41 protein-coding genes and 1 pseudogene are annotated in these 48,065 nt (G+C 70.9%); 24 read left to right on the forward strand and 18 right to left on the reverse strand.

Going from position 1 to position 48,065, the window contains the following annotated elements:
* Nucleotides 1-192 precede the first annotated feature (192 nt).
* The 3 genes from D7I43_RS29275 to D7I43_RS29285 all read right to left on the reverse strand — a co-directional run bounded on the left by D7I43_RS29275 (nt 193) and on the right by D7I43_RS29285 (nt 2,757).
* Nucleotides 193-996, reverse strand: coding sequence for a hypothetical protein (locus D7I43_RS29275; RefSeq protein WP_120331821.1), 804 nt, complete (start codon nt 994-996; stop codon nt 193-195).
* A 178-nt stretch (nt 997-1,174) separates the two neighbouring features.
* Entirely contained in the window at nt 1,175-2,278 is a 1,104-nt protein-coding gene (locus D7I43_RS29280) for an SPFH domain-containing protein (protein WP_120331851.1), read from the reverse strand.
* Nucleotides 2,279-2,283: 5 nt separating this feature from the next.
* Nucleotides 2,284-2,757, reverse strand: coding sequence for an NfeD family protein (locus D7I43_RS29285; RefSeq protein ID WP_120331822.1), 474 nt, complete (start codon nt 2,755-2,757; stop codon nt 2,284-2,286).
* Nucleotides 2,758-3,010: 253 nt separating this feature from the next.
* On the opposite strand from D7I43_RS29285, the gene D7I43_RS29290 reads away from it, so the two are divergent.
* Nucleotides 3,011-4,318, forward strand: a complete 1,308-nt coding sequence (locus D7I43_RS29290; protein WP_120331823.1) for a serine hydrolase domain-containing protein — start codon at nt 3,011-3,013, stop codon at nt 4,316-4,318.
* A gap of 177 nt (nt 4,319-4,495) precedes the next feature.
* Here the strand turns inward: D7I43_RS29290 and D7I43_RS29295 are convergent, their stop codons facing one another.
* Complete coding sequence (locus tag D7I43_RS29295) at nt 4,496-5,308, reverse strand: DUF3097 domain-containing protein (protein ID WP_120331852.1); 813 nt, start codon at nt 5,306-5,308, stop codon at nt 4,496-4,498.
* A 261-nt stretch (nt 5,309-5,569) separates the two neighbouring features.
* Here D7I43_RS29295 and D7I43_RS29300 point away from each other — a divergent pair, with 261 nt between their 5' ends.
* A complete protein-coding gene (locus D7I43_RS29300; protein WP_120331853.1) occupies nt 5,570-6,364 on the forward strand; it encodes a hypothetical protein in 795 nt (264 codons plus the stop codon).
* A 123-nt stretch (nt 6,365-6,487) separates the two neighbouring features.
* Here D7I43_RS29300 and D7I43_RS29305 read toward each other — a convergent pair whose 3' ends face one another.
* The 4 genes from D7I43_RS29305 to fabG form a co-directional block, all read right to left on the reverse strand.
* The gene (locus tag D7I43_RS29305; RefSeq protein WP_192902300.1) at nt 6,488-7,351 is read right to left on the reverse strand and encodes an HAD-IIA family hydrolase; all 864 of its coding nucleotides are present in this window, start codon (nt 7,349-7,351) and stop codon (nt 6,488-6,490) included.
* On the reverse strand, nt 7,303-8,331 hold the full coding sequence (locus D7I43_RS29310; RefSeq protein ID WP_120331824.1) for a ferrochelatase: 1,029 nt from the start codon (nt 8,329-8,331) through the stop codon (nt 7,303-7,305). Before D7I43_RS29310 ends, D7I43_RS29305 begins: the two co-directional genes overlap by 49 nt.
* A 107-nt stretch (nt 8,332-8,438) precedes the next feature.
* Complete coding sequence (gene fabI, locus D7I43_RS29315) at nt 8,439-9,206, reverse strand: enoyl-ACP reductase FabI (protein ID WP_120331825.1); 768 nt, start codon at nt 9,204-9,206, stop codon at nt 8,439-8,441.
* A gap of 35 nt (nt 9,207-9,241) precedes the next feature.
* Nucleotides 9,242-9,946, reverse strand: coding sequence for a beta-ketoacyl-ACP reductase (gene fabG / locus D7I43_RS29320; RefSeq protein WP_120331826.1), 705 nt, complete (start codon nt 9,944-9,946; stop codon nt 9,242-9,244).
* 149 nt (nt 9,947-10,095) lie between these two features.
* Between fabG and D7I43_RS29325 the strand changes: the two genes are divergently transcribed.
* From D7I43_RS29325 to D7I43_RS29340, 4 genes are all read left to right on the forward strand, one after another.
* Nucleotides 10,096-11,319: a sensor histidine kinase gene (locus D7I43_RS29325; protein WP_120331827.1), complete on the forward strand. Its 1,224-nt coding sequence runs from the start codon at nt 10,096-10,098 to the stop codon at nt 11,317-11,319.
* The gene (locus D7I43_RS29330) at nt 11,316-11,978 is read left to right on the forward strand and encodes a response regulator (protein ID WP_120331828.1); all 663 of its coding nucleotides are present in this window, start codon (nt 11,316-11,318) and stop codon (nt 11,976-11,978) included. Before D7I43_RS29325 ends, D7I43_RS29330 begins: the two co-directional genes overlap by 4 nt.
* Nucleotides 11,979-12,073: 95 nt before the next feature.
* Nucleotides 12,074-13,012 carry an alpha/beta hydrolase gene (locus D7I43_RS29335; RefSeq protein WP_120331829.1) on the forward strand — a complete coding sequence of 313 codons (939 nt, stop codon included), beginning with the start codon at nt 12,074-12,076 and terminating at the stop codon, nt 13,010-13,012.
* Nucleotides 13,009-14,175, forward strand: a complete 1,167-nt coding sequence (locus D7I43_RS29340; RefSeq protein WP_120331830.1) for an acyltransferase family protein — start codon at nt 13,009-13,011, stop codon at nt 14,173-14,175. Before D7I43_RS29335 ends, D7I43_RS29340 begins: the two co-directional genes overlap by 4 nt.
* Nucleotides 14,176-14,530: 355 nt before the next feature.
* Here the strand turns inward: D7I43_RS29340 and D7I43_RS29345 are convergent, their stop codons facing one another.
* From D7I43_RS29345 to D7I43_RS29355, 3 genes are read right to left on the reverse strand one after another with little or no spacing between them, the layout of a single operon-like run.
* On the reverse strand, nt 14,531-15,481 hold the full coding sequence (locus D7I43_RS29345; RefSeq protein WP_120331831.1) for a VWA domain-containing protein: 951 nt from the start codon (nt 15,479-15,481) through the stop codon (nt 14,531-14,533).
* Nucleotides 15,478-16,473, reverse strand: a complete 996-nt coding sequence (locus D7I43_RS29350; protein WP_120331832.1) for a DUF58 domain-containing protein — start codon at nt 16,471-16,473, stop codon at nt 15,478-15,480. Before D7I43_RS29350 ends, D7I43_RS29345 begins: the two co-directional genes overlap by 4 nt.
* Nucleotides 16,452-17,558, reverse strand: coding sequence for an AAA family ATPase (locus tag D7I43_RS29355; protein ID WP_120331833.1), 1,107 nt, complete (start codon nt 17,556-17,558; stop codon nt 16,452-16,454). Before D7I43_RS29355 ends, D7I43_RS29350 begins: the two co-directional genes overlap by 22 nt.
* A gap of 229 nt (nt 17,559-17,787) precedes the next feature.
* On the opposite strand from D7I43_RS29355, the gene D7I43_RS29365 reads away from it, so the two are divergent.
* The 3 genes from D7I43_RS29365 to D7I43_RS29375 all read left to right on the forward strand — a co-directional run bounded on the left by D7I43_RS29365 (nt 17,788) and on the right by D7I43_RS29375 (nt 20,531).
* Complete coding sequence (locus D7I43_RS29365; RefSeq protein ID WP_120331834.1) at nt 17,788-18,018, forward strand: hypothetical protein; 231 nt, start codon at nt 17,788-17,790, stop codon at nt 18,016-18,018.
* Between the two features lie 169 nt (nt 18,019-18,187).
* Nucleotides 18,188-18,763 carry a PH domain-containing protein gene (locus tag D7I43_RS29370; RefSeq protein ID WP_120331855.1) on the forward strand — a complete coding sequence of 192 codons (576 nt, stop codon included), beginning with the start codon at nt 18,188-18,190 and terminating at the stop codon, nt 18,761-18,763.
* Between the two features lie 415 nt (nt 18,764-19,178).
* Nucleotides 19,179-20,531, forward strand: coding sequence for a PH domain-containing protein (locus D7I43_RS29375; protein WP_120331856.1), 1,353 nt, complete (start codon nt 19,179-19,181; stop codon nt 20,529-20,531).
* A 152-nt stretch (nt 20,532-20,683) separates the two neighbouring features.
* Here the strand turns inward: D7I43_RS29375 and D7I43_RS29380 are convergent, their stop codons facing one another.
* The gene (locus D7I43_RS29380; protein WP_120331835.1) at nt 20,684-21,757 is read right to left on the reverse strand and encodes a phosphatase PAP2 family protein; all 1,074 of its coding nucleotides are present in this window, start codon (nt 21,755-21,757) and stop codon (nt 20,684-20,686) included.
* A gap of 80 nt (nt 21,758-21,837) precedes the next feature.
* Between D7I43_RS29380 and D7I43_RS29385 the strand changes: the two genes are divergently transcribed.
* Nucleotides 21,838-22,239 (forward strand): thioesterase family protein, encoded by a 402-nt coding sequence (locus tag D7I43_RS29385; RefSeq protein WP_120331836.1) that lies wholly within the window; start codon nt 21,838-21,840, stop codon nt 22,237-22,239.
* A complete protein-coding gene (locus D7I43_RS29390) occupies nt 22,236-23,063 on the forward strand; it encodes an MBL fold metallo-hydrolase (protein WP_120331837.1) in 828 nt (275 codons plus the stop codon). Before D7I43_RS29385 ends, D7I43_RS29390 begins: the two co-directional genes overlap by 4 nt.
* A gap of 29 nt (nt 23,064-23,092) precedes the next feature.
* Here the strand turns inward: D7I43_RS29390 and D7I43_RS29395 are convergent, their stop codons facing one another.
* Nucleotides 23,093-23,536, reverse strand: a complete 444-nt coding sequence (locus tag D7I43_RS29395; RefSeq protein ID WP_120331838.1) for a MarR family winged helix-turn-helix transcriptional regulator — start codon at nt 23,534-23,536, stop codon at nt 23,093-23,095.
* A gap of 82 nt (nt 23,537-23,618) precedes the next feature.
* On the opposite strand from D7I43_RS29395, the gene D7I43_RS29400 reads away from it, so the two are divergent.
* A complete protein-coding gene (locus D7I43_RS29400) occupies nt 23,619-24,863 on the forward strand; it encodes a multidrug effflux MFS transporter (RefSeq protein WP_192902299.1) in 1,245 nt (414 codons plus the stop codon).
* Between the two features lie 11 nt (nt 24,864-24,874).
* Here D7I43_RS29400 and D7I43_RS29405 read toward each other — a convergent pair whose 3' ends face one another.
* Nucleotides 24,875-25,810, reverse strand: a complete 936-nt coding sequence (locus D7I43_RS29405) for a carbohydrate kinase family protein (protein WP_120331840.1) — start codon at nt 25,808-25,810, stop codon at nt 24,875-24,877.
* An 82-nt stretch (nt 25,811-25,892) separates the two neighbouring features.
* Here D7I43_RS29405 and D7I43_RS29410 point away from each other — a divergent pair, with 82 nt between their 5' ends.
* Nucleotides 25,893-26,285 carry a nuclear transport factor 2 family protein gene (locus tag D7I43_RS29410; RefSeq protein WP_240033238.1) on the forward strand — a complete coding sequence of 131 codons (393 nt, stop codon included), beginning with the start codon at nt 25,893-25,895 and terminating at the stop codon, nt 26,283-26,285.
* A gap of 96 nt (nt 26,286-26,381) precedes the next feature.
* On the opposite strand, the gene D7I43_RS29415 is transcribed toward D7I43_RS29410, so the two are convergent.
* Complete coding sequence (locus D7I43_RS29415) at nt 26,382-27,536, reverse strand: XdhC family protein (RefSeq protein ID WP_120331842.1); 1,155 nt, start codon at nt 27,534-27,536, stop codon at nt 26,382-26,384.
* A 172-nt stretch (nt 27,537-27,708) separates the two neighbouring features.
* Between D7I43_RS29415 and D7I43_RS29420 the strand changes: the two genes are divergently transcribed.
* The 4 genes from D7I43_RS29420 to D7I43_RS29435 all read left to right on the forward strand — a co-directional run bounded on the left by D7I43_RS29420 (nt 27,709) and on the right by D7I43_RS29435 (nt 32,810).
* The gene (locus D7I43_RS29420) at nt 27,709-28,209 is read left to right on the forward strand and encodes a (2Fe-2S)-binding protein (protein ID WP_396844846.1); all 501 of its coding nucleotides are present in this window, start codon (nt 27,709-27,711) and stop codon (nt 28,207-28,209) included.
* Nucleotides 28,196-29,191 (forward strand): FAD binding domain-containing protein, encoded by a 996-nt coding sequence (locus D7I43_RS29425; RefSeq protein ID WP_120331844.1) that lies wholly within the window; start codon nt 28,196-28,198, stop codon nt 29,189-29,191. Before D7I43_RS29420 ends, D7I43_RS29425 begins: the two co-directional genes overlap by 14 nt.
* Complete coding sequence (locus D7I43_RS29430) at nt 29,188-31,425, forward strand: xanthine dehydrogenase family protein molybdopterin-binding subunit (protein ID WP_120331845.1); 2,238 nt, start codon at nt 29,188-29,190, stop codon at nt 31,423-31,425. The genes D7I43_RS29425 and D7I43_RS29430 overlap by 4 nt, the downstream gene beginning before the upstream one ends.
* A 314-nt stretch (nt 31,426-31,739) precedes the next feature.
* Nucleotides 31,740-32,810 carry a lytic polysaccharide monooxygenase auxiliary activity family 9 protein gene (locus D7I43_RS29435; protein ID WP_120331846.1) on the forward strand — a complete coding sequence of 357 codons (1,071 nt, stop codon included), beginning with the start codon at nt 31,740-31,742 and terminating at the stop codon, nt 32,808-32,810.
* A gap of 177 nt (nt 32,811-32,987) precedes the next feature.
* On the opposite strand, the gene asnB is transcribed toward D7I43_RS29435, so the two are convergent.
* Complete coding sequence (asnB, locus tag D7I43_RS29440; RefSeq protein ID WP_120331857.1) at nt 32,988-34,949, reverse strand: asparagine synthase (glutamine-hydrolyzing); 1,962 nt, start codon at nt 34,947-34,949, stop codon at nt 32,988-32,990.
* Nucleotides 34,950-35,084: 135 nt separating this feature from the next.
* Between asnB and D7I43_RS29445 the strand changes: the two genes are divergently transcribed.
* The 3 genes from D7I43_RS29445 to D7I43_RS29455 all read left to right on the forward strand — a co-directional run bounded on the left by D7I43_RS29445 (nt 35,085) and on the right by D7I43_RS29455 (nt 40,520).
* Entirely contained in the window at nt 35,085-36,566 is a 1,482-nt protein-coding gene (locus D7I43_RS29445; RefSeq protein WP_120331847.1) for an aminopeptidase P family protein, read from the forward strand.
* Nucleotides 36,567-36,861: 295 nt separating this feature from the next.
* Nucleotides 36,862-38,514, forward strand: a complete 1,653-nt coding sequence (locus tag D7I43_RS29450) for a right-handed parallel beta-helix repeat-containing protein (RefSeq protein ID WP_120331848.1) — start codon at nt 36,862-36,864, stop codon at nt 38,512-38,514.
* Between the two features lie 368 nt (nt 38,515-38,882).
* On the forward strand, nt 38,883-40,520 hold the full coding sequence (locus D7I43_RS29455; RefSeq protein ID WP_120331849.1) for a right-handed parallel beta-helix repeat-containing protein: 1,638 nt from the start codon (nt 38,883-38,885) through the stop codon (nt 40,518-40,520).
* A gap of 97 nt (nt 40,521-40,617) precedes the next feature.
* Here D7I43_RS29455 and D7I43_RS29460 read toward each other — a convergent pair.
* Nucleotides 40,618-41,157: pseudogene (locus D7I43_RS29460) on the reverse strand (alpha-1,6-glucosidase domain-containing protein); the annotation flags it as partial.
* 33 nt (nt 41,158-41,190) lie between these two features.
* Here D7I43_RS29460 and D7I43_RS29465 point away from each other — a divergent pair.
* Nucleotides 41,191-42,813 carry a recombinase family protein gene (locus tag D7I43_RS29465; protein WP_158610180.1) on the forward strand — a complete coding sequence of 541 codons (1,623 nt, stop codon included), beginning with the start codon at nt 41,191-41,193 and terminating at the stop codon, nt 42,811-42,813.
* 48 nt (nt 42,814-42,861) lie between these two features.
* Here the strand turns inward: D7I43_RS29465 and D7I43_RS32550 are convergent, their stop codons facing one another.
* A complete protein-coding gene (locus D7I43_RS32550; RefSeq protein WP_147427321.1) occupies nt 42,862-44,181 on the reverse strand; it encodes a hypothetical protein in 1,320 nt (439 codons plus the stop codon).
* A 1,548-nt stretch (nt 44,182-45,729) separates the two neighbouring features.
* Between D7I43_RS32550 and D7I43_RS32555 the strand changes: the two genes are divergently transcribed.
* The 3 genes from D7I43_RS32555 (at nt 45,730) to D7I43_RS32565 (ending at nt 47,518) form a co-directional block, all read left to right on the forward strand.
* On the forward strand, nt 45,730-46,128 hold the full coding sequence (locus D7I43_RS32555; protein ID WP_147427322.1) for a hypothetical protein: 399 nt from the start codon (nt 45,730-45,732) through the stop codon (nt 46,126-46,128).
* 526 nt (nt 46,129-46,654) lie between these two features.
* Nucleotides 46,655-47,086, forward strand: a complete 432-nt coding sequence (locus tag D7I43_RS32560; RefSeq protein WP_147427323.1) for a phage terminase small subunit — start codon at nt 46,655-46,657, stop codon at nt 47,084-47,086.
* Nucleotides 47,087-47,275: 189 nt separating this feature from the next.
* The gene (locus tag D7I43_RS32565) at nt 47,276-47,518 is read left to right on the forward strand and encodes a hypothetical protein (protein WP_147427324.1); all 243 of its coding nucleotides are present in this window, start codon (nt 47,276-47,278) and stop codon (nt 47,516-47,518) included.
* Nucleotides 47,519-48,065 lie beyond the last annotated feature (547 nt).

Genomic DNA, 48,065 nt, shown 5'->3' on the forward strand with positions numbered 1-48,065 from the left:
TAATCGTCCGCCCTGAACCCCACAGATGCTCCAACACCTGCCGATGCCCGAACGTCAACACACCCGGCCTCGCCACCAGCACCCCCAACCCAACCAAGATCAGTTGCACTGAAGCCTAGAAACCACCAGATCGAATCGCCCGCCAACCTCATGATCGACGCGCCACGAGCGCGGGGGCCGCGGTCGGGTGGGTCAGGCCGGGGACAGGGGGCCGCCGCCGGGGGCGGCCGGCGGGGCGGCGGTGGCGACGCTCGCCGAGGCCGCGTCCCGGACGATCTCGCGGGGCACGAGCCGGCCCGAGCGGTAGCCGATGCCGATCCCCGCGATCAGCACGAAGATCGCACCGAAGGTCTGCAGCGAGCCGACCAGCGCGCCGCCGAGCCCGAGCAGCGGCGCCGCGATCATCAGCATGACCCCGTCGCCCATGCTGAAGGCACCCGAGCGGGCCACGGCCCAACCGGTGAGGAGCCAACCGACGCTGTAGCAGGTCGCGCCGACCAGCACGAGCGTCCGGGCCGTGGTGCCGAAGACCGGCGTCTGCTCCTCGAAGCCGGCGAAGGGCAGCATCAGCACGGTGCCGGCGATGCTCACGAGCAGCCCGGCCGCCGCGGCCCGGCGGCTGCGGGTCGCGGCGAGCAGCCCGGTGAGCGCCAGCAGCGCGAGCAGGCCCAGCCAGACCGCCGCCACCCAGCCCACCAGGTAGAGCGGCCGGCCGTCGGCCGGGTACGGGTCGTTGCCGACCCCGCCGTCGCTCGCCATCGCCACCGCGCCGTAGCAGATGGCGTACGCGGGAAGCAGCCACACCGCCGCCCGGGCGAGCCGCCGCACCGACCAGGCCCAGCTGGCGTTCGTCGCCGGCGCGCCGGGGGTCGGTTCACCGACGAAGGGCAGCACCCCGAATCCCCCGCCCGTACGCCGGGTGCCGAGCGGGCCGGTCGGGTCGTGCGCGCCCTGCACCGGTTCCGAGGACCATATGCGCTTCGCCGGATCCTTCATGCGCCACCTCGCTCCTCCACGAGCGGTGCGGGACGCGCCGGGGCGCCCCGATGCCTGGTCACCACCCGTCCTCGGACCGATGGTGGCAGGCACCGGAGCGCCCCATGAGTCGTTTTCGCATTTACCGTGGGCCGGTCCGGGCGCCGACCTGGTCAGCCGGCGCCCGGCACCCCGGAGGTCAGCCGCGTTCGCGCTGGTCGGCCGGGTCGTTCACGAGGCTCGCCGGGGAGACCGGCTCCGGCGCGGGCAGCCCCTGCGGCGTACCGCCGGTGGCCTGCGCCTCGGCGACGCGTACCTCGTCGTGGATCTCCTGGGCGGCGCTGGCGGCGGCCTGAGCGGCCTCCGCGGCCTCGCGCTCGACCTCGCCCGCGCCCTTGCTGGCCTCCGGCGTCGGCGCGTCGCCGACCATGCCGGCCAGGCCACCCAGCGCGCCGCCCATGCCCTCCAGGGCCTTGGTCAGCTCGGCCGGCACGATCCAGACCTTGTTGGCGGAGCCGTTGGCGATCTGCGGCAGCGCCTGGAGGTACTGGTAGGCGAGCACCTTCTGGCTCGGGTTGGCCTGGTGGATCGCGTCGAAGACGGTACGGATGGCCTTCGCCTGACCCTCGGCCTGCAGGATCCGGGCCTGCCGGTCACCGTCGGCGCGGAGCACGGCGGCCTGCTTCTCACCCTCGGCCGTGAGGATCTGCGACTGCTTGAGACCCTCGGCGTTGAGGATCGCGGCGCGGCGGTCCCGCTCGGCGCGCATCTGCTTCTCCATCGAGTCGCGGATGCTCGGCGGCGGCTCGATGGCCTTGATCTCGACCCGGGTCACCTTGATGCCCCACCGGCCGGTCGTCTCGTCCAGCACGCCGGAGAGGTGCCGGTTGATCTCCTCGCGGCTGGTGAGCGCCCGCTCCAGGTCGAGCGAGCCGATCACGTTACGCAGCGTGGTGACGGTCAGCTGCTCGATGGCCTGGAGGAAGTTCGAGATCTCGTACGTGGCCCGGACGGAGTCGACGACCTTGAAGTAGAGCACCGTGTCGATCGACACGACCAGGTTGTCCGAGGTGATCACCGGCTGGGGCGGGAAGCTGACCACCTGCTCACGCATGTCGACCTTGGTGCGCACCGCGTCGATGAACGGCACCAGCAGGTTGAGCCCCGGGTTGAGGGTGCGCTTGTACTTACCCAGCCGCTCCACCACGTCCTGGCGCTGCTGCGGCACGATGCGCACCGCCTTGGCCAGCGTCACCACGGCGATCAACGCCACGGCGATCACCAGCACCGTTATCGCTGTCATCAGCTTCACCCTCTCGCTTCCGGCAGTTCGCCGGTGGACGACACCTCGTCCTGCCACACCAGGGCCGTCGCGCCCCGGACCTTTATGACCCGCACCCGCTGACCCGGGTCGTACGACTGCGTGGCGTCGTACGGTCGGGCACTCCACATCTCACCATCGATCTTGACGAGGCCGTGGTCGGCGTCCACCCGTTCCAGCACCAGCGCGGTGGCACCCTCTATCGCCTCCACCCCGAAGGGCTGCTCGCCGCTCTCCAGCGCCGAGAGCCGGTGCCGCTGGATGACCGGCCGGACCACGGCCACGGTCAGCGCCGACACCGCCGCGAACACCAGTGCCTGCACGGCCGTCGGCGCACCGAGGGCCGCGGCTCCCGCGGCGGCGAACGCGCCGGCCGCGAACATGATCAGGAACAGGGTCGTCGTGAAGATCTCGGCGACCGCCAGCACCACACCCAGCACGATCCACAGCACGGCGTCCACGTAACGATCGTGACACGCGAATGCACGCGCGTCTCCCCGCGATGATCAGTAAGCTCGGCGGCGCCCGCGTCGGACGGCCCGCGAGGGCCCGGTGGCGCGCGCGCCGGACGAGCCCCCGAGGGCCCGGTGACGCGCGCCGGACGAGCCCCCGAGGGCCCGGCCGGCGCTCGCGCCCGGCCGGGCCGAGGGGCCGGGCGCCCGCCCGACGACCCGAGAGGGTCGCCGACCCACCCCCGTGAGCCAAGGAGAAGCCGTGTCCCTGCTGCCCGGCACCGCCCGTCACGTCGATGTCCTCGTCGCCGAGGCCCAGGCCGCGGGGCGTACGCCGTCACTGGTGATGGCCGTGGTCCGCGACGGCCGGCTGGCGCACCTGGCCACCGCGGGCGAGCACCCGCGACCGGACGCCGACCTCCAGTACCGCATCGGCTCGATCAGCAAGACGATGACCGCCACGCTGGTGATGCAGGAGCGCGACGCCGGCCGGCTCGCCCTGGACGACCCGCTGGAGAAGCACCTGCCCGGCACCGGCGTCGGCGCGGTCACCCTGCGCCAGTTGCTGGGCCACGCGAGCGGCCTGCAACGGGAACCGGAGGGCCAGTGGTGGGAGCGGGCCGAGGGCGCCGACCTCGCCACGCTGCTGAGCGGGGTGAGCGCCGCGAAGATCGCCTACCCGGCGCACCGCTCGTACCACTACTCGAACCTCGCGTACGGGCTGCTCGGAGGCGTGCTGGAACGGATCACCGGCACGCCCTGGGCGCGGCTCCTGCGGGAGCGGATCCTCGAACCCCTGGGCATGCACCGCACCACGTACGCGGCCACCGAGCCGTTCGCCCGCGGGTACGTGGTGCACCCGTGGCACGGCACGCTGCGCGAGGAACCGCGGACCGACACCGGGGCGATGGCCCCCGCCGGGCAGCTCTGGTCGACGATCGAGGACCTGGCCCGCTGGGCGGCGTTCCTGGCCGACCCGGCGCCGGGCGTGCTCGCCCCCGGCACGCTCACCGAGATGTGCGCGCCGGTCGTCATGAACGACCTCGACTCGTGGACCGACGGGCACGGACTGGGGCTGGAGCTCTACCGCGACGGCGACCGGGTGTACGTGGGGCACGGCGGCTCGATGCCCGGGTACGTGGCCGCCCTGGCCGTGCACCGGCGCAGCCGTACGGCCGTGGTGGGCTTCGCCAACGCGTACGGCTTCGGGATCGGCAGCCTCGGCCGGCGGATCCTCACCGCGGTGCTCGACGCGGAACCGCCACTGCCCCGGCCCTGGCGGCCGGCCGACGCCGCGCCGCCCGCCGGGGTGACCGAGGTGGCGGGCCGCTGGTGGTGGATGGGCGTACCCCTCGACGTGAGCTGGGACGCGGCCGCCGGCGAACTCGTGGCCCTGATGCGTGGCGAGCGGCTCAACCGCTTCGTCCCGGAGGGGACGGACCGCTGGCGGGGCTGCTCCGGCCCGGAGAACGGCGAGATCCTCTCGGTGCTGCGCGACGCGACCGGTGCGGTGACGGCGCTCGACATCGCGACGTTCGTCTTCACCCGCCACCCCGACGAGGAGCCCTGACCCGCCCGCGCGCGCTCCCGCGCCCGCGCGCTCCCGCCCCCGCCCCCCCCCATCCCCGCGATCTTGCACTTTCGGCCCCTAACTTGTCCCGTTTCGCGGCTTTTGCCGGGGCAGAAAGTGCAAGATCGCGGGGGGCAGGGCGGGGTGAGCGCGGGGGGCACGGGCGCGGGGGCGGGGTCAGGAGGGGTCGGTCACGAAGTCGATCAGGCGCTCCATCGCGTTGATGAGCGGCGTCTCCACGTCGGTGTAGCTCTTCACCCGGGACAGGATGTGGCGCCACAGGTCGGCGGGATCGGCCACGCCGAGCGCCGCGCACACGCCCTCCTTCCACGGCCGCCCCGGGGGCACCACCGGCCAGGCCGCGATGCCGATGGCGGCGGGTTTGACCGCCTGCCACACGTCGACGTACGGGTGCCCGGTCACCAGCACGTGCGGCGACGTCACCGTCGCCACGATCCGGCTCTCCTTGCTGCCCGGCACGAGGTGGTCGACGAGTACGCCGAGCCGCCGGCCCGGCCCGGGAGCGAACGCGCGCACCTCGGCGTCAAGGCGGTCGATGCCGTCCAGCGGCTCCACCACGACGCCCTCGATCCGCAGGTCGTCGCCCCAGATCCGCTCGACCAGGGCGGCGTCGTGCACGCCCTCCACCCAGATCCGGCTCGCCTTGGCGACCTGCGCCTTCACGCCGTCCACGGCGATCGAGCCGGAGGCGGTCCGGCGGCGGGGCTCCGGCGCCGGGGCGCGGACGGGGCGGCGCAGCGTCACCGGCTGCCCGTCCAGCAGGAACGCGGCCGGCAGCAGCGGGAAGTTGCGGCGCCTGCCGTGCCGGTCCTCCAGGACGACCGCGCCGGACTCGAAGCCCACCACCGCGCCGCAGAACCCGGAGTCGGCGTCCTCGACCACCAGGTCGGGCTCGGCGTCGACCTCCGGTACGACCCTGCGCCGCCGCCAGTCCCCCGCCAACACGTCGCTCTCGTACCGCCGCGCCATGTGGATCACGCTAACGGCCGCCCCGACCCGCGACACGCCGACGCGCCGTCCGATCCCGCCCGGGGCCACCGACCCGCGCCGATCATGCGGTTGTCGTGCCGGACGAACAGGGCGAACCAGGACCGACCGCCCACCACAAGTCCATGATCGACGAGAAACGGCGGGCGGGTACGGAGGCGGCGAAGCGGGCAGTCCGGGGCAGGCGACGCCGCCGCGCCGGCAGTCGAGACACAGCCGGTGGTGACCACGTACCCTTTCGGCATGTCCACCCCCGCAACGGGCGCGGCGACGCTGGCGCCCCGCCGGTCGAGCCGGTTCGTTGCCTGGGTACGCGCGTGGCGCGCCGGGCTGGTGCCCTTCGACGAGGTCGCCGACGCGATCGCCGGTGACGAGGAGCACCTGGTCGCCGACGCCCCCGGCACCTGGACCGACGTCCCGCTGGGCGAGGCGCTGCCCGTCCTGGCCAAGCTCTCGCCCGACGAGATCCGCCTGGTGCTGCCCGCGCCCGGCGACCCGCGCGGGCTGCCGGGGCCCGGCGACTTCGCCGGCGCGGCGCTGGACGTCGGCGAGGCGGTGGTGGCCGGCTCCCTGGGGCTGATCCCGCAGGTGCGCACGCACACCTCCGGCTCCGGGGACACGTTCGAGACGGTGCTCTGGCGGGTCTACCCGCTGCCCGCCGACGCGCCCGCCGCGTCGCTCGTCCTGCCCGGCGCCGCCGAGGCGGAGGCGGAGCTGGCCGCCGCGCTGGCCGAGACGACCGCCGCGCTGACCCGCCTCGACGTCGCCCAGTGGCGGCCCGAGCTGGCCGGCGCGCTGGAGGCGCTGCGCCGCCCGGACGGCACCACCGACCTGCCGCCCGGCTTCGACCCGCGGGCCCGCCGGCTCTTCGCCCGGGCCGCCGTCCTCGACCGGGTGCTGGCCCTCGCGGGGCACGCCGCACCGGGTGGCGCCATCAACAACTACGAGGCACAGCAGCGTGACGCGGCGCTGCGCCCGCTGACCACCGCGTGCCGGCAGGCCCTGGTCGCCGCCTGCAACGCCCCGCTACGCCCCTGACGTCGCTGGCCCGCGCCCGTCGGGGCCCCGTCCCAGTCGCGGGCCCCGCGCCGCCGGCATCTCAGCGAGCCGCAGAACGGGACGGCACACCCACCGGCACGATCGGCGGGAGCGGAGCGCCGGTCAGATCTCGTCGATCAGGTCGGCCACCGACTCGACGATGCGCGACGGGCGGTACGGGTAGCGCTCGGCCTCGGCACGGGTGCTGATGCCGGTGAGCACGAGGATGGTCTCCAGCCCCGCCTCCAGTCCGCACAGGATGTCGGTGTCCATCCGGTCGCCGATCATGGCGGTGCTCTCGGAGTGCGCGTTGATCGTGTTCAGCGCCGACCGCATCATCATCGGGTTCGGCTTGCCCACGAAGTACGGCTCGATGCCGGTCGCCTTCGAGATCATCGCGGCGACCGAGCCGGCGGCCGGCAGCGCGCCCTCGACCGACGGGCCGGTGACGTCCGGGTTGGTGCAGATGAACCTCGCCCCGTCGTTGATGAGGCGGATCGCCTTCGTGATCGCCTCGAAGCTGTACGTGCGGGTCTCCCCCAGCACCACGTAGTCGGGCGCGAAGTCGGTCAGCACGTAGCCCACCGCGTGCAGCGCCGTCGTGAGACCGGCCTCCCCGATGACGTACGCGGTGCCGCCCGGCCGCTGGTCGGCGAGGAACTGGGCGGTGGCCAGGGCGGAGGACCAGATCGCCTCCTCCGGCACGTCCAGCCCCATCCGGGCGAGCCGGGCCTGCAGGTCCCGGGGCGTGTAGATCGAGTTGTTGGTGAGCACGAGGAACGGCTTCCCGGAGGCGCGCAGCCTCTTGACGAACTCGGGCGCGCCCGGCACGGGCTGTCCCTCGTGCACCAGCACGCCATCCATGTCGGTGAGCCAGCTCTGCACGGGCTTGCGGTCAAGCATCGGTGCTCCCAGGGCGGTGTCGGGGCGGGTCGGTGTCACGGGCGGCGGGCCGGGACGCAGCACACCGCGGGGCAGGTGTCCCAGAGCGGCAGCTCACCGAGGCGCCGGCGCAGCCGCGCGCCGTCGGGGTCGATCCGCTCGGCGACCAGCTCGCGGACCATCGCCACGAAGCGCGGGTCGGTGCCCGGGGTGCCGGCGCGGACGAAGTCGAGCCCGAGCTGCTTGGCGGTCTGCCGCGCCTCGGTGTCCAGGTCCCAGACCACCTCCAGGTGGTCGGAGACGAACCCGATCGGGCTCACCACCACGCTCGTGGTGCCCGCCTCGGCCAGCGCGGCCAGGTGGTCGTTGACGTCCGGCTCCAGCCAGGGCACCTGCGGCGGGCCGGAGCGGCTCTGCCAGACGAGGTCGTACGGCAGGTCGGGCGCGGCGGCCGCGGCCACCAGCCGGGCCGTCTCGCGCAGTTGCGCCTCGTACCGGCCGCCGTGCGGGCCGGCGTTGGCGGCCATCGAGACGGGCACCGAGTGGGCGGTGAAGACCAGCCGGGTGGTGTCCCGCCGCGCGGGGTCGAGTTGGTCGAGCGCGGACCGTACGGCGTCGGCGTGCGGCTCGACGAACCCGGGGTGGTCCCAGAACTGGCGGAGCTTCTCGATCACCGGGGCGTCCGGGCCGACGGCGGCCCGGGCCGCCGCGATGTCCTCCTGGTACTGGCGGCAGGAGGAGTAGCCGCCGTACGCGCTGGTGACGAAGGCGAGGGCCCGGGTCACCCCGTCGTCGCGCATCTGCGTCACCGTGTCGGCGAGCATCGGGTGCCAGTTCCGGTTGCCCCAGTAGACCGGCAGGTCGAGGCCGTTCGCGGCGAAGTCCGCGCGGATCGCGGCGAGCAGGTCACGGTGCTGCTGGTTGATCGGCGACACGCCGCCGAAGTGCTGGTAGTGCTCGGCGACCTCGGCCAGCCGCTCGGGCGGCACGCCACGGCCCCGGGTGACGTTCTGGAGGAACGGCATCACGTCCTCGGGCCGCTCCGGTCCGCCGAAGCCCAACAGCACCACCGCGTCGTACGCCATGGCTCCATTCTCCCCCGCGGCCCCGGTCACCCTGGCGAGGCCCCCGTACGGCGGGGGTGAGGGGCCCCTGCTCCAGCGGAAGCGTCGAGGGAGCCCCTCCCCACGGCTCAGGCGCCGAGGGCGTGGTAGCCGCCGTCGACGTGCACGACCTCGCCGGTGGTGGCCGGGAACCAGTCGGAGAGCAGCGCCAGGCAGGCCCGGGCCGCCGGCTCCTGGTCGGTGAGGCTCCAGCCCAGCGGGGCCCGCTCGGTCCAGGCGTTCTCGAACTGCTCGAACCCGGGGATCGACTTCGCGGCCATCGTCCGCAGCGGGCCGGCGGAGACGAGGTTGCTGCGGATGCCGCGCTTGCCGAGGTGCAGCGCCAGGTAGCGGGAGGCGGACTCCAGCCCGGCCTTGGCCACGCCCATCCAGTCGTAGACCGGCCACGCCTTCGTGGCGTCGAACGTGAGGCCGACCACGGCCCCGCCCGCGGACATGAGGGGCAGCGCCGCCATGGCCAGCGACTTGTAGGAGTACGTGGAGACGTGGATGGCGGTGGCCACGTCCTCCCACGGCGCGTCGAGGAACCCGCCGCCGAGGCAGCTCTGCGGGGCGAAGCCGATCGAGTGGACCACGCCGTCCAGGCCGTCCACGTGCTCGCGTACCTTGTCGGCGAGCCCGGCGAGGTGCTCGGTGTTGGTCACGTCCAACTCGATCACCGGGGCCGCCTCGGGCAGTCGCTTGGCGATCCGCTCCACCAGGGAGAGGCGCCCGTAGCCGGTTAGCACGACCTGCGCCCCGTTCTCCTGGGCGAGCTTCGCCACCGAGAAGGCGATCGAGGCGTCGGTGATGACGCCGGTGACCAGCAGCCGCTTACCGGCCAGCAGTCCGGACATGCCGGGGTTCCTCCGTCCTTCGAGTGGTGATGCGCTCAGTGGCCCATGCCCAGGCCGCCGTCGACCGGGATGACGGCGCCGGAGATGTAGCCGGCACTGTCCCCGGCCAGCCAGGTGACCACCGCGGCGACCTCCTCCGGGCTGGCCATCCGGCCCGCCGGGATCGACTTGAGGATCTCCGCCTTGCGCTCCTCGGACAGCACGGCGGTCATGTCGGTGTCGATGAAGCCGGGCGCGACCACGTTGGCGGTGATGTTGCGGGTGCCCAGCTCGCGCGTGATCGAGCGGGCGACGCCCACGAGGCCGGCCTTGCTCGCCGCGTAGTTGACCTGGCCGGCGCCGCCGGAGAGGCCGACCACCGAGGAGATGAAGATCATCCGGCCCCACCGGGCGCGGAGCATCTTGGCCGAGGCGCGCTTGGCGCAGCGGAACGCGCCGGTGAGGTTCGTGTCCAGCACCCGGGTGAACTGCTCCTCCGACATCCGCATGAGCAGCGTGTCCTCGGTGATGCCGGCGTTGGCGACCAGCACCTCGACCGGCCCCAGCTCGGCCTCGATCGCCGCGAAGCCCGCGTCCACGGACTCGGCGTCGGTCACGTCGCACCGTACGCCGAAGAAGCCCTCGGGTGCCTCGCCGCTGCGGTAGGTCACCGCCACCCGGTCGCCCTGCTTGGCGAAGGCCTGCGCGATGGCCAGGCCGATCCCCCGGTTACCTCCGGTAACCAGCACTGTTCGAGACACCGTGGTTCCTCCAAAGATCGCTGCGGCATGGAGACTAGGCGCTACCGCACGGTAATCACTAACCAGGCCCACGTCATACCGTGGTACGGGCCACCGGATCACCCCGCGGGAGCACGACCTCGACGCCCCGCCGAACTAGTGTGCGGGGGATGGACCGCACACCTGTCCGCGCCGCGCGGGCCGCCCTGCGCCGTGTCGTGGCCGGACCGGACTACCCCGCGGTCGGATCGCCGCTGCGACGCTGGCCGCGCGTGGCCGCCGTGGCCCGGACGGTCGGGCTGCTGGCACTGATCGGGCTGGCCCTCGTCACCGCGCAGTTCCTGCTCGACTCGCGGAAGCTACCCGTCGCCACCGCCTGGCTGATCGCGCTGCTGACCGTCGCGCCGCTGCCGTTCCTGCTCGCCCGACCGCTGTGGGCCTGGCGGATCATGTTCGTCGGCCAGCTGTTCGGGACGTTCAACCGGCGGCCCACGGAGGACTGGCCGTGGAGCCCCACCCAGGTCCTGGTCATCCTCGTCGTGCTGGTCACCGTGGCCGCGCGGGTCGACCGGGCCGTGCTCGCCTGGGTCGGGTTGTTCAGCCTCCTCCCCGTATGGATCTTCGTGGCGCCGCGGAACCAGGTCGGCATCACCCTGCTGTTCGTGGTGCTGCTCGTCATCGGCGACCTGGTGCGGCGCAACGTGCTCACCCGGCGGGCCCTCGCCGAGCAGGCCGAGCGCAGCGAGCTGGAGCAGGCCCGGCGGGCGGTGCTGGAGGAACGGACGCGGATCGCGCGGGAGCTGCACGACGTGGTCGCCCACCACATGTCGATGATCGCCGTCCAGGCCGAGACCGCCCCGTACCGGCTCGGCGAGGTGCCCGCGCCCGCGCAGGCCGAGTTCGCGGCCATCGCCGGCTCCGCGCGGGCCGCGCTGACCGACATGCGGCGGCTGCTCGGGGTGCTGCGGAGCGAGTCGGACCAGGCCCGGACCACTCCGCAACCCGGTCTCGCGCAACTGCCGGAGCTGGTGGCGGCGGCCCGCCGGGCCGGCATGACCGTCGCGCTGGACAGCGACGTGCCGGCCGATCCGCCGGCGCCCGTCGGGCTGGCCGCGTACCGGATCGTGCAGGAGGGACTGGCCAACGCGGCCCGGCACGCGGCCGGCGCCGCGGTGCGGGTCACGGTCCGCGTCCAGGGCGGCGACCTGGCCGTACGCGTGGTCAACGACGGCACCGGCGCCTCCCCGGAGGGGCGCGGCGGCGGGCACGGCCTGACCGGCATGCGGGAACGCGCCGTCGCCCTCGGGGGTACGTTCACCGCCGGGCCCACCGACGGCGGCGGTTACGCGGTGGAGGCGCTGCTGCCCTGCGACGGAGAGGACGGGACCACATGATCCGGGTGCTGATCGCCGACGACCAGGCGATGGTGCGCCAGGGCTTCGGCGCGCTGCTGGCCGCCCAGCCGGACCTGGTCGTGGTCGGCGACGCGGCCGACGGCGCGCAGGCGGTCGCCGCGGCCCGCCAGCTCGACCCGGACGTGGTGCTCATGGACGTCCGGATGCCGGTGCTCGACGGGCTCGCGGCCACCCGCAAGCTGCTCGGCGACCGGCCCTCGGCGAGGCCCCGGGTCCTCATCCTCACCACCTTCGACCTGGACGACTACGTCTACGAGGCGCTGCGCGCCGGGGCGAGCGGCTTCCTCCTCAAGGACGCCCCCGCCGCCGACCTGGTGCACGCCGTACGGGTGGTGGCGGCGGGGGACGCCCTGCTCGCCCCCGCCGTGACGCGCCGGCTCATCGCCGAGTTCGCGGCCCGTCCGGAGCGGCACCGGCCCCGCCCCACCGAACTGGCCGCGCTCACCCCGCGGGAGACCGACGTGCTGCGGCTGATCGCGCGGGGCCGGTCCAACCAGGAGATCGCGGCCGACCTGGTAGTCGCGGAGCAGACGGTGAAGACCCACGTCAGCCGGATCCTCGCGAAGCTGCACCTGCGGGACCGGGCGCAGGCCGTGGTGCTGGCGTACGAGACGGGGCTCGTGGCCGCCGGCGAGTAGCACCGGCGTAGCGGGCACGGATCGCTCCCCGGCGTGACGCCCGCGGCCCGGCCCCGGGCGCACTCTCTCCACCTTCGACCTGGAGGGAGATCGCGATGCGCTGGAGCCCACCCACCCGTACGGCGCTGGCCGTCCTGCTCGGCGCGGGCCTCGTCCTGCCCGGCCGGCCGGAGCCGGTGGCGGCGGCCGCGTACGTCGACGCGTACCCGCTCACGGCGGCCGCGATGCGGGCGGCCGGCCCGCCGTACGCGGACTGGGCCGCGCGGGGGCGACGGTTCCTGCTGTTCGACCCGCACGGCGACGGCCGTGCCGTCGAGGTCCTCGGCGACCTGGCCACGGCGGACCGGATCGTGGTGCTGGTGCCCGGGGTCGGCGCCACGCTGCGTGACTTCGACCGGGGCCTGGGCGGGGTCGCCCGCCGCGCGCCGGCGGTGCAGGCCCGCGCCCTGTACCAGGCGGCGCGCACGGTCGACCCGGGGGCGCGGGTGGCGGTGCTCGCCTGGCTCGGGTACGACGCGCCGGACGGTGTGCTCGCCGCCGCGGGTCCGGCCGACGCCCACCGGGGCGCCGCCGCGCTGCGCGGGACGCTGCGCCTCCTGGCGGGGCACCGCCCGTCGGCCCGCGTGACCCTCGTCGGGCACAGCTACGGCGCGCTCGTGGCCGGCCTGGCGGCGGTGGACGCGCCGGCGCAGGTGACCGACGTGGTGACCCTCGGCGGGGTCGGGGCGGGCGTGGACCGGGCCGCCGGGCTGGGCGCCGGCCGCCGGGTGTGGGCGGCGGAGGCGCCGGACGACTGGATCCGCCGCGTGCCGCCGGTCCGGCTGCCCGGCCTCGGGCACGGCCGGCGCCCCGCCGACCCGGACTTCGGCGCCCGGGCCCTGCCCGTGACGGGTGCGCGCGGACACGACGGCTACCTCGTGCCGGGCAGCGCCACGCTGGCCGCCGTGGCGTCGGTCGCGCTCACCGGGGCGGTCGCAACCCCGCTGACCGGGGCCGCCGGCGCGGTCCTCGCGGCTGCGGGGGTGGCCCGGTGAGGCGCGACCCGGCGATCGACGCGCTGCGCGGGTACGCGGTCGCCGGCGTGGTGCTCGGGCACTGGCTGGTGACCGGGCTCGTGCTCACCTCCGACGGGGCGCTCGCGCAGGCCAGCCCGCTCGCCGCGATGCCCGCCCTGGCCCCGGCCACCTGGCTGTTGCAGACCCTCGGCCTGTTCTTCTTCACGGCCGGGTACGCCTCGGCCCGCTCGGCCGCCCGGCACCGGGGCGGTCCGGGCCGTTGGCTCGCCCACCGGCTGCGCCGGCTGGTGCTGCCGACCGTCGCGCTGCTCGGCACCGGGGCCGCGCTGCTGCTGGCGGCGACCGTGGCCGGCGCACCGGACGACACCCTCGCGGTCGCGCTGGACCTGGCGGCGAGTCCACTGTGGTTCCTGCTGCCGCTCGGCGCGCTGATCGCGTCGACCGGGCCGCTGCGCGCCGCCGTACGCCGGTGGGGCCCGTGGTGGTGCGCGGCGCCGGCGGTCGCCGCGGTGGCCGTGGCGGACGTGGCCGGCGGCCCGCTGCCGGTCAGCCTGCTGGCCGCGTGGTCGGTGCCCTACCTGCTCGGGTTGGCGCACGCCGACGGCCGGCTGTGCGGACGCCGCCCGGCGGCGACGCTCGCCGCCGGTGGCGCGGTGGCGCTCGCCGCGCTGGTCGTCGCCGGGTACCCGGCCAGCGCCGTGGGTGTGCCCGGTGCCGCCATGTCGAACCTGAACCCGCCGTCGCTCGTCGCGGTCGCCCTGGCGGCCGCCCAGATCGGGGTGGGGCTGCTCGCCCGCCCGGCGCTGCTGCGGCTGACCCGGCGGCCGGTTCCGGCCCGGGTGGTGGGCGCGGTGAACCGGCACGCGATGCGGATCTACCTGTGGCACCAGCCGGTGCTCGTCGGGGTCACCGCGCTCGCGGCGCGCGTCGCGGGGCCGCTGCCCGGCCTGCACACCGCGCCGGACGGCCCGGCGTGGCTGGCGGCGCGCGTCTGCTGGCTGCCCCTGCTGCTCCTGTTGCTGGCGGCGCTGGTCACGCGCCGGACGGTGCCCGCCGGGATGGACGGGAGCGTCCGGGTGTACGATGTTGCGCGTTCCGAGCCCCGCCGACCGCAGGAGGTGATCGCTGTGCGAGATAGCGATCCTTCCAGTCGTGGCCGGGCCGATCGTCAGCCCCGCTGAGCCACGGCTGCAGCAGGTGAGCTGACCCCGCTCCGCTCCCCCACGATTCACACCCCCGGCAGTCCGTCGGGGATCGTGTCGCGCGCCGCCCCGGTCGGGGCGGTCGGGGAGCCGCCCGGTCGCGATTTCGTGTGTGCGTCCTGACCCACCCGACGGCCCCGCGCTGCCCGCGGGCCGTCCAGTCGCCACCCGGAGCCGTCCATGAGCCGTTACCTCGCCCCGCTGGGGTTCACCCTCGCCACCATCTGGGTCGCCGTTCTCTTCGTCCTGGCCGGTCACTGACCGGCCGGCGACCCGCCGCGCTCGCGGCCGGCCGGGGCGTCCGCCGCCGGCCGGCCGCGAGGGCGGCCGGACGTCACAGCATCCGCGACGACCAGAGCAGGCTGAGCGCGCCGGCGCAGAGCGCGAGCAGCAGCGCGACACCCGCGTACCACTGGGTGATCTCGCGCGGTTGCGTGCGGTACCCGATCGAGCTGCCCATGTCCTGGTAGACCTGCTTCAGCTCGTTCACCGACGCCGCCTCGTAGAAGTAGCCCTCGGTCGTCTCGGCCAGCTCCGCCAGGGCCAGCCGGTCCACCGGCACCCGTTGCAGCTGCCCGCCGATGTCCACCTGCCCGGCGTCCGTGCCGAACGCGATGGTCGAGACCGGCACGTTGGCCGCCTGCGCGGCGGCGGCCGCCTCCTCCACCGATCGCCCCGCCGTCCGGTAGCCGTCCGACAGCAGCACGATCCGGGCCGGCGGGATCTCGGCCGCGCCGTCGGCGGGCACCGACCGGATGGCCTCCAGGCAGGTGAAGACCGCCTCGCCGGTGGCCGTGGCCTCGGCCAGCACCAGCCCGTCGATGGCGCTGGTCACCGCCGACCGGTCCTTGCCCGGCGGCACCAGCACGTTCGCCGACTTGGCGAACGACACCAGCCCGAGGTTGTAGGTCTCGGGCAGCTCGTCGACGAACTGCTTGGCCGCCTCCTGGGCGGCCTCCAGCCGGTTCGGCGCCACGTCGTCGGCCTGCATGGACAGGGACACGTCGATGGCGAGCATGATCGTGGCCCGTTCCAGCGGCTCCTTGGTGTCCACGGCCGGCCGGGCGAGCGCCGTGGAGAGCACGAGCAGGCACAGCAGGAACGCGGTCGCCGGCACGTGCCGGCGCCAGCCGAGCCCCTTCGGCGCGAGGGTGCGCAGCAGCTCCACGTTGGTGAACCGCATCGCGTACGCCCGGCGGTGCAGCTGTCGCCACACGTAGAAGGCGGCGAGGGCGAGCACCGGCAGCACGGCCAGCAGCCACCACGGTTGCAGAAAACGGATCATCGTGTCGTCCCCCGGGTGCGGGTGTGCCGCTGCGCGGCCACGAAGCGCACCATGTCCAGCAGCCAGTCTCGGTCGGTACGCAGGCGCAGGTGGGCGGCGCCGGCGCCGCGCAGCGCGGCGGAGATCTCCGCGCGCTGGGCGGCGGCCGCCTCGGCGTAACGGCGGCGCAGCCGCGGGTCGGCCGTCTGCACCTCGTGCAGCTCACCGGACTCCGGGTCGACGACCGGCAGCACACCCACGTCGGGCAGTTCCAGCTCGCGCGGGTCGACCACCTCGACGGCGAGCACGTCGTGGCGTACCCGCAGCTTGCGCAACGGCCGGGCCCACTGCGCGGGCGGGGCGAGGAAGTCGGAGATCACGACCGCGACGCCGCGCCGCCGGGGCGGCCGGTTCAGCATCTCGACCAGCGCCCCCAGGTCACCCCGGCCCGGACGCAGCTCCGTGCCGGCGATGGCGCGGAGCAGCCCCTGGGCCTCCCGCCGTCCGGACCGGGCGGGCAGCCGGGTCAGGACCCCGGGGCCGGCGGCCGGCGGCGCGCCGCGGCGGCGGCCGGCCGGTGGGGCGCCCCCACCCGTGCCGATGACCGCGCCGACGCGGTTGCCGCCGCGCACCGTGAGGTGGGTGATGGCGGCCGCCGCGGCCACCACGACGTCCCGCTTGAGCCAGCGGCCGGTGCCGAAGTCGAGACTCGCCGAGAGGTCCACGGCCAGCCAGGTCTCCAGTTCGCGGTCGGCGATCGTCCGCCGGACGTGCGGGGTGGTGGTCCGGGCCGTCACCGGCCAGTCCATCCGGCGTACGTCGTCGCCGGGGCGGTACTCGCGCGACTCCCCCGCCTCGCTGCCGGGGCCGGGGAGCAGCCCCACGTAGTCGCCCTGGAGCAGGCCGTCCAGCTTCCGGGTGACGAGCAGCTGGAGGCGGGACAGGACGGCGTCGGAGCGGTCGGCGGGTGCGGGGCGAGGGGTGGCTGAGGTCACGGGAGCTGCCCGGGCCACCCGGCGCCCGGCGGCGGGGCCACCGGCGGTGGTGTCGCCTGCTGCCGGGGCGCGACCGACGGCAGCGGGATGGTCGACATCACCCGGTGCACGACGTGGTCGGCCGGCACGTCGTCGGCGAGCGCGTCGTAGCTGAGCACCAGCCGGTGCCGCAGGATGTCCGGGGCGATGTCCTGCACGTCCTGGGGCAGCGCGTAGTCGCGGCCCCGCAGCAGCGCCAGCGCCCGGGTGGCCCGGACCAGGCCGAGCGACGCGCGGGGGCTGGCGCCGTACTGGATCAGCTGCGCGACGTCCGGCATGCCGTGCTCGGCCGGGGCGCGGGTGGCGAGCACCAGCCGGACCGCGTAGTCGACGAGGGCGTTGTGCACGAACACCTGGTCCGCCTTGCGTTGCAGGGCGACCAGGTCGGCCGTGGAGAACACCGGCGACGGCTCGGGCGCCGCCACACCCATCCGGTAGACGATCTCGCGTTCCTCGGCGTCGGTGGGGTAGCCGACGACGATCTTCATGAGGAAGCGGTCCCGCTGCGCCTCCGGCAGCGGGTAGACGCCCTCCTGCTCGATCGGGTTCTGCGTGGCCATCACGAGGAACGGGTCCGGCACCCGGTGGGTCTCGCCGCCGATCGAGACCTGCCGCTCGCTCATCACCTCGAGCAGCGCCGACTGCACCTTGGCCGGTGCGCGGTTGATCTCGTCGGCCAGGAGGAAGTTGACGAAGACCGGGCCGAGCTCGACGTCGAACTTCTCGCTGGACTGCCGGTAGATGCGGGTGCCCATGATGTCGGCGGGCACCAGGTCCGGCGTGAACTGCACGCGGGCGAAGCTGCCGCCGACCACCTTGGCCAGGGTCTCCACCGCCAGGGTCTTGGCCACCCCCGGTACGCCCTCGAGCAGACAGTGGCCGCGCGCGAGGAGCGCGACGACCATCCGCTCCACCATCCGGTCCTGCCCGACGATCACCCGCTTGATCTCGAACAGCGCCCGTTCCAGGAGGGTCGCGTCCTCGGCCGGCGTGGTCACCGGCGCGGGCGTCTGCGGGGCGGCGCCGTTCGGCGTCGGGGCGTCGGGCGTGGTCGGCTGGGCCACCGGTCCTCCACAGCATGATCGGTTGTCGCGGCGTGGTGCGTATCAAGACTCGCATGCCCGGCTGAGTACCGAGGTGGGGAGAAGCCGATTTTCGCCACGCCGTCCGCACCGACCGAATCGCCAGACGCGGGGTGGACAGGAACGGCCCCGGCGTGTGTACGATTCACCCGTCGCCGGGCGGCTCCCCCCGTGGTCGCCCGGCGCTCACACTCTCCCTAGACTTGCCGGGATGAGCACGCCCTCCCCCGCCGACGAGCCGCTGATCTGCTCGGCCAAGGGATGCCGGGCACCGGCGGTCTGGGCGCTGCGGTGGAACAATCCCCGGCTGCACGACCCCGACCGGCGCAAGACCTGGCTGGCGTGCGACGTCCACCGCGAGACGCTCGGCGACTTTCTCGACGCCCGCGGGTTCCTGCGTGCGGTCGCACCGCTGTCCGGATCACCTACGCTCGAAGCGTGAGCGCGCGAAACGGAACGCCCCGGTGAGCCCCGCGGAGTCCCCCCGGCCGCCGTCCGCCGCCGGGCAACCGTCGCCGCCGGCCACGGAACAGACCGCCCCGCCGACCGGCCCGCCGCTGGTGTCCGGGGCTCCGGGAGCGACGCCCGGGCCGTTCGAGGGCCGACCGGGGGTGCCGGCCGGGCCCCCACCGGCCTGGCCCCCACCGGCCGGGCCCCCACCGGCCGGGTCACCGCCGCAGGCGGGCCCGCCGTCGTCGGCCGGTCCGTTGGAGCCCTGGCCGCAGACCGTCCGTTGGCAGCCGATCTCCCGGGACCTCATCTGGGTGGAGCTGCTGCGACTCGGCGCGGTGCTGGTGGTCGTCGTCCTCGGGGTGGCGATCGGCTGGGCGCTCAGCGGGCACTGGCTGTTCGGGCTGGGCCTCGCCGTCGTCCTCCTGGCCGGTGCCGTGCGTGCCGTCTCGATCGTCCGCGCCGTGCGCGCCTGGGGGTACGCCGAGCGTGAGGACGACCTGCTGGTCCGCCACGGGCTGCTGGTCCGGCGGCTGTCCATCGTCCCGTACGCCCGGATGCAGTTCGTCGACGTGAGCGCCGGGCCGCTGGAGCGCGCGTTCGACCTCGCGACCGTCCAGTTGCACACCGCCGCGGCGGCCAGCGACGCCCGGGTGCCGGGTCTGCGCCCGGCCGAGGCGTCCCGGCTGCGCGACCGGCTCACCGCGCTCGGCGAGGATCGGGCGGAGGGCCTGTGACCGGCCGGTCCCCGGCGACCGCGGAGCCGGCCCGATGACCGACGGCCCCCCGGCCGAGCCGGGTACCCGCCCGCCGGTGCCGCCGGCCGGGCCACCGCCTGGCGACACGCCCGCGCCGCCACCGCAGACGGGCGCCCCGCAGCCCGTGCCGCATCCACCCGCCGCGGGGCCTGGTCCCTACCCGCCCGCACCGCACGGCCCCGGGCCGCAGGCACCCGGCCCCGGGCCGTACGCTCCCGGGTCCTACCCGCCGCCCGGACCGTACGCCCCCGGGGTCCACCCGGCCGGGCCGTACGCCCCCGGGGCCTACCCGCCGGGGGCCTACGCTCCGCCCGGGCCGCACGCTCCCGGGGCCCATCCGCCCGGGCCGTACCCTCCCGGGCCCTACCCGCCCGGGCCGTACGGTCCACCGGGCCTGCCGCCACCGGGCGAAACGGGCGAGCCCCGGCAGCGGCTGCACCCGCTCAGCCCGGCGCTGCACGGCGCCAAGTCGCTGGTCGTGGTGATCGCCGGCCTGTCCTGGTCGACGCTGTCCCGGGTCGGCTTCGGCTGGTTCGCCGCCATGGTGGTCGTGCTGGCCCTCGGCGCGACCGTCCTCTCGATCGTCAGCTGGTACAACACCGGCTACCACGTGGTCGGGCGCGAACTGCGGGTCTACGAGGGGCTGCTCTGGCGCCGGACCCGGGCCATCCCGCTGGAGCGGTTGCAGGCCGTCGAGGTGGTCCGCCCCCTGCTCGCCCAGCTCACCGGTCTGGCCGAGCTGCGCCTGGAGGTGGTCGGCGGGGGCAAGACGGAGGCGCCGCTGGCGTACCTCAGCGTGGCCGACGCGGTCGCGCTGCGGGAGCGGCTGCTCGCGCTCGCCGGCCGGGCCGCGCAGCCGGTGGCCCCGCAGGCGCCCGCCGCGGGGCCGGCACCGGTCCCGGCCGGGCTGCCACCGACGGCCACGGCGCTGCCGCCCGGCCGGCCGCTGCACGCGGTCCGCAACGAGGACCTGCTCGTCAGCCAACTGCTCACGCCGCAGGCGTTCCTGCTGCCGTTCGGCGTCGCCTTCGTGGTGGCGCAGTTCCTCTCCGAGGGGTCCTGGTCGTTCATCGCGGTGGCCAGCACCCTCACCGCCATGGCGGGCGTGGTGCTGCAACCCGTGCGGCGGGTGCTCGACGACTGGAACTTCCGGCTGGCCCGCGACGGCGGCACGCTACGCGTCCGCAACGGCCTGCTGGAGACCCGGGCGCAGACGGTCCCGCTGCACCGGGTGCAGACCGTACGGGCCACTTGGCCGCTGCTGTGGCGGATGAAGGGCTGGCTGCGGCTGCGACTGGAGGTGGCCGGCTACTCGGTCGGCGAGGGCGACGAGCGCAACCGCCCGGACCGGCTGCTGCCGGTCGGCGACCTGCCCACCGCCGAGCGGATCGTGGCCGAGGTGCTGCCCGAGGTGCCGCTGAGCGGGGTGGGGCTCACCCCACCGCCGTCCCGGGCACGCTGGCTGCACCCCCTCGGGCGGAACGCGCTCGGCGCGGGCCTGCACGAACGGGTCGTGGCGGTACGCTCCGGGCTGCTCACCCGGCAGCTCACCCTCGTGCCGTACGCCCGGATCCAGAGCGTGCGGGTGGTGCAGGGCCCGCTCCAGCGGCGGCTCGGGCTGGCCACCGTGCACGTGGACACGGCCGGCGGGGCGGGCGCGGCCGCCGAGTCGCGCGACCTCGGCGAGGCGTGGTGGCTGGCCGCCGAACTGATCGCGCGGACGCACGCCGCCCGCCAGGTCGGCTGAGCGCGGACGCACGCCGCCCGCCGGGCCGGCTGAGCGCGGACGCACGCCGCCCGCCGGGCCGGCTGAGCGCGGACGCGCGCCGCCCGCCGGGCCGGACGGAGCGGTGGCGCGCCGGCAGCGGGTCTCGGCGACGTCGACCGACGACGGCCGGGTCAGCCGGTGGCGCGTACCGCCGTCGGGTCCCCGGCCGGCTCGGGCGTGGGCTGGTCGACGGGCTCGTCGGTTGCCGGCAGCGGCCGACCGGCCGCCGAGGGGGGTTCGTCCGCCGGTGCCCGGCGGGCCCGGTGGGCCGCCCACCACCGTTCGGCGAGGCCGACCACCAGGAAGGTCACGCCGACGTACGCCCAGCCGACCAGCACGTCGATCACGTAGTGCTCGCCGGAGTAGACGAGGGTGAAGGTCATCGCCAGGGGGTAGGCCAGCAGCAGCGGCCACCACCGGCGCCGGGTGGCCCGCAGGAAGAACAGCACCACGAAGAGGGCCCACGCGGTGTGCAGCGACGGCATGGCGGCGACCGGGTTCGAGGCGATCTGCCCGGCGTTGAGCAGGTTGCCCGCGCCGTGCATGCCGAACTCCTTCCACCCCCGCGTGGAGATCCGGGCCACCTCCTCGATGAGCCCGTTCTGGGCGGCCCACCAGGGCGGGGCGGCCGGGTAGAGGAAGTAGGTGGCCAGGCCGGCGGCGCAGAGGAAGCCCCACCGCCGCATGTACGCGCCCCAGCGCGCCCGGTTGCGCAGCCAGAGCACGGCGGCGGCGGCGAACGTGACGACGAAGTGCGAGAAGTAGACCCAGCTGACGAGCACGTCCCACCACTGCACCTCGGGCCGGTAGAGGTGCTGCTGCAACCACACGGTGGGCACCTGCCCGCCGGTCGCCCACCCGAGCATGAACCGGTCGGCAGCCACCAGCTCGTAGGCGTGCGGGGTCGCGCCGTTGTCGGCGAAGCCCCGCGAGAGGTTGTACGCGGCGAAGAAGAGCACCACCGGCAGCCAGTCCCGGCCGAAACGCAGGTGGCTGCGCCAGGGCCGGGACGAGTTCCAGGCGATGGTGGCCGTCCAGATCCAGATGAACGCGTACACCGGGTCGGTCGGCAGCCCGATGACGAGCCAACCGGCCACGAACGCGATCCCCCAGATCGTCATCGCGGCCAGGCGGCGGCGACCGCCGTCCGGAGGTGCCGGCGGGTCGGTCCGGGCGGGGGGCTGGGGGTCAGTCACGACGGCCATCGCGGTCAAGGTTAACGGCGGCCCGGACATCGACCGACGACACATGGCCCACCGGGCGTCGAGCACCTAGGCTGTGGGCCATGCAGGAGCAGCCCGATCCCCCGTTCACACCGGGGCTGACCGCCCGGGTGGAGTTGACCGTCACCGACGCCGACACCGCGCAGGCGATCGGCTCGGGGGACGTGCCGGTCCTGGGCACGCCCCGCGTCCTGGCGCTGGCCGAGGCGGCCACTGTCGCCGCCACCGCGACGGCCCTGCCGGCCGGCATGACCACCGTCGGGGTCCGGGTCGAGCTGGACCACCGCGCACCCACCTCCATCGGGCGGACGGTCCGGGCCGTGGCCCGGCTGGCGAAGGTCGACGGCCGGCGGCTGCTGTTCGAGGTACGGGTGGCCGACGGCGACGACGTCGTGGCCGAGGGGCGGGTGGAGCGGGTGCTCGTCGACCGCCACCGCTTCGTGGAGCGCGCCGCCACCGCATGACGCCGCGGTTCGTCGAGGTCACCGACCGGGTGTACGTGCTCACCGAGCCGCTGCTCGACGTGAACGTCACGCTGGTGGTCGGCGACAGCGCGGCGCTGCTCGTGGACACGCTCTCCACCGCCGGGCAGGCCGCCGAGCTGGCGGCCGCCGCCCGGGCGGTGACCGCCGCGCCGTGGACGATCGTGAACACCCACCACCACTTCGACCACTGCTTCGGCAACGCCGTCCTGGCCGCCGACCCGCCCCGCCCGGTCCACGCCCACGAGCGGGTCACCGCGGCGCTGCGGGACCACCCCGACCGGCTGCGGCGGGAGGCGTACGCCGAGGTGGTCGCCCACTGGCCGGCGCTGGCGCCCGGGCTCGCCGCCACGGCGCTGCTGGCCCCCACCCACTCCGTCCGCACCGAGGCCGTGCTGGACGTGGGCGGCCGGCGGGTGCTGCTGCGCCATCCGGGACCGGGGCACACCGACGGCGACCTCGTCGTGCACGTGCCGGACGCCGACGTGCTGGTCGCCGGGGACCTGGTCGAGCAGAGCGGGCCGCCCGACTTCTCCGACGCCCACCCGCTGAGCTGGCCGGACGCGGTCGCCGACCTGCTCCGGCTGACCACGCCCGCGACGGTCGTGGTTCCCGGGCACGGCAGGCCGGTGGACGCGGGGTTCGTGCGGGCGCAGCACGCCCGGTTGGCGGAGCTGGCCGCGCTCATCCGGGCCGGGCACCGCGACGGGGTGGCCCCCGACCGCCTCGCCGCCGACGCCCCGTTCGGCCCGCGTACGGCGCGGACCGCGATCCGGCGCGGCTACGCGGAGCTGGACGCGACCTGAGACGCCGCCCCGGCCCGTCGACCCCCCGGTCACCCGGGTTCGCGGAGCAGGGCGGTGAGTCGCTCCAGGTGCGGCACGGCGGCGGTCACGGCGTCGCGGGCGGCCGGGTCGAGCCGGGACAGCGCGTCGGCGAGCAGCGCCGTGCGGTGCCGTTCGTGGTCGGCCATCCGCTCGCGGGCGGCCGCGGTGACGTGCAGCCGCGCGACGCGACCGTCGGCGGGATCCCGCTCGCGCCGGAGCAGCCCGGCGTCGACGAGGTCGCGGACCAGCGTGCTCACGGTGTTCGGAGCCGTCCGCAGGCACGCCGCGGCCTCCTTGACGCTCACGCCCGGGTGCGCCCGGACGAGGAGCATGAGCTCCGCCTGCGCGTCGGGCAGCTCGGTGCGGTGGGCCCGGCGGACGGCCGAACGGCGCAGCAGCCGGTGCAGGTCGCCCACCAGCGCGCCCAGCCGCGCCACACTCTCGCTCGACATGACCTCGTCCACATCGCCGTGCAATACCTCTGCCTACAGAGCTAAGGTACCCGCTGAGATCGTGCTCGTGGGGAGACCATCCGTGGCGCAGACCGCGCGACCATCCGTACGCCCGGCGCCGGACCGGCGCACGCCGACCGCCGAACCGAGGCGGGGCGGCGCGGGCCTGCTCGTGCTGCTCGGCCTGCTCACCGCGTTCGGGCCGCTGTCGCTCGACATGTACCTGCCGGCGTTCCCCGAGATGACCCGGGACCTCGGGGCCGACCAGGCGCAGATCCAGCTGTCGCTCACCACCTGCCTCATCGGGATGGCCCTCGGCCAGCTCGTCACGGGCCCCCTCAGCGACCGGTGGGGACGGCGGCGCCCCGTGCTGGCCGGCGTCGCCGCGTACGCCGTGCTGTCGCTGGTCTGTGCGGTCGCGCCGAACGCGCCGGCGCTGGCCGCCGCGCGCTTCGCGCAGGGGTTCGCCGGCGGGATGGGCGTGGTGGTGGCCCGCGCCGTGGTCCGCGACCTGCACTCCGGGCGGGCCGCGGCCAAGTACTTCTCCCGCCTCACCCTGGTGTTCGGCGTGGCCCCGGTGGCCGCGCCGGGGGTGGGCAGCCTCGTGCTGCGGTTCGGGTCGTGGCGCGCCGTCTTCGTCACGCTCGCGGTGATCGGCGTGCTCCTCGCCGCGGCGGTGGCGTGGCGGCTGCCGGAGACGCTCCCGGCCGACCGGCGCAGCGGCGGCGGCCTGCGGGACACGCTGCGCACGATGCGCGCGCTCACCGCCGACCGCGTCTACGTCGGCTACGCGCTGACCCAGGGCCTCGCGTTCGCCGGCCTGTTCGCCTACATCTCGGGGTCGTCCTTCGTCTTCCAGGACGTGTTCGGCCTCTCCGAGGGCGCCTACAGCCTGATCTTCGGCCTCAACGCCCTGGCCCTGGTCGCCACCGGGCAGGCGAACGCGCGGCTGCTCGACCGGTTCGGCACCCGGACCCTGCTGACCCGCACCCTGGTCGTGGGCGTGGTGGCCGCCGCCGGGCTGCTCGCCGGTGCGGCGGGCGGGAGCCCGTGGGCGGTGGCCGCGTGCCTGTTCGTCTTCGTCGGGTCGCTGGGCATGGTGACACCGAACAGCACGGCACTCGGACTCGACCGGCACCCCCGCCACGCCGGCACCGCCGCGGCGCTCATGGGGACGATCCAGTCGGTGGTGGGCGCGCTCGCCGCCCCGCTCGTGGGCCTCGGCGGGGACGGCAGCGCCGTACCGATGGCCGCGGTGGTCGCCGGCGCCGTGGCGCTGTCCCTCACCGCCGTCCTGGCGCTCACCCGCCCCACCGGAACCGACTGACCCGCCCGTGCTCAGCCGGCGAAGCGGGCCAGCACCTCGGCGCGGGTGGGCATGGACGTGGCGCCGCCCGGCGACTCGCACACGAGGCCGGCGACCCGCAGCGCGAACGCCACCCGCTCGATCCAGCCCGCCGGCTCGCCCGGTTCACCGGCGACCAGCAGGTCGGCGATGAGCGCCGCCATGACCGAGTCCCCGGCGCCCGTCGTGTCCACGGGGTTGACCTTCGGGGCCGGCACCCGCACCGGGTCGGCGTCGGCGGCGGCCAGGACCGCCCCGTCCGCACCGAGCGTCACCACCACCGTGGCCGCCCCGAGTTCGCGCAGGTACGCGGCCACGCCCTCGACGGGCTCGCCGGGATAGAGCAGTTCGGCGTCGGCGGAGCTGAGCTTCACCACGTGGGCGCCGGCGGCGAACTCGGCCACCACCTCGCGAAGCCCGGCCAGCGCGGCCGGCCCGTCCAGCAGGCGCGGGCGGACGTTCGGGTCGAAGACCCGCAGGCCGGCGGCGAGCGACCACGCCCGGCGCGCCGCGGCCAGCACCGTCGGGCGGAGCAGCACCACCGAGCCGCAGTAGAGCACGTCGGCGCCCTCGATCACCCCGACGTCGAGATCGTCGGCGGTGAGCAGGCCGTACGAGGGCGGCTCGCCGTAGAAGCGGAAGTCGGGTTCCGCGCCGGCGTAGGACACCACGGCGAGCGCGGTCGGCACCGGCGCCGTGACCGCACCGTCGAGGCCGACGCCGACACCGGTGAGGAAGTCACGGATCCGGCTGGCCAGCACGTCGTCACCGAGGGAGCCGACGAACTGCACCTCGCCACCGAGCCGCGCCACCCCGACGGCCACGTTCAGCGGTCCCCCGCCGATCGCCTGCCGGTAGGCCGGCGTGCCGTCGTACTCGGTCTCGAGCAGGTCGACCAGCGCCTCCCCGAGCACCACCGCGTATCCCATCCCGGTCCTCTCCTCGTCGCCCGCCGGCGGGGCGTCCCCGTACGGGGAAATCGTGTCGCACCAGGCTGGCACAGTGCGCGGCGTGACAACTGCCGAAGACACGGTATTCGCGTACTGGGACGCCTGCGAGGCCCGGGACTGGGAACGGTTCGCCGGGCTGCTCGCCGACGACATCGTCTACCACCTGCCGCAGACCCGGGAGCGGATCCGGGGCCGCGACGCCTTCCTCCGGTTCAACCGGGAGTACCCGGGCGACTGGCACATCTCGGTGACGCGGGTGGTCGGCGACGGCCGGCGCGCGGCCAGCTGGGTCACCTGCGCCGTCGACGGCGAGCACGTGCCGGCGGTGAGCTTCTTCGACCTCGACGACGACGGCCGGGTCAGCGTCGTCACCGAGTTCTGGCCCGAGCCGTACGAGCCGCCGCCGGGCCGGGAGCACCTCGCCGAGCGCTACCCGGCCGGCACGGTCGTCTGACCCTGGGGCCGCCGCGGGCCCCGGCGCGCGCCCCGTCCACCGTGCGGCCACGCCCCGGAACCGCGCGCCCACTGCCGCCGCCGGCGCGGGTGGCGTTCAGCCGGCGTGGTGGATCGGGCCGGCCAGCTCGGCCAGCGGTCGGCCCGTGCCGCCCCAGCGGCCCGCCACGATCTGCGCGGCCACGCTCACCGCGGTCTCCTCGGGCGTACGCCCGCCGAGGTCCAGCCCGATCGGTGCGGCGAGCCGGGCGAGCTGCTCCGGTGTCACCCCCGCCTCGCGCAGCCGCTTGCGGCGTTCGTCGTGGGTGCGCCGGGAGCCCATGGCCCCGACGTACGCGAGCCGCTGCCGCAGCGCGAGGTCGAGCACCGGCACGTCGAAACGCGGGTCGTGGGTCAGCACGCAGACCACCGTGCGGGCGTCGACCCGTCCCGCCTCCAGTTCCCGCGCGAGGTAGCGGTGCGGCCATTCCACGACCACCTCGTCCGCCTCCGGGAACCGCCGGGCGGTGGCGAACACCGGCCGCGCGTCGCAGACGGTCACGCGGTAGCCGAGGAACGCGCCGATCCGCGCCACCGCGGCGGCGAAGTCGATGGCGCCGAACACGATCATCCGCGGCGGCGTGGCGTACGCCGCCACGAAGAGGCTGACGCCGCTGCCGCGGCGCTGCCCGTCGTAGCCGTACCGGAGGATCCCGCTGCGGCCGGCGGCGAGCAGGCCGAGCGCGTCGTCGGCGGCCGCCGCGTCCAGGCGGTCGCTGCCGAGCGACCCGACCACGCGCCCCTCGGTGAGCACCAGCCGCCGGCCCAGCCGCCCGGCCGGGTCGGCGCGAGCGGCCGTGCCCGGCGGCTGTCCCGCGTCCGCCGCCACGCAGGTGACCACGGCCACCGGCCGGCCGCCGCGGCGCGCGTCGACGACCAGGTCGAGCTGCGGGAAGCCGTCGGCGTCGACCCGCTCGACGAAGACGTCGAGCACGCCGCCGCAGGTCAGGCCGACGGCGTACGCGTCGTCGTCACTGATGCCGTAGCGGACCAGTTCGGGGACCCCACCCGCGAGCACCTGGCGCGCCCGCTCGTAGAGGTCGGCCTCGACGCAGCCGCCGGAGACGCTGCCGGTGACCGTGCCGTCGGCGGCGACGAGCATCGCCGCGCCGGGTGGTTGGGGCGCCGACCGCCAGGTGTCCACGACCGTCGCCACCGCCACCGGCTCACCCGCCCGCCAGTGGCGGTGCAGCTCGTCGACGACGTCCCGCACGTGTCCCGCCCTCCCACCCGGCCCCTCGCCGGGATCCCGCCGGACGGGTCGAGTCCGGCCAACCGTCACGAATCGCGCTCATCGGGAATATATGGTCGGGCCGGAACCGAGGGGGTGCGAGTTGGTGAAGTCGTACCAGGCGACCCGGACCGCGCCGGCGCCGGACAGCGCGGTGGTCCGGGGGCCCGGCGAGGTGGAGGTCCGCCTGCGGGTGAACGGCGAGGTGCGCCGGATGTTCGTCGAGCCCCGCGTCAGCCTGCTCGACGCGCTGCGGGACCGGCTGGACCTGCACGGCACGAAGAAGGGCTGCAACCAGGGCGCCTGCGGAGCCTGCACGGTCTGGGTCGACCGGCGGCGGGTGCTGGCCTGCCTCACGCTCGCCATCAGCTGCGAGAACCGTGAGGTGACCACCATCGAGGGACTCTCCGAGGGGGACACCCTGCACCCCATGCAGCAGGCGTTCCTGGACGCCGACGCGTTCCAGTGCGGCTACTGCACACCCGGCCAGATCATGTCCGCGGTGGCGCTGCTCGACGAGGGGCACGCCGGCGACGACGACGAGATCCGGGAGTGGATGAGCGGCAATCTCTGCCGCTGCGCCGCGTACCCGCACATCCGCTCGGCGATCCGCCGCGTGCGCGACGAGCAGGAGGCCGGCCGTGCGGCCCGTTAGCTACTCCCGGGTGGCCGACGTCGGCACCGCCATCGGCACGGTCACCGCCGACCCGGAGAGCACCTTCCTGGCCGGCGGCACCACCCAGATCGACCTGCTGCGCATCTACGTCGAGCAGCCGGCGCGCCTCGTCGACATCAACGACCTGCCGCTGAACGGGATCGAGGAGCTGCCCGACGGGGGGCTGCGGCTCGGGGGGCTGGCCCGGATGAGCGACGTGGCCGCGCACCCGGCGGTGCGCGAGCGCTACCCGGTGGTGTCCGAGGCGTTGCTGCTCGGCGCGTCCCCGCAGCTGCGCAACATGGCCACCGTCGCCGGCAACCTCATGCAGCGCGTCCGGTGCAGCTACTTCCGCGACACCGAGGCACCCTGCAACAAGCGCGCGCCCGGCACGGGCTGCGGCGCCCTCGACGGGGTGAACCGGGGGCACGCGGTGCTCGGCACCAGCGACCGCTGCATCGCCACCCACCCGTCCGACCTGGCGGTGGCGCTCGTCGCCCTCGACGCGGTCGTGCGGACCGAGGGCCCGGCCGGCCCGCGCAGCATCCCGATCGACGACTTCTTCCTCCTCCCGGACCGTACGCCCGAACGGGAGCACCCCCTGACCCACGGCGAGCTGGTGACCAGCATCGACCTGCCCGCCCTGCCCGTCGCCGCCCGCTCCCGGTACGTCAAGATCCGCGACCGGGAGTCGTACGAGTTCGCGCTCGTCGCGGTCGCCGCGGCCATGTCCGTCGTCGCCGGCCGCATCGCGGAGATCCGGCTGGCGCTCGGTGGGGTGGCCACCAAACCGTGGCGGGCCCGGGCGGCCGAACAGGTGCTCGACGGGGCGCCCGCGACGGCCGACTCGTACCGGCGCGCCGCGGAGGTCGAGCTGGAGCCGGCCGTGTCGCACGGGATGAACGAGTTCAAGATCGAGCTGGCCCGGCGGACGATCGTCCGCGCGCTCACGGAGCTGGCCGAACGGGAGGCGGCGGCATGAGCCCGGCGATCGGCGCGACCCTCAACCGGGTGGACGGCCGCTTCAAGGTGCGCGGCGAGTCGCGCTACTCGGCCGAGGTCCCGGTGACCAACCTGACCCACGCCGTGCTGGTGAACGCGAAGATCGCCAACGGCCGGATCACCGACATCGACACCAGCGAGGCGGAGCGGGCCGAGGGCGTCCTGGCCGTGCTCACCCACCGCAACCTGGGCCGGGTCGCCACCGTGCCGCGGCTGCTGCCGTCACTGGCCGGGCTGGCCGCGCCCGGCCAGACGTTCTTCCCCCTCCAGGACGAGAACGTCCACTACGCGGGACAGCCGATCGCCGTCGTCGTGGCCGACACGATCGAGCGCGCCGACCACGCCGGCACCCTGATCCGGGTCGCGTACGAGCCGGCGCCGGCCACCACCCTGCTCGACCAGGGCCGCGACCGCGCGTACGTGCCGGAGCGGATCTTCGGGGGCCTGCTGCCCGGGCAGGCGTCCCGGGGCGACGTGGAGAAGGCCCTCGCCGAGGCGGACGTCCGCGTGGAGGCCAGCTACCGGTTCGCGCCCAACCACCACAACCCGATCGAGCCGGGAGCCAGCACCGCCGTCTGGGAGGACGCCGACCGGCTGACCATCTACGACTCGACGCAGGGCCCGAGCGCCGTCCAGTTCACCGTGGCCGAGCTGCTGGGGCTGCCGCCGATCTCGATCCGCGTGGTGAGTCACGCCGTCGGCGGCAGCTTCGGCTCGAAGGCGATGGTCTGGCACCACCCGGCGCTGGCCGCCCTCGCCGCCCGGCACGTGGGCCGCCCGGTGCGGCTGGTGCTCACACGGGAGCAGATGTTCACCTCGTGCGGGCACCGGGAGGAGCAGGAGCAGCGCATCACCATCGGCGCCCGCGCCGACGGCCGGATCACCGCGCTGCGCCACCACAAGATCTCCCTCACCTCGCCCTTCGACGACTGGGCGGAGCCCTCGCTGCAGAGCGCGTCGGTGGCGTACACGAGCCCGAACTACGAGGGCGTCTACCACCTGGTCCGGGGCAACACGATCACGCCCACGTTCATGCGCGCCCCCGGCGAGGCGAGCGGGATGTTCGCCCTGGAGTGCGCCATGGACGAGCTGGCCGAGCGCATCGGCGTCGACCCCCTCGACCTGCGGATGCGCAACTACTCGGAGACCGACCCGGAGAGCGACCACCCCTGGTCGAGCAGCGGCCTGCGGGAGTGCTACGAGCGGGCGGCCGAGCTGTTCGGCTGGCACGAGCGCGACCCGCGGCCCCGGTCGCGGCGCGAGGGCCAGTGGCTCATCGGCACCGGCCTGGCCAGCGCCCTCTACCCGGTGACGCAGCCGGTGAACCCGCAGCGGGCCCGGGCCCGCATCTACAACGACGGCACGGCGGTCGTCGAGGCCGGCGTCTCCGAGTTCGGCACCGGGGTCTTCACCGCGATGACGCAGGTCGCCGCGGACGCGCTGGGCCTTCCGGTGGAGCGGGTGCGGTTCGTGGGCGGCAGCAGCGACCTGCCGAACATCACCGCCGCGGTGGGCTCGGCCGGCACGAGCGCCGTCGGCTCCGCCGTACACCTCGCGGCGTGCCAGCTGCGCGACGAACTGATCCGGCGGGCGGTGGCCGACGACCACTCGCCGCTGCGCGGCGCCGACCCGGCGCGGGTGGAGGTCCGCGACGGGAAGATGGTGCTGTGCGACCGCCCGGACGTCGGTGAGACGTACGCCGACCTGCTGCACCGCACCATGACCCCGGACGTGGAGGTGCTCGGCACGTGGAACCCGCCGCCGCAGGACGCCGGGTACGGCGTGCACACCTTCGGCGCGCAGATGGCCGAGGTGGCCGTGGACGCCGACCTGGGTGTCGTCCGGGTCCGGCGGATGGTCGGTGTGTTCGCCCCGGGGCGGGTGCTCAACCGCAAGACCGCGCACAGCCAGCTCATGGGCGGCATGCTCTGGGGGCTCGGCCAGGCCCTCATGGAGGCCACCCGGATGGACCCGCGGCTGGGCCGCTGGGCGAACGCGAGCCTCGCCGACTACCTGGTGCCGGTCAACGCCGACGCCCCGGACGTCGTGGTCGACACCGTCGAGGTGCGCGACGACGTGGTGAACCCGATCGGGATCAAGGGGGTCGGTGAGATCGGCGTGGTGGGCGCCGCGGCCGCCATCGCCAACGCCGTCCACCACGCCACCGGCCGCCGGCAGTACGAGCTGCCGATCACCCTGGAGAAGCTCCTCTGAGGACCGTTCCGCGCATCGAGGAACGACTATTGCGCCCGGGCGGCGCGGCGTGATGGGATGACCCGTGCCGGGAGGCGTGGGGGCTGCCACGCCACCGGCTGCCGGGTTTCTTGTCACGCGAGGGCACCGGCCCGCGAGGCGGGCCGCGGGCGGCGCTCGCCCTTCGGGCGGCGCGCCGCGACCGTCGTTTCCGCACGTCGTCAGCGGGGCGGTCGGGCCACCTCGTGTCCTGGGGCGGCCCGCAGGGCACGCCGCCGCGATCCAGGAGCGGGGCCGGCCGGCAGGGCGTGCGCCCCGCGAGTCAGGAGACCTTCGTGAAACGTTCCCGTACGGCCGCGTTGCTCACCGCGGCCGCGACCCTCCTGGTGGGGGCCGTCGCCCTGGTCAGCCGCCCGGATCCGGCCGTCGCGCACGGCGCCGCGATGACCCCGGGCAGCCGGACGTTCCTGTGCTGGAGGGACGGCCTCACCGCCACCGGCGAGATCCGGCCCAACAACCCCGCCTGCGCCGCCGCGGTGGCGCAGAGCGGCGCCAACTCGCTCTACAACTGGTTCAGCGTGCTCCGGTCCGACGCCGGCGGCCGCACCGTCGGCTTCATCCCCGACGGGCAGCTGTGCAGCGGCGGCAACCCCGGCTTCACCGGCTACAACCTGGCCCGTACCGACTGGCCGGTGACCCACCTGACCGCCGGCGCGCAGATGGAGTTCCGGTACAGCAACTGGGCCCACCACCCGGGCACGTTCTACTTCTACGTCACCAAGGACAGCTGGAGCCCGACCCGGCCGCTGGCCTGGAGCGACCTGGAGGAGCAGCCCTTCCTCACGGTGACCAACCCGCCGCAGCGCGGTGCGGTCGGCACCAACGACGGGCACTACTACTTCAACGGCACCCTGCCGTCGGGCAAGAGCGGCCGGCACATCATCTACTCGCGCTGGGTCCGCTCGGACAGCCAGGAGAACTTCTTCGGCTGCTCCGACGTGGTGTTCGACGGCGGTAACGGCGAGGTGACCGGGGTCGGACCGGATGGCACGGTCCCGCCCGACCCGACCACTCCCCCGCCGGACCCGACCACGCCGCCGCCGCACACCGGTGACTGCATGGCCGTCTACCGGGTGGTCAACGCCTGGCAGGGTGGCTTCCAGGCCGAGGTGGAGATCATGAACCACGGCAGCACCCCGTTCGCCGGCTGGACGGCGAGCTGGACCTGGCCGGGCGGGCAGTCCATCAGTCAGATCTGGAACGCCACCCAGACCACGTCCGGGTCGTCGGTGACGGCCACGAACGTCTCCTGGAACGGCACGGTCCCACCGGAGGGCACCACGACGTTCGGCTTCCTCGCCAACGGCACGAACGCCCTACCCACCATCACCTGCGCCCGCCGCTGACCCTGTCCCCGGACCCGGCGAAGGTCGGGTCCGGGGGCCGCGCGGTGGTCAGGAGGTTCGCGTGGCCGGAGGCCGTCCGGTGCCGCGAACCTCCTGACCGACGGGACGCCGGGGCCCGCGACCGCCGTCAGCGGACCCCGGACCTCCTGACCGACGGGACGCCGCCCGCGACCTCGGTCAGCGGACCATCGAGCCGACGACCGGCTTCGTGAGCAGGGCCGACTGGTTGCGCTGGATGCCCGGGTCGAGGGTCTTGGCCACGAAGATGGCGTGCCAGACGCAGAAGATCAGCACGGTCCACACCTTGCGGGAGTGGTCCGCCTCCTCCCGCTTGTGCTCCTCGAGCAGGCGCAGCGCGTACGACAGGTCGAGCAGGTCACCGGCGCCCGAGGTGGCCAGCACGTGCCGCGCCCACTCGTACATCTCGCCGCGCAGCCAGACCCGGGTCGGGGTCGGGAAGCCCAGCTTCCGGCGGTTGACGATCGCCGGCGGCACCACGCCCTGCAACGCCTGGCGCATGGCGTACTTGGTGGCGTCGGAGCGCGGCGGGAGCTTCAGGTCGACCGGGATCTTCGCGGCCACGTCGAAGACCTCCCGGTCGAGGAACGGCACCCGCACCTCCAGCGAGTGGGCCATCGAGATGCGGTCGGCCTTCACGAGGATGTCGCCGCGCAGCCAGGTGTAGAGGTCGACGTACTGCATCTTGGTGACGTCGTCCAGCTCCGCGCACTCGGCGTAGATCGGCGCGGTGACGTCGGTGTAGCGCACCGAGGGGTCGTACCGCCGCAGCAGGTGCTGCTTCTCCTCCTCGGTGAACATCCGGGCGTTGCCGTAGTAGCGCTGCTCGATGGGGGTGGTGCCGCGTTCGAGGAAGCTCTTGCCCTTCACGCCCTGCGGGATGGCCTTGGAGACCGCCCGCAGGCCCTTCTGGACGCCGCTGGGCAGCCCGTTGACGGTGCTCAACGACAGCGGCTCGCGGTAGATGGTGTAGCCGCCGAAGAACTCGTCCGCGCCCTCGCCGGAGAGCACCACGGTGACGTGCTCGGCGGCCTTCTTCGCCACGAAGTACAGCGGCACCAGCGCCGGGTCGGCGACCGGGTCGTCGAGGTGCCAGACGATCTTCGGCAGCGCCTCCATCATGTCCTGCGGCCCGATCTTGGTCGGGATGGTGGTGACGTCGAGGTGCCGGGCCGACTCCTGGGCGACGTCGATCTCCGAGTAGCCGGGCACGTCGTAGCCGACGGTGAAGGTGAGGATGTTCGGGTTGAACTCCCGCGCCAGCGCCACCACGGCCGTCGAGTCGATGCCGCTGGAGAGGAACGAGCCGACCGGGACGTCCGAGCGCATGTGCATCCGGACGCTCTCCCGCAGCGTCTCCCGGATCTCGTGGTAGAGGCGCTGCTCGTCGTCCACCGGGCTGGGCCGGAACACCGGCCGGTACCAGCGGCGCACCTCGATCCGCCCGCCGGGCGTCCAGGTGAGGTACTCCCCCGAGCCGATCCGGTTGATCCCCTTGTGCAGGGTGCCGGGCTCCGGGACGTACTGCAACGTGAGGTAGTGGCTGAGGTTGGCGGTGTCGATGCCCGCGTCACCGGCGTAGTTGGAGTGCGCGAAGGGCAGCAGCGCCTTCTTCTCCGAGGCGAGGTAGAGCCCGTCCTGCGTCTCCAGGTAGTGCAGGGGCTTGATCCCGAAGTAGTCGCGGGCGCCGAACGCCCGCCGCTCCTGCCGGTCCCAGATGACGAAGGCGAACATGCCCCGCAGCCGGGTGAGCACCTGCTCGCCCCAGTAGTGGTAGCCGGCCACGATCACCTCGCCGTCGCCGGCGGTGGCGAACTGCGCGCCGTAGTCCCGGATGAGCTCGTCCCGCAGCTCGATGTAGTTGTAGATCTCGCCGTTGAAGGTCAGCAAATAGCGGCCGCCCGCGTAGGGCAGCGGCTCGTGGCTCGAGGCCACGTCGATGATCGCCAGGCGCTTGTGCGCGAACACCGCGTCCGCGTACCGGCCGGACGCGTCCCCCACGAGTTCGACCCCCGTCTCGTCGGGACCGCGGTGGTGCAGGCATTCCAACGCGCCGGCGATGTGGTCGCGGTGCGCGCCGGCGTCACCGCGCGCGCTGAAGAAGGCCAGGAGTCCGCACATGGTCGTCATCTTTTCACGGGCGACGAACGGCCGTCGCGGCCGTCCGGCGATCCGGATCCGGGCTCCCGGGGGCACCGGCGGGCGCGGGGCGGCGAGTACCGTCGGCACCAGCAACGACGCGAGAGGGAGCGGAGCATGACCGAGGAGCGTGCCAACGGCAGGCCGACCGACGGTACGGAATCACACGATCCGGACTTCCCGGAGGCGTTCCTGTCCTTCATGCGGGAGGGCTGGCGGGACACCGAGCTGCCGGTGACCCCCCGCCCCGAGGTACCCAACTACGCCAAGCGCCGGGCGGCCCTCTCGGCGGCCTTCCCCGGCGAGACGCTGGTGATCCCCACCGGCAACGAGAAGGTCCGGGCCAACGACACGGCCTACCCGTTCCGGCCCGGCAGCGACTTCGCCTACCTGACGGGCGATCTGGAACCGGACAGCGTGCTGGTCATGCGGCCGAACGGCTCCGGGCACGACGCGACGCTGTACATGCGGCCCCGCTCGTCCCGGCAGACCGACGAGTTCTTCCGCAGCCGGCACGGCGAGCTCTGGGTCGGCCGGCGACCCACGCTCGGTGAGAAGTCGACCGAGCTGGGCCTGCCGACGGCGGACCTCACCGACCTGGACGCGGCCCTGGCCGACCTGGCGCCGGGGCGTACGCGGGTGCTGCGCGGCTTCGACCCGCGGGTGGACGCCGCCGTGCGCCCGTACGACGGCCCGCGCGCCGAGGGCCAGCCGGCCCGCGACCGGGAGCTGGCGATCGCCATCTCGGAGCTGAAGCTGGTCAAGGACGAGTGGGAGATCGCCCAGCTCCAGGACGCCATCGACGCGACCGTGCGCGGCTTCGAGGACGTGGCGCGGGCGCTGCCGGCCGACCGGGGCGTCTCCGAGCGGCTGCTGGAGGGGATCTTCGCGCTGCGGGCCCGGCACGACGGCAACGACGTGGGGTACGGCTCGATCGTCGGCGCCAGCGAGCACGCCACGATCCTGCACTGGGTGCACAACCACGGCACCACCCGGCCGGGTGACCTGCTGCTCATGGACATGGGCGTGGAGAACCGCAACCTCTACACCGCCGACGTGACCCGGGTGCTGCCGGTCAACGGCCGCTTCACCGCGCTCCAGCGGCAGGTGTACGACATCGTGTACGCCTCCCAGCAGGCCGGCATGGACTTCATCAAGCCGGGGGTGAAGTTCCGCGACGTCCACCTGACCTGCATGCGGGTGCTCGCCGAGGGCCTGGCCGACCTGGGCCTGCTGCCGGTCAGCGTCGACGAGGCGATGGACGAGAAGTCGACCGTCTACCGGCGCTGGACCCTGCACGGCTTCGGGCACATGCTCGGCATCGACGTGCACGACTGCGCGAACGCCCGCAAGGAGACGTACCGCGAGGGCACCCTCGGCGAGGGCTACGTGCTCACCGTCGAGCCCGGGCTCTACTTCCAGCCCGAGGACGAGCTGGTGCCCGAGGAGCTTCGCGGCATCGGCATCCGTATCGAGGACGACGTCCTGGTCACCGCGTCCGGCGCGGTGAACCTCTCGGCCGGGCTTCCGCGTACCGCGGACGAGGTGGAGACCTGGCTGGCCGCGCAGCGGGAGGCGGGTCCGCGCCTGCCGAGCTGATCAACAGGTACGACCGGGGCGGGCCCCGCCGCCGGCCGGTGACGTTGCGACGTCCCGTGCCCGGCCGCGGGGCCCGTCCGTGTTCGTGCTGGTCGGGGTGGTTCCTGTCCGGCCGTTGCGGCCTGCCCGCCCGACGCCCGATGTGAGGTTAATGCGGGGTTTTTTCAGATAAGTCCTCGTCGCGAGGATCCTTCTCATACGGTGGCCATCAGGGGCTGCAACCGATTTGTAGCAGGTCGCACCGCCTTCGACCGGTGCGACCCCGTCTGGTAGCAGGAAAGGGCGGAACGCTCTGATGTCCAATGACGTAACGACTCCCGACGGCGGGGCCGCCCCGGCACCCCCGCCGAGATCAGGACGACGGAAACTCTGGGTGGCCGCCGGCGTCGCCGGCCTGACCGGCGTGGTCGGCCTGGCCGCCCTCGGTGGCATCGCGGCCCGGAACGACAAGTCCGGCGAAGCGGACCGGGTCTCGGACGCGCAGGCGTCGACCCCGAAGCAGAACGTCAGCGACGCGGGCAAGGCCGACGACGGCGGGAAGGCCGACGAGACCGGCGGGAAGAAGGTCGACACGGACGAGTGGTCCGGCGGCGACTGGAGCGGGAAGGGCGAGAGCCGCAAGCACGACGGTCGGGTCAAGGACGTGCCCTGCGACACCGACAAGCTGATCCAGGCGATCACGTTCGCGAACGAGAAGGACGGCGCGATCCTCAACCTGGCCCGGCACTGCACGTACGAGCTGACGCGCCACGAGCACGGGAACGGTCTTCCCGTGATCAAGAACGACATCGTCCTCAAGGGCGACGACACCAGGATCGTGCGGGCGGCCACCGCCGAGTACTTCCGGATCCTCAACGTGGGCCGGAACGGCCACCTGACCCTGAAGGACGTGACCGTCAAGGGTGGTCAGACCGCCCCCGACCTGGTCCCGCAACCGATGACGGCACCGGGCGCCGCGACCGCGGAACCCGGGACCGCGACGGCAGCCCCCGCGAAGCCGGCGACGAGGGGCGCGGCGACCACCGCTCCGGAAACGGCCGCTCCGGCCGGCGCCGGCACCGTCCAGCTGGCCACCGGCCACGCGTACAGCGACGGAGCCGGCATCCTGGTGCAGCGCGGCGGCAAGGCCGACATCGAGCACAGCGCGATCGTGCAGAACCAGGCCGGGGCGAGCGGCGGCGGCATCGCCAACTACGGCACCACCAACCTCCGCACGTCGTCGGTCGAGCGCAACAGCGCCGCCGGCTTCGGCGGCGGCGTCTTCAACGCCGGCGTCCTGCGCATCGAGGATTCGAAGATCGGGTCCAACAGCGCCGGCCTGGCGGGCGGCGGCATCTCCAACGGCTCCGCGCCCAACGGGTTCACGGGCGAGGGCGGCACCGTCTGGGTGTGGAAGACCACCGTCGAGCACAACCGGGCCCGCGTCGGCGGCGGCCTGTACGACCGCCAGGGCACCACGACGCTGACCCAGAGCCAGGTCACCGGCAACACCGGCACCGACTACGGCGGCGGCATCTTCGTCGAGGCCGGCAGCAAACTGCACCTGGAGCAGGTCGTCGTGGCCGGCAACTTCACCGAGGGGATGGCCGGCGGCATCGGCGTCCAGCAGTCGACCGCCGTGATCGAGCGCAGCGTCGTCAAGGAGAACGAGTCGCGGCAGAGCGGCGGCGGCCTCGGCAACTTCATCGGGTTCGTCACTCTGCGGGACAGCGAGATCGTGGCGAACCGGGCGACCGGCCCGGGCGCCGTGGCCGGCGGCATCTACAACGTGGGCGGCGCCGTCAAGCTGGTCGGCACGAAGGTCGTCCACAACATGTCCGCCGATCCGCCCGGCGGCGTCTACACCACCAACGACGGCGTCGACATCGACAAGAAGTCGGCCGTCAAGGACAACCGGCCCACGAACTGCGTGGGCAGCCCGGTCGTCCCGGACAACTGCTTCGGCTGATCAACCCGAGTGCGACACCACATAGAAGGGGGCTCCTCCGCACCGCGACGGCGGCTGCGGAGGAGCCCTCGCCGTCCGCGCTCGTCCCGACTGGCCCGTCCCGCGCCGATCCGCCTCGTCTGCGCCGGCTGCGTCCCCTGGCCGTCACTGCGGCGCATACCGGCGCCCCTGAGCCGATGGACCCGTGCCGGGCCGTCCGGCCCTCCTCATCCGCACCCGTACCGAATGCGGGGTTATTTCGGATACGCACCCGAGGCGAGGAAGATTCTCATACGGTGCTTCTGGGAGCTACAACCGATTTGTAGTAGGGGACGCTCGCCTGTGGCGTCGCGGCCCCGTCTGGTACGAGGAGAGGGCAGAGAGCTCCGATGTCCAACTACCTAGCTAAGAACACCGCCGCCGGGCCGGGGGCGACGCCGAAGCGGCGGCGCAAGCTCTGGCTCGCCAGCGGCGTCGCCGGTTTGACCGGCGTGGTCAGCATCGCGGCCGTCGGCATCGCAAGCGGCGCCGGCGCCGTCGGCGTCAAGGATCTGGCGTGGTCGACGGCCCAGGTCACGAAGGACGGCGAGCGGGCCGCCGACGAGGACCGCTCGAAGGAGAAGGACCACGGCAAGGACCGTGAGGACAAGCGCGACCACAAGGGGTACGACAAGGACCGCGGGAAGGAGGTGCCCTGCGACTCCGACAAGCTGATCCAGGCGATCATCTTCGCCAACAACAACCACGGCGGCGTGCTGGAGCTCGCGAAGAACTGCACCTACACGCTGACCCGCACCGACGAGCACGGCAACGGTCTGCCGGTGATCAAGGAGCGCATCACGCTCAAGGGTCACGACACCAAGATCGTCCGTGACTCGCAGGCCGACTACTTCCGGATCCTCAACGTCGGTCGGGGCGGTCACCTGAAGGTCGAGGGCCTCACGATCAAGGGCGGGAAGACCCTCGAACTCGAGACCCTCGGCGACACGCCGGCGGCCGTGTGGTCGCGGTTCTCGAACTCCGCCGAGGCGGGCGAGGCCGCCAAGGCCGGCAAGCCGTACCTGCCGCTGCTGCAGGCCGAGCCGAAGGGCGCGGCGCTCGACACCGCGCAGGCGGCGAAGCTCAAGAGCCAGCCGAGCGCGTCCCTCCTGCTGGAGCGGAACGTCAACGACGGCGCCGGCGTGCTGGTGCAGGAGGGCGGCACCGCCGAGTTCGAGAAGACGTACATCGAGCACAACCAGGCCGGTGGCGTCGGAGGCGGCATCGCCAACTTCGGCAAGACCAGCCTCTTCCACACCACGGTCGCCGACAACCACGCCTTCTTCTACGGCGGGGGCATCTTCAACGCCGGCATCCTGAAGGTGGCCGAGTCGACGGTGAAGAACAACGACGCCGTGATCGGCGGTGGCGGCATCGCCAACGGCGCCGAGTTCATCTTCCGGCCCGACATCGAGGCGGGCACGGTGTGGGTCGAGAAGACCGAGATCACCAGCAACGAGGTGGTCGGCTTCGGCGGCGGCCTGCTCGACATCGGCGGCGACACCACCGTCAAGCAGTCGAAGATCACCGACAACACGGCCGGCCTCGCCGGTGGCGGCGTCGCGGCGGCTCTCCGGAGCAACCTCGACCTGAAGGAGGTCAAGATCGCCGACAACGACACGCTCGGCGTCGGCGGCGGCATGGCCCTGGCGCTCGGCGCGATCGCCAACGTGGAGAAGAGCGCGGTCAACGACAACAAGGCCGGCCTCTTCGGCGGCGGGGTGTTCAACGCCCTCGCCGCGGTCACCTTCCGGGACAGCGAGATCTCCGGCAACTGGGCCGGCATCTCCGGCGGCGGGATCTTCAACGTCCTCGGCAGGGTCGACCTGTACAACACGAAGGTGTCGCACAACCGCTCTACCTTCGAGCCGGGTGGCGTGTTCAGCTTCTTCGGCGAGGTGAACGTCGACGACAAGTCCGCGATCAAGGCGAACGACCCGACCAACTGCCTCGGCATCCCGGACGAGATCGACAACTGCTTCGGCTGACCCCGGTCGGGAACGGGCGTCCGACCCGGTCCCGCTGGAGACGCAAGCAGAGCCGGCCCCCTTCCGCACCGCGGAAGGGGGCCGGCCCCGTCGTGCGTCAGCGCTGGACGAAGACCGCCACGCTGCGGGCGGGCACCGTGAACGTGCCGGTCGCCCGGTCGAACGACGCGGTCCGCAGCACCGGGTCCGCCGACGTGCGCAGCACCGGGTGCAGCGACACGTCCGCCCCGCGCAGCCCCGACACCCGCTGCGTCGCCGTCTCCGGGGTCCCGTTGAAGACCACCGTCACCGACGTCCACCGCTCGTCGAGACCGCGTCCGTCGAGCGTCATGGTGAGCACGCCGGGCGTCTCGCCGGGACCGGACAGGGGGAACGCCACCCGACGCTGCACCTGCTCCGCGGTGGTCAGCCCGAAGACCGGCGAGGAGGCCCGGATCCGCAGCAGTTCGGCGTAGCGGGCGTCGGTGGTGTCGATCGCCGCGCAGTCGGGGACCAGCGCGGGATCGGCCAGCAACGGCCGGGCGTACGGCCACTTGTCCTGGTTGTCGGCCGCCGGCGGCAGCCCGGCGCCGAACCCGTTGCCGCGGGTGCAGTCCCACCGGATCTGGTTGAACCAGTCCCCCGAGTTGTCGGAGTGACCCTGATTGTCAAACCGGGTAGGATGCCGGTCATGACAACTCCCCTGGTCAGAGGCTTAGGCGTTATCCGGCTTAGCAAGCACAGTCTTAACCCTGATGATCCTTCGACTTCTCCTGAACGGCAAAAGGAACGGATCGAAGGCATAGCTCAGGCAAAGGGCATCACGATTGTCGGTTGGGCAGAAGATTTGAACGTGTCCGCCAAGGTTGCGCCGTGGGATCGGCCAGAGCTAGGGAAGTGGCTTAGAGAGCCTGAGTCCTGGGATGCCCTCCTCATGTGGAAAACGGACCGGCTAGTCCGGTCAACCAGGGACTTCGTGAACCTGATTTCGTGGGTAAGAGGCGAGGCTACAGACGCGCCGCTGCCTCGTGTAGACAGGCCTAAAACGATCATTACAGCCGACGGCGACCTTGATCTTTCTTCCCCGATGGGAAGGGCTGTAGCTACGATTATCGCCGCCATCAACCAGGCAGAGCTAGAAGTCATCCGTGACAGGACTCAGGATGGCCGAAAGGCACTCCGTCAGGGTGGCCGTTGGCCTGGCGGCACGGTTCCTTATGGCTGGAAACCTCAGCGGCTTTCTGAGGGTGGCTGGAAGCTCGTTTTGTCTGATGAAACTGCACCTATCGTGCGAGACATCATTTCTCGGGTTATCGATGGGGAAGCACAGTCAGCCATTGCCGTAGACCTTAACCAGAAAGGGATTCTCTGTCCCCTTAACCATGCTCGTATGGTCAAGATTCAGGCAGGCGAACCTAGTAAGCCGGTAAACCCCGAGAAGGTCTGGACTCACCCAACTATTACTAAGATTCTCCGTAATCCTCTTCTCATCGGCCGAATGACTCACAACGGAGAGGTAGTCAAATCTACCGACCGTTTGCCGATCGAATATGCAGAGCCGATGATTGACCAGAAGACCTGGAATCTTCTACAGGAAACCCTGGACGGCAAGGCTAAGCCTCAGGACAGGACCAGGACGCAAACACCTTCGTTGCTTCTGAACGTTGCTAAGTGTTGGGCTTGCGAATCGGACATGTATATCCGTACTCAGAGGGTTAAGGGTAAGGATTACAGGTACTACATTTGCTCTGGGAAAACCCATCCTAAAGACCCTGCTAAGAAGTGTTCCGCTAAGAATATCCGGGCTGATCTTCTGGATGAAACCTTCGAGTCTCTTCTAATGTACCGGCTAGGTGATCTGGAAATCATGCGCCAGGAGAAGATTCCTGCCGTAGACCACACGGCAGAGATAGCTGATATTGATACAGCATTAATGGAGTTGGCAGAGGACCGGGCTAATGGTCTTTACCGTGACTCAGGCGGACCAGCCCGTTATGCGTCCATCGTTAATCGCCTTCTAGACAGGAAGTCTCAACTAGAAGCAATGCCGGTGACAGAAGCTTCTACCCGGCTTGTAGGGACAGGGGTTACCTACCGACAAGACTGGCAGGCTAAAGACAACACACAGCGTCGGCTAATGCTTCTCCGGTCGGATATCTCTTGCTACGTCCTGCGGAACGTAGAGGATCTAAAGAACCTTGACAAGATCAGGTTTGGTCCTGGTGCAGAAGGTGTGGCGGCCATCCAAGAGGATCGGCCCGTAGTGTGGCTGAATCTCCCTCTGGAGATTGAGCGACGGCTACAGCAGTCGTAAAGCTTCTGAGAAAGCCCGTAGGATCGATCCTACGGGCTTTTCTCGTCTCTACGCATGGTCAAGCATCCCCTTGCCCTCTCGGACGCTTAGAATCGATCTGAGGCGGTTTAAAGCCGCAATGCTCTGCTCGTGTACGTTCCTCTTCGCTCGACTATCTAGAGCGTTGCTGTATCTGATCTTGATAAGTGTCTTCTCAGTCTCGTCTAGTTCGGTAAAGCCCTTCTCTAGCCTCTCCGAAGGTTCGCCACCGTTAGCCCAGTAATAAAGTTCTGGGTCTAGGTCGTACCGGTCTAACCTTCCTAGTTCTTCCTTCTCTACGGCTCGTAGAGCCTTCTTTACCCTACGGTCGGAAACCTCATCCAGGTCTACGGCTGGAATCTGTGAACCTAAAAGGTTGCGCTTAAAGCGCTCATAGCTCATGCCCTTGTAGGTGTGAGCAAACCTGCGGTCTACCGAAACGCTCGGCAGAGCAAACGGCAGAGAATCAGTTTCAGGATCAACCTTCTCTAGCAGTGCGTCTAGCGAGACTTCGGAGAAAATTCTCCGGTCCGAATTGTTCTGAACGGACGGCAGGATTTCTGACAGCCGCTTAATCCCATCACTAACCGCCTGTCTTCCTACTTCGGTTGCTGACTTACCTTCCAGGTACCGACCTTCCAGAGCCTTACGCCACGGATCATGCATACGGTCTGAGGCTAATGCTTGCTCATACTCTTCCGGTAATCCAACAGAATTCCAGCCCTTTAGGGTCTGCTTTACCTCGTCCTTCTCTACCGGCAGAACGAGAGATTTGGACGCCTGTAGTTCCTTCTCACGCTTCAGTCGTTCGGCTTCTCGTTTGATATGAGTCTTGGCTGAATAGTTCCTGGTCGGATCATTGGGGTTTCGTCCTGCCTTTTCGTGCGTAGCTCTGATCTGGTCTACGTCCCAAAGAGAGCGGTTGTCGGGGAGATAGTCTGCCCAGATATCCTGGGCAATCTCATCGGCTAAATCCTTGTTACCGTCAGCCGTCTTTCTGGCGATGGACGAAACAACATCAACCGCCCTTTCCCCTGAGATCAGGGTTTCTGCGGTTAGCTTCTGGCTGGCTTCTGTAGGAACTTCACCATTAACGATCGCACTAGACAGTATTGCGTCTGCAATCCTGCTAAGTGTCCACGTCGCGCCGGGAACGTGGTTGCCCTCCACATCATCCCATAAGTCACTCTGTTTCTCGACATAATCCGACAGCCGGTTAACGACCATCGGCAGATATTCGAGCCGACCGGCATTGCGGCATCTTAGTTCCGCCATATACTGAATTACTTCACTTGCTGCCTTACCGTTGATGGTAATTACGTCAAGTAAATTCCTCTCTAGAGTCATCATTTGGTTCCTGCTTTCTGTTTTGCACAGCAAAAAGCCCCTGCCGATCCCGGCAGGAGCAAGGGCTGTTTGGTTGGTTGGCTAGTTAGGTCTTACGCGCCAATATGGCGTCTAGTTTCCGGCAGTCTGAGTCCAGGTCGCGGAGCGCAACCTAGAACCTGTTCGTATCTCTCAGCCGTACGGCAAGAGAGGCACATTTCGGTATCTCGACTCCCGTTGTCTTTGTCTACGTACGCGTAATGATAGATGTGTAGACGTTCCTTGCATCGGCTACAAGTCACAAAGTCATTGACAAAGTTTTCAGACATTAGTTTTCCTCCTTGATATTTGCCCAACTGACCCTGCGCTTAATACGGCTAATCTGCATCTGCGAAACTCCATACTCGGCAGCAAGGTCTACCTGTCTTTCACCAGCCGCAAGTCTGCGGCGGATTGCTAGGACTTCTTCCTGTGATAGTTTTCCGTACATTATTTCTCCAAACTTTGCTTGCAAGCTGACGGCTCCCTGTTGGGTGCCTTCACCTTATTAATAGCGTCCTAACGTTTACACCCAGGATTAAACCTGTGACCCATGTCACAACCAATACCGGCATTGTTGGCCTGACCAGGCAAGATACCGTCGTTATCATTTCGTTACCAAAAAAGTTGGGCCACTGGCCCGAAAACCCTCAAATGTCGAGTCTTAAAGAAGTAGAGAGATAAAGATATACCCTCCCCCCAAAGGGAGGGTATGAATAAAGGTTTAAGGATAAGTCTATTCTCATCCCGTACAAAGGTACGGTAGAAGAATCTCCTATAGTTTTCCTGGATAGTTAGTCCAAGAGTCCAGGGATTCTCTCCCTGGACGATTATCTAAGATAAGAATTGCTAGATAATTATGCTCAATCCTTGTCAGGATTTCGCAGGGGTCTAGGTCTTTCATTCTTGACCGATACTTCAGGGCTACGCCCGTTCCGTATCGTCCTCATTCTTGACCGGTATAGGGAAGCTCTGCTTCCCCTGGGTTGTCCCCAAATCTTTGACCGGTGCCAGGAGCACACCGCGTGTGCGACGGCTGGAAAAAAGTTTGAACTTTCTTTGCCGTACCGGCCGGAAACGGCCGATAGTCGAGTCTTATATAGGTAGAGGCATGGTTGGTTCCCGTGCTTTCTGTTCGTTGGCTAGTTCATGAGGCAGGCCGGATGGTTGCCGGCCCTGCTTCCTAGCCCATCAAAAACATAGTCTTCCCTGCCGAATGGCAGGTTTTAAGAGAAGCTGACAATATCCATCTTCGGCACTCTCTTACTTCAAGGGCAGCCTCGGTTGCCCTCCTTAATCTCCCTGCTACACGCCGCAGCAGGGTTGACCCTCTATTAGCACCAGAGGGTAACTCGTAATGTCATGTATGCGGGATCAGGGCCGGTTCTTTCCATAGCCGGCCCTTTTCCGTTTCTCAGACTTTTCTCTAGTCCTCTTGGCTCACGCATGAGTCCCATAGACCGGAGGCCAGCAAATATGGGGCTCGCTGGCCTCCCCTTTTCTTTTCCTCTGACACCCCCAAGGAGATACACCATGAGAGAGCGAGTAGACCTGTCTCTATTCTCGGAAAGAGACGAGAGATATCAGGTGCTTTACCTTGCCGATCTCGGAAACACAATTGTTGAGATTGGGCACACTGATAATGTCAAGGGGACCATGTACAGGTATGTCTATACCGAAGATGGTTGCGAGGCTATCTGGCTCTCTCAGAGTTTCGATGCCAACCCCACGACCGTTGATCCTCGGCTGCCGGCAGAGTTGCAGTCAGGTATTCCGGATTGGGAATGGGCATACTGCCAGCTTTTAGACCTCGCCAACCGCGCTGCGGTCAAGATGACGGAATCCAGATTTGTCGGTCTGTCCCTTGACGTCTACAAAGCCTATGCAAGGCAGATCAACATTCCGTCGTATAAAACATACATCCTTAGCTGAAGGGAGGCACTCCCCATCCATCCTAGTGTCCAGCTAGACCAGGAGCACAGCAGGATCTAGGACGTAGAACGCGCTGAGAGCGCCTGTAAGCCTCTAACGGCTTGTCTTACGTGTCTCTCCATACCTCAGACCTTCCCAGGCCGTCTGACACTATCTCAGCAGGAATCAGCAGACATATAGCACAGACAACCATCATGGATTTACATGCACATGATTTATTGCCTGTCTGTCTGTGCTTATTCTTTCGTTGCATTCTTTCGTCATCCATCGTTGCACCTTCTTTGGTGCTGATCTGATTCAGAAGGATTTGTTTATGCGTACGAACAATGGATGATCTTAGGCTGAATGCGAATGCATAATTATGCATTGATCTTGAAGGGGGTAGGGGGTATACCCGATGATCATTTGGGGTAGACCGGTAGAGGGGCTGGGCTTAAGCTTCTGCCCGGTCTAGAAAGTTTTTTGATATCCAGCCCTATACGGGATTCCTGCATAAATATGCACAACAAAAAGGAGGTGAAACCATATGGCTCTGACCAGACCTGCAAAAGACACCGGAAATGCACACAGAAAGCCGGCATTTGAAACCACGTTCTTAGCCCGTAGGGACGGGACTCTGATTGGTCCCGAGCTACCGGATTGCCAGGAATGGAACCAGCAGGCTAGAGACTGGTATGACATGTGGCGACGCTCAGAAATCGCCACCATGCTTGAGCCTTCGGACTGGTTCCATCTTCAGAATGTTGCGGTTTTGGTTGATCTTTTCTGGTCGCCTGACGTTAGACCGTCATCCAAGGTAGCTATTCATGCTGAGATCAGAAAGTGTGAAGCCGGCTACGGCGCAACCTACTTTGACCGGCTAGTACGACGTATTAAGTTTGTTGAGTCTAAGGAACCTTCTACCTCAGCGCCGGCTAAGAAGGTTGATTACTCGTTCCTAGAGGCCGACGCTGCATAGCGTCGTATCTAGCCGACGCTGCATAGCGTCGTATCTAGCCGACGCTGCATAGCGTCGTATCTAGCCGACGCTGCATAGCGTCGTATCTAGCCGACGCTGCATAGCGTCGTATCTAGCCGACGCTGCATAGCGTCGTATCGCGTGATGAAAGACCCCTATGAGACACAGTAATGCAAGGAGTTTTGAGCAATGCGTTTTATTCACTTCCGCTGTGCGGATTCACATAAGCAGGTTGCGCCGGTACTAGGCGTAGACAATAAGACTTTTGCAGACCTAACAGTCGATATTTTTACCGGTCCGCTAATGCGCGGCAAGGTCGCCGGTCTGCTCGAAGGTGTCAACAAGGTTGAAGTAGGCGAGTCAGAATCCCCGCTTGATCCTGACAGCATTACCACATGGGTAAGCCTTCCCGACAGATTTTGGCGCGGCTAATCCCGCCAAAGGTACTGGCTCATTTCCTCGGGCAAGACGCATAGCGTCTTTAGCCTTCAGCGCTGTAGACAGCCTTCCTGGTCCTGGTGGCCGATAGAGACGTTAGCCAGAAACCCCGTAGTTTTCCTCTCCTTACCGTCGAGAGGGATACGGCACACACTGTGCCCTCTTATAGCGACGGCTGGTCCGCGCTTCTTTCCGACCTTGCACGGGATCTAACGCCATTACGGCTAAACCGCGTAGCGGTTTCTAAAGCCGTAGGCTTGCTACCGGAGTAGATCCCTGGTCAAAAAACGTGCCTAGAGATTGAGTCTCATATTAGGCAATCCCTGGTGGATTAGTTCGCAACTTTCTACTAATCCGAAAGGGGATAAGTAAATGGCTTATCTTGGAAACAACGACATTATTAGTCGTGCAAATAATGAGCCATTTTCATCGTGATCAAGGGCGGTTGAGCAGGCAGGCGAGCGTGGCGTGTCGCTGCTCCGGATAGGACGAAGCTCCCGGTAGGACAGCAGTCGACCAAGACGCACTGCCCAGCACGGGA

The sequence above is a fragment of the Micromonospora globbae genome (assembly GCF_003610785.1).
In the GTDB taxonomy this organism is placed as follows: Bacteria; Actinomycetota; Actinomycetes; order Mycobacteriales; family Micromonosporaceae; genus Micromonospora; species Micromonospora globbae.

Bases quoted from the DNA above. Each gene is read 5' to 3' on its own strand.
- D7I43_RS29275 (WP_120331821.1), bottom strand. From the start codon at position 996: ATGAAGGATCCGGCGAAGCGCATATGGTCCTCGGAACCGGTGCAGGGC.
- D7I43_RS29280 (WP_120331851.1), bottom strand. From the start codon at position 2,278: ATGACAGCGATAACGGTGCTGGTGATCGCCGTGGCGTTGATCGCCGTG.
- D7I43_RS29295 (WP_120331852.1), bottom strand. From the start codon at position 5,308: ATGGCGCGGCGGTACGAGAGCGACGTGTTGGCGGGGGACTGGCGGCGG.
- D7I43_RS29300 (WP_120331853.1), top strand. From the start codon at position 5,570: ATGTCCACCCCCGCAACGGGCGCGGCGACGCTGGCGCCCCGCCGGTCG.
- D7I43_RS29310 (WP_120331824.1), bottom strand. From the start codon at position 8,331: ATGGCGTACGACGCGGTGGTGCTGTTGGGCTTCGGCGGACCGGAGCGG.
- fabI (WP_120331825.1), bottom strand. From the start codon at position 9,206: ATGTCCGGACTGCTGGCCGGTAAGCGGCTGCTGGTCACCGGCGTCATC.
- D7I43_RS29325 (WP_120331827.1), top strand. From the start codon at position 10,096: ATGGACCGCACACCTGTCCGCGCCGCGCGGGCCGCCCTGCGCCGTGTC.
- D7I43_RS29330 (WP_120331828.1), top strand. From the start codon at position 11,316: ATGATCCGGGTGCTGATCGCCGACGACCAGGCGATGGTGCGCCAGGGC.
- D7I43_RS29335 (WP_120331829.1), top strand. From the start codon at position 12,074: ATGCGCTGGAGCCCACCCACCCGTACGGCGCTGGCCGTCCTGCTCGGC.
- D7I43_RS29345 (WP_120331831.1), bottom strand. From the start codon at position 15,481: ATGATCCGTTTTCTGCAACCGTGGTGGCTGCTGGCCGTGCTGCCGGTG.
- D7I43_RS29365 (WP_120331834.1), top strand. From the start codon at position 17,788: ATGAGCACGCCCTCCCCCGCCGACGAGCCGCTGATCTGCTCGGCCAAG.
- D7I43_RS29380 (WP_120331835.1), bottom strand. From the start codon at position 21,757: ATGGCCGTCGTGACTGACCCCCAGCCCCCCGCCCGGACCGACCCGCCG.
- D7I43_RS29385 (WP_120331836.1), top strand. From the start codon at position 21,838: ATGCAGGAGCAGCCCGATCCCCCGTTCACACCGGGGCTGACCGCCCGG.
- D7I43_RS29390 (WP_120331837.1), top strand. From the start codon at position 22,236: ATGACGCCGCGGTTCGTCGAGGTCACCGACCGGGTGTACGTGCTCACC.
- D7I43_RS29395 (WP_120331838.1), bottom strand. From the start codon at position 23,536: ATGTCGAGCGAGAGTGTGGCGCGGCTGGGCGCGCTGGTGGGCGACCTG.
- D7I43_RS29405 (WP_120331840.1), bottom strand. From the start codon at position 25,810: ATGGGATACGCGGTGGTGCTCGGGGAGGCGCTGGTCGACCTGCTCGAG.
- D7I43_RS29430 (WP_120331845.1), top strand. From the start codon at position 29,188: ATGAGCCCGGCGATCGGCGCGACCCTCAACCGGGTGGACGGCCGCTTC.
- asnB (WP_120331857.1), bottom strand. From the start codon at position 34,949: ATGTGCGGACTCCTGGCCTTCTTCAGCGCGCGCGGTGACGCCGGCGCG.
- D7I43_RS29445 (WP_120331847.1), top strand. From the start codon at position 35,085: ATGACCGAGGAGCGTGCCAACGGCAGGCCGACCGACGGTACGGAATCA.
- D7I43_RS29450 (WP_120331848.1), top strand. From the start codon at position 36,862: ATGTCCAATGACGTAACGACTCCCGACGGCGGGGCCGCCCCGGCACCC.
- D7I43_RS29455 (WP_120331849.1), top strand. From the start codon at position 38,883: ATGTCCAACTACCTAGCTAAGAACACCGCCGCCGGGCCGGGGGCGACG.
- D7I43_RS29465 (WP_158610180.1), top strand. From the start codon at position 41,191: ATGACAACTCCCCTGGTCAGAGGCTTAGGCGTTATCCGGCTTAGCAAG.
- D7I43_RS32550 (WP_147427321.1), bottom strand. From the start codon at position 44,181: ATGATGACTCTAGAGAGGAATTTACTTGACGTAATTACCATCAACGGT.
- D7I43_RS32555 (WP_147427322.1), top strand. From the start codon at position 45,730: ATGAGAGAGCGAGTAGACCTGTCTCTATTCTCGGAAAGAGACGAGAGA.
- D7I43_RS32560 (WP_147427323.1), top strand. From the start codon at position 46,655: ATGGCTCTGACCAGACCTGCAAAAGACACCGGAAATGCACACAGAAAG.
- D7I43_RS32565 (WP_147427324.1), top strand. From the start codon at position 47,276: ATGCGTTTTATTCACTTCCGCTGTGCGGATTCACATAAGCAGGTTGCG.